Here is a 57,671-nt window from a genome sequence, read left to right on the forward strand (position 1 = left end):
ACGCGGGCTGAAGTGAGCCTGAGCATGGGAAACCTTTTTGACGTAACAGGACGGTATCCGCATTCTCTGACTAGTGACCAAAATTGTCAATGGTCACAAATTAGGGGGCCAGGCTTCTTAAAATCAGTGAAGAGAGTAGCACTGCCGCCGTGGGGGCCATTTCGAGGTTGTACTGAAGCTGAACGGGGTTAATGTAAGGGCACATCACCATGTAGACGGCACAGGTGACTTCATCCAGCGGCGTTTTTCTTTCAAACTCGCCGGCCTGCCTGCCTTCGATAATGATGCTCTCAATCAGCTTCATCAGGCTTTCACTGTACTTTTGCGTGGAAGGCCACTGCTCCTGCGCGGCGACGGCGGCGATGTCGTATAGCTTACGGTCGTGGAAAAACAGCTCGCTTCCCGCCTCGGTGAGCGCTTTGAAAAGGCGGCGTAATTTTTCGCTTGCTGACGGCGCATCCTCGATGGCGGAAAGCACTGCCGCCATGATCAGCTCCAGGCGGTTAGCGCAGATCACCTCGCCGATAGCCTGTTTGGAATCGAAAAACTTATAAATGTAGGACTTTGAAAAACCAATGGATTTAGCCAGTTCGGCGACGGTGGTTTTTTCATAGCCGTAGTGGCCGAAGTGCTCAAAAGCCGCTTCGACGATTTGCTCTCTGACAGCGTGGTCAAGGGGACCACGTGATGATGGGGGATTCATATTTTTAGTCATTATTTAAGCTTAGCGTGACAGGCTACGATTAACAACGAGTGACCATTTTGATATTTGGTTACCGTCATTCATCATGCGCCGTTCAGACGGGACGATCAACCAGGTGGGGTAAGTGTATCACTGTTTTTCGTGCACTATGGCATCTATCTGCCTGCGATAAGCGAGGATTTCAGCGCAACTCCCTTGCGCTGAACGGAGCCGTTTTTGCTCAGGCCGAGCGCGGACGCAATATTTTTTCAACGATAAGCACCAGACGCCTGCGCGTCACGAACCGGTGTAGCTGCCCCAGAAGCCAGTTACCGCATCCGGTAATCAGGTAGTTACGGTTACTCTCCACGGCCTTCAACGCCAGGGTGACCACCTTGTCAGCGGGCATTCGTTTACCGACCGAGGCTTCCTCAGCATTCACCACATCAAAAAAGGCCGTATCCGTTGCGCCGGGGCAAAGCGCCAGGACGCGGATGCCCCTGGAGCGATACTCTCCCCACAGCGCGTTCGAAAACGAGAGCAGGAAGGCTTTGGTTGCGCCATAAATCGCCATATAGGGATCCGGTTGCATCGCGGCCGTTGAGGCAACGTTAATAATTACCCCGGAGCCCTGCTGCAGCATTCCCGGCAGCAAGGCGTGAGTCAGCTCCACGGGGGCCATGCAGTTTACGTTTATCTCATCACGCTGCCTGTCGATGGACAGCTTTTCGAATGGCCCGTAGGTGGCGAAGCCGGCGCAATTGATCAGAATGTCGGGGACGCGTCTTAAGGTTTCAAGCCGTTCCACAATGTGGGGAATGGCTTCCGGCTTCACTAAATCCTGCACGATAATCGTGATGGAGACGCCGTGCTTTCTGACTAACTCTACGGCAAGCGCCTGCAGCCTTGGCTCGGAGCGGGCGACCAGGATCAAGGCCACGCCGCGGGCGGCGAGCTGCCGGGCAAAATCACGGCCTATGCCTGACGACGCTCCGGTAATCAGCGCTGTTTTTCCGGTATAATCAAAAGAATTCATATGTTTAATCCCGTTTCCCTAATGTATGCTGCACAGCATAAACCGTGCACTTAGGTACACGGTCAAGCGTGATTTTTACAAGGTGAGGGCGACGCGATGCGAATTGGTGAACTGTGTGCGAAAACGGGATTGTCGAAAGAAACGGTGCGTTACTATGAGCGACAGGGGCTGTTAGAGAATATCCCGCAACCCAATCGCAGCAATAACTATAAAGTCTATTCCGCCGTCGATTTACAGCGTTTAAACATGATCAAGCATGCCAAAATGCTGGGTTTTACCTTAGCTGAAATTTCAGAGGTTTTGGCTGTCTGGGTTGACGACAAATTTACCGCTGAGCAAAAACAGGCGTCTCTGCGCCGCAAGCTGCAGCAGCTTGAAGAGAAAGAAGCGGCGTTAATTGAACTCAGAGCCAGGTTGAAAAACGCCCTTAATGAGGTCGGCCAGCCTTGTGTCGACACGTTTTGATCGCCGGGTGAGAGGAGGCCGCAAAACCGATGCGGCCTTATCTGTCAGGCAGCCAGTTCAGGCATCTGCTCCTTCACGAAATTCAATACTTTCCTCGCGTCGAGAGAGGCATAGGGCAGGCTCTCAATAATGGCGAGTGAACGCGTATTGCCCACCGTTTCTTTTATCTCATCGAGTTTGTACTGAATGTGCGGCGCGATGAGGAAACCATCGAAAGCGGGAGCGACGCTGGCGAAGTTATCCAGCCCAACAGCGCTAATCATCAGCGGATAGCCTTCGCGTTCTGCCAGAGACTGCATTTTTTTGGCGAGAGAGTTTGCGGTATTACCAAACAAACAACAGATCAGAAGCTTTTTCATATTTTGTACCTCCTGAAAACCGCACACAGAGTAGTCCTGAGGTTGTCACCGAAATGCGCGCCATCTCTTATTTTGGCGAGAAATTAACCGCAGATGCCTGACGCGATTTAATTTTACTGTTTTTTTAGCCAGTCGAGAAAAAACTGGCTAAACGCCGTGACCTGAAGCGGCTGCAGTTTGCGCTGGGGGTAAACAAGCTGCAGGCCGACATCTTTGCGATCGTATCGGCTAAAGCCGGTGAAGCTGTCGGCAAACAGTACCGTGAGCCTTCCGGTTTCAACATCGTCTTTGACGTCCCACCACGATTTCCCCGCGATGCCAGCCCCGCTGAGAGCCCACTGACGAAGCAAAGCCCCGTCGTCGCACACCATGGCTGGCTCTACGCGAACGACGCTTTCATCGCCATCTTTTTCAAAGCGCCATTCGTTCATCACCACGCCCTGAGACTCAAGCGCCAGGCACCGGTGCTGAGCTAAATCGGCAAACGTGGCGGGGATGCCGCGTTCGTTAAGATACTCCCCGGAGGCGACCAGCACCCGATGGTTCGGGCGGATGTTTCTGACGACAAGGCTGCTGTCCGGCAGGTTGCCAAAACGCACGCTCATATCCAGCCGGTTAGCGACCAGGTCCTCAACGTGTTCTCTTAACGAGATGAAAAATTTAACGTCGGGATGGCGTCGGGAGAATTCCACGACGGCGGGGCTGAGATACTGTCTGCCAAAGTCCGAGGGTGCAGAAAGGCGAATGTTGCCGCTGAGCACGCCTTCCTTTTGCGTCAGTAACGACTCGGCGTGATGCACCTCTTCCAGCACGCGCAGCGCGGCATGGTAAAACTCTTCCCCGGCGCGGGTCAGCGTGATGGATCGCGTTGAGCGGTGAAACAGGCGCGTCTGGTAACGCTCCTCAATCGCTTTCAGCCTGGCCGTCATGGTGGCGGGGGAAAGCGACAGGCGTCGCCCGGCGGCAGAAAGACCGCCAGCCTCGGCAACTTCCACCAGTAACGCCATGTCTTCGAGTTTACCCATTATTCATATATTCCGAAAAGTGCATCTTATTTTAGCGTAATTATCAAAATCAGATGCCGACTGTAAAGTGATTTCATCCAAACCATAAGGGATGAAAACATGCAACGTACCTCACTTTTTGAACGCTACAGGCTGGGTCAGCAGGACCTGAAAAACCGTATCGTCATGGCGCCGATGACCCGCGCGCGCTCCCTTCAGCCGGGAAATATTCCCTCGGCGCTGATGGCGGAGTATTACCGGCAGCGGGCCAGCGCCGGATTAATCATCACGGAAGCCACGCAGATTTCGCCTCAGGGCCAGGGATACTCCTGGACGCCCGGCATCCATTCGCCTGAGCAGGTTTCAGGATGGCAGCTCACCACGGGCGCCGTGCATCAGGCGGGCGGGGTGATTTTTTCGCAGCTCTGGCACGTCGGGCGAATGTCGCACGCCAGCTTTCATCAGGATGGTCAGCCCGTCGCCCCGTCAGCACTGGCGCCGGACGCGCAGGTGTGGGTGGTGAATGAAAAGGGGGAAGGCCAAATGGTTGACTGTCCGCAGCCGAGAACCCTCTCGCGCAAGGACATTCACAGCATCATCGCGGACTATCGTCAGGCGGCACTGAATGCCGTTCAGGCCGGGTTTGACGGCGTGGAGGTTCACGGCGGAAACGGCTATCTGATCGACCAGTTTCTTCGTCAAACCTCCAACAAACGCACGGACGAGTACGGCGGCACGCTGGCGAACCGGATCCGCTTTGCTCAGGAGGTGCTAAGCGCCATTGCCGAGGCCATTGGCCGCGAGCGTACGGGCATTCGCCTTTCCCCGTTTATTACCCAGCGCGGGATGAACGATCCGAAGGTGACGGAAGTCATACTCGCTCTCGCGGCCTGGTGTGAACAAGAAGGGATTGCGTTCATCCACCTGGCGGAAGCCGACTGGGACGATGCGCCGCAGGTGCCTGAGCCGTTCCGGCAATCGCTTCGCGAGACGTTTAGCGGAACCCTTATCGTCGCGGGGAACTATGACCTTGAAAAAGCGGAGAAGATCCTCGCTGCCGGCTATGCCGATTTGATTGCCTTCGGACGGACGTTTATTGCCAACCCGGATTTACCCCACCGGCTGGCGCACCAGCTGCCTCTGGCTCAGGTGCGCGATCCCGCCACGCTGTTTGGCGGCACCGCGACGGGATATACCGATTACCCCATTTACACCCTGCAGGAGAAGATGTTATGACCCGTAAAACCTTAATTATCGGCGGCGCTTCCGGCATCGGTTTCGCCGTGGGCAGCCTGCTTGCCGGGCGCGGCGAGGAGATTATTCTCGCGGGCCGCGACGGCGCGAAGCTGGACGCTGCGCGGCAACGGCTGAGCGCCCACGCCGCGTCTGTTCATACCCTCGTGCTGGATATCAGCCGTGAGGCAGAGCTTGTCGCACTCGGTGAAACGCTGGGTGAGGTCAATAATATTGTCGTTACGGCGGGTTCACAGGCACCGGGAGGGCTTCTTTCCGGGCTGGATCTCCGCGCGGCAAGGCTGGCTTTTGATACGAAATTCTGGGGAAGCATCAATGTCGCCCGCTATCTCAGCGGGAACATCGCCCCCGGCGGTACGCTGACGTTCACCAGCGGGTTCGTGGCGCGTCGCACCGTGGCGGGCGCCATTGTTAAAACGACGATGAATGCCGCCATCGAGGCCGCGACAAAAGTGCTGGCGAAAGAGCTTTCACCGCTGCGCGTCAACGTCGTGAGTCCGGGGCTGACCGACACGGAAGCGTATGCGGGCATGGACGCCGCCGCGCGGGAAAAAATGCTCGCTGCCGCGGCGGAAACCCTGCCAGCCAAAGCCTGGGGAAGGGCGGAGAACGTCGCGCAAGGATATCTTTTCGCCATTGATAATCCCTTTGTCACGGGGTCGGTCATTGATATTGAAGGCGGGGCGTTAATTAACTGACCCTTTCTGATTTGAACCGCAGGAAATCGTCTGCGGGAATGTAATACTCTATTGAGAGATATCATGAAATATTCGACGTATTTTCATTCGGCGGTAGCGATGGTTATTTTTGCAGGTCTGTCGGGCAATGCGATTTCCGCGCAGGGGGAATGGCTGCAGCCGAAACAGCTTATAGTGGACAACAGCCTGCCGCAGGCGCAATTAAAGGTGAATGAAGCCGCCGCCAGAGAATATGCTTCATTCTGGAACACGGGTAATGAAACCCTGGCGCGTGATGCCCTGGCGGCAGGTTTTATTGATAAAACGCCTCCGAAAGGGCGTAGGCAGGGGCCGGAAGGCGCTATTTTAGCGTCCCGCGCGTTTCGCGCAGCCGTGCCTGATTTGCGCTGTGACGTTGAGCAAATGATTATTTCAGGCGATCGCGTGGTTTCGCATTTACATTTTCACGGCACGTTCACCGGAACATTTGGCAAGCTGAAAGGACAGGGGCAGAAAATAGATTTCATCGCCACGGATCTTTATAAGATTGCTGACGGTAAAATTGTGGCTAACTGGCATATTGAGGACAACCTGACGCTGATGAAACAGCTGGGCGCGCTGTAAATTCATCACTCCGGGGCGGCCCGGAGTGATGCAAAAATCCTATAAGCCAAGATCGCTCAGCGAAGGGTGATCGTCCGGGCGTCTGCCCAGCGGCCAGTGGAACAGACGCTCAGAGGCTTTGATCGGCATATCGTTTACGCAGGCAAAGCGGCGCTTCATCAGCCCGTCCGGCTCAAACTCCCAGTTTTCATTGCCGTAAGAGCGGAACCAGTTGCCGGAATCATCATGCCATTCATAGGCATAGCGCACCGCGATCCGGTTCTCCGTAAATGCCCAGAGCTCTTTAATCAGACGATAGTCCAGCTCTTTTTTCCATTTCCGCTCCAGAAACGCCTGGGCTTCTTCACGGTTGGTGGCGAACTCTGCGCGGTTACGCCATTGGGTATCCAGCGTATAGGCAAGCGCGACTTTCGCCGGGTCGCGGCTGTTCCAGCCATCTTCTGCCAGTCTGACTTTTTCGATGGCGCTTTCACGAGTGAAGGGCGGTAAAGGAGGACGTGTGTTCATGGCGATTACCTCAGTGTTATATTATGTAGACAGGTCTGTCTACTTGCGGTAATCTATGCCTGTAAAATAACGCTGTCAACATTATTTTAGAGGCTACCCAAAAGTGAAAACAGAACCCGCAGACAACGATACTAAAATTAGCGTCAGAGATAAGATATTACTCACGGCGCACGATCTGTTTTATTCCACGGGCTTCAGGGCGACGGGGGTGGATACGCTGATTAAAGCGTCTAAAGTGACCAAGGTGACGTTCTATCGCCATTTCCCGAGTAAGAGCTTGCTTATTCTTGCCTATTTGAACTACCGGCATGAAATATGGATTAACTGGTTTGAGACCACGCTGCGTCGACATCTCGATGAAGGCGAAATACCTGCTGATGCGATATCCGCAACGCTTTACGAATGGTTTATTTCGCCCGAGTTCCACGGCTGCGCGTTTATTAACGCCAGCGCAGAGGCGAAATCGGAAGATATTGAAAACGAAATAAAAGAGATATGCCGCAGTCATAAATCAGAAACAAAGAAAATTATTGCCTTGCTGACGAAGAGTGCTGATGAGCGCGTCGTCAATGAAATCATGCTGCTCATTGACGGCGCAATTATTCATGCACAGATGGGTATGGATTCAGAAACGGTAAGACATGCGTTAAAAAAGGGCCTGGAGAAACTGTCCGATCGGTGATATTCCCCGGTGCTTAATCAACTCTCGCACCGAGCCGATTAAGCACCCGCGTTACACTGTGGGAATGGTGCCGCCATCAATCACAAATTCAGTACCGGTGATACTCGCAGCATGCGATGAAGCGAGGAAGACGATGAGGTTGGCCACCTCTATCGGTCTGGCAGGGCGTCCGAGCGGTATTCCACCTAGCGCCTTCATAATGATCTGCTTGCCGCCTTCGTAGTCTGTACCTGCCTGCTTTGCCAGCCTCTCCGCCAGTGCAACCGCCGCTTCAGTTTCGATCCAGCCGGGCGCAACGCGCACCACCCGAACGCCCTTCGGTGAGACTTCCTTTGAAAGGCTTTTACTGTAGGTTGAGAGGGCTGCTTTAGCCGCCGCATAACCCGTTGTTGATTCCGGTAACGGCAGCTCGCGCTGAATAGACGTCACGTGAATAATCACCCCATTTCCCTGCGCGAGCATTCCGGGAAGCAGGGCGCGATCTAAGCGTACTGCAGGCAACAAATTAAGATTGAGCTCCTGCTGCCACTCTTCTTCGCCAAGCGCAGCAAAACCGCCACCGGGTGAGGTTGAACCGCCCGCAACATGGATAATCACGTCGACGCCTCCCATCTGCTCCTGAACCGCAGATGCGACAGCGGCACATCCAGCGACCGTCGTAAGGTCAGCGGCGACGAAAGTATCTGCGACATCTACGTCCGGCTCGTGGCGCGCAGTGGTGAATACCGTTGCACCGAGCTGTTTTAAAAGCCCGACGACCGCTTTTCCGAGCCCTTTCGTGCCAGCGGTAACAAGCACGCGTTTGCCTTTAAAATCAATATCTAATGACATGACCTTGCACTCCCGTTATTTACAGTACAGGTATATTCAACATAGACTGAGAAATTGACAAGTACGCACGAAAAAGTGAGCTACTGAATTATGAGTAAGTTATATAGTCCGGAATCTGCCGCGAGCGGCGTGGAGAAAGTGTTACGGCTGCTGGAAGGCCGCTGGAAATTAATTATTCTTTTTCATCTTTTCGACGGAAAAGTGCAGCGCTACTCAGATTTCGAAAAACTGATCCCCGGTATTTCCCAGAAGATGCTGGCGCAGCAGCTCAGGCAACTTGAATCCGATGGTATCGTTTCTCGGATGGTCTACCCGCAAGTGCCACCGAAAGTGGAGTATCGCCTCACCGATTGGGGGCAGGCATTATGTCCGGCGCTTGATGCCATGCTGAAATGGGCAGAAAAGCGCGAGGCTTACGCAAGCCAGTAAATCCGGCGGCCAGCACGCTGCAATGGGATAGCGTGCCCGTACCCATTCATGCAAAGGAAACGAAAAATGAGAACACAGAAGCGATGCCTTGGCTGCGTGGCTATTGTGGTTGATGACTACGATCGCGCCATTGAATACTACACCGACAAGCTGGGGTTTACCCTCGTAGAGGATACGCCTCAACCGGGTAAACGCTGGGTGGTCGTCTCACCCAACCCGGAAAGTGACTGCAACATTTTGCTGGCTCGCGCTTCTAACGAGAGGCAGGAAAGCTTTATCGGCAATCAATGCGGCGGCAGAGTTTTCCTCTTCCTTCAGACGGACGATTTCTGGCGCGATTACCGTGCCATGAAAGACAAGGGCGTCCATTTCTGCGAAGAACCTCGTGAGGAAGAGTACGGTACGGTAGTGGTGTTTGAAGATATTTACGGCAACCGCTGGGATCTCTACCAAAATGCCCAACGCGGGTGATTACCAGGGAGACTTTCCATGACGTTTCGAATTCGACAGGCCACCCGTGCCGATGCCACGCTCTTAAGCGAGCTGGGATACCGAATCTATCCCGCCCATTTTCAGCATCTGTGGGTGTCAGACGCAGAGATGAAGGTTTTTCTGGACGGCGAGTACGCGCTTTCCGTACTTGAACAGAGCCTGAAAGAGAACGCTGTTTCCTGGTATGTTGCCGAGACCGATCGGCCAGTGGGATTTATGAAAGTGACCTGGGAAGCCCTGCTCCCGGAAACGGACAAGAAGGGCGTTCTCCTCAACAAGCTCTACCTCGATCCCGCCGAGACCGGCAAGAACTATGGCCAGGTGATGTTCAACAGCATCACCGACATGGCCCGGAGCAGGGGAAAAGACTATCTCTGGCTGGAAGTGCTTGAGCAGAATGCGGGAGCGTACCGGTTCTACCAGAAGCAGGGCATGCTCTGCGTTAAGAACGTCCTTTTCGAAACCGCTTCACAGCAGAGCATAATCAGGATTATGGGGATGTCTCTTTAGAACGAGAGCTCTCGTCGCGCTGTGCCAGCGATAGCGCGCTGGCGCTGGCGGGATCGAACAGCGAGAGGCTCTCAATCTGATTGAGTAAAATCACCTTCCGGAATGACATGGCGCTGCGGGGTTCGGAGTCGAGCGTGATGTCATGCTCCGCATACCACTTGCTGTAGTTATTCTCGATGCGAAAGTTCATCGTCTTCGCATCTCTGTACCCGCTTAACATCGGGATCAGCACGATATTGGCCGTTTTTTCATATTCCAGCGTCGCGGTGTGGATCATGCCGACGTAAATCCGCCTCGACCGCAGCGTGACCTGCGCCAGTTCCCCTTGCTCCATACACTGATACAGCAGCTGTTCAATACCGCTCGACTGCGCCAGACGTTTGTAGAGCTTTTTCCGGCTTTCGCCGTCCAGCCTGGCGCTGCCTGCCCAGTTAGAGCGGTAGAGGCAAAACAGGATGGCAAACGCCAGCATCACGACCACCGGCGCCTGAATGCCTAAAAAGCTCCAGTTCATAAAGTCGATTTGCCAGTCGGTATATTTCGGCGAGGCAAAGTGAAAAGCGTTGTTGGCTGCAGAAAGAGCGAGCAGGAGCAGCCAGAGCAGACCGGTGGCAATCACGCCCTGCAGAACGAAAATACAGCCGTACAGCGCCACAAGAAAATAGACGTCCCAGCCAAAGGAGCGCTTGATTTTAAAGCGTGTCGACAGGTCGCGGCTGGTGTACCAGTACCCGCATACCATCAGCACCATAAATATCGCCGTTCCCATATCAGGCCCTCTTCAGCATATTGACGTGACGCAGAAAATCCTGCCGCACCTCGTTGCTTTTGTAGTTCACCGAGGCGTTCCCGTCCTGGTCGATAATGATGCGATCGCCATCTTCGACGGCTTCTATGATTTCCTGCTGGCTCATCACCTGCAGTAAGGATTCCGGGCTTGAGAATAGGGAGAGAAAGAAACGTTTCATGCAGGCATCCTTATGAATAAAAAGGATAAGCCTGGAAGAAGACTGGCGAGTTTGCCTTAAGGAAATCCTGAAAGTTAAAGTCGGGTGGCGGCTACGCCTTACCCGGACTACAGAATTCACTCTTTTGCCTGTTTTTAAGTTATTGATATATTTCTGAAATAAAAAATAAATTATCACAAACTTGGACAAATAACGGTAATTGTGTAAGTTTTAATTATGCGATTACGCCACGTTGTTTACAGCCAGGATGTGACCCATGAGCACTATGCCCTCTGTCGTGAGTCGGTTTGTTGAGTACTACGCCGCACTGGATAGCCAGCCGCCGTCCGCGCTGGTGGGGCTTTACCATTCGAATGCCACGCTTATCGATCCGTTTGGCGAGCATGACGGGATTTTCGCGCTTCAGCGCTATTTCACCCATCTGCTGGCCAACGTCGAGCATTGCCGTTTTACCATCGATACGCCGCTGTGCAGCGGGAACCGGTTTGCTGTGACCTGGGTAATGCACTGGTCGCATCCGCGCATTGCCGGGGGAGAGCCGCTCGAACTGCCGGGATGTTCGGTGCTGGACACGGAAAACGATCTCATCACGCACCAGCGCGACTACTACGATGCGGGAGAGATGATCTACGAACACCTTCCTCTGCTGGGCTGGGCGGTACGCGGCGTGAAGCGGAGGGTCAAATCATGAAAACGGTGCTGATCACCGGTGCAAGCTCGGGCATTGGCGCCGGGCTGGCGAAATCCTTTGCCGCAGACGGCTACCACGTGATTGCCTGCGGACGCGATCCGGCGCGCCTCGACGCGTTGCATCAGACCTGCCCCAATCTCACCGTTCGCCTGTTCGATATGACAGACAGGGATGCCTGTCGCCAGGCGCTGACCGGCAGCTACGCCGATCTGATTATTCTCTGCGCCGGTACCTGCGAATATCTCGATGGAGGCGTGGTGGATGCGGCGCTGGTGGAGCGGGTTATGGCGACAAATTTCCTCGGCCCGGTGAACTGTCTTGACGCGCTGCAGCCCCAGCTGACGGCTGGCAACCGCGTAGTGCTGGTGAGTTCCATGGCCCACTGGCTACCTTTCCCACGGGCAGAAGCCTACGGCGCGTCCAAAGCGGCCCTGAGCTGGTTTGCCGAGAGTTTGCGCCTGGACTGGGAGCCAAAAGGAATTGCCGTCACGGTGGTCTCGCCGGGCTTTGTTGATACGCCGCTGACGCGCAAAAACGATTTTGCCATGCCGGGCAGGGTGAGCGTCGACGAGGCGGTCAAGGCGATCCGTACCGGGCTGGCGGCAGGGAAAATGCATATCGCGTTTCCTGACGGGTTTGGCTTTATTTTGCGGTTGCTCTCCGGGCTGCCTGCGTTTCTTCAGCGCGCGCTGCTGCGCAGGATGGTGCGTTCATGAACGTTGCGATTATCGGCAGCGGCATCGCCGGGCTGACCTGCGCCTGGCGCCTGGCCGGGCACCATCAGGTGACCCTGTTTGAAGCGGACGCCACGCCCGGCGGCCATACCGCAACGGTTGACGTCTCGACGCCACAGGGCACCTACGCGATCGATACCGGGTTTATCGTTTACAACGATCGCACCTATCCGCGCTTTATGGGCCTCCTCAGCGAGCTGGGCATCAGCGGACAAAAAACGCAGATGAGCTTTTCGGTGCACAACCCGGCGACGGGGCTGGAGTACAACGGACACACCCTGACGTCGCTGTTTGCCCAGCGCCGAAACCTGGTGAATCCGGCATTCTGGCGGCTGCTCGGGGAGATCGTCCGCTTCAATCGTCTGGCGAAACAGGCGCTGGACGGGGAGGTGGACCCGAACGCCACGCTGCAAACGTTTCTGGAACAGCACGGCTTCACGCCGTTTTTTGCGCGCCACTACATTCTGCCGATGGGGGCCGCCATCTGGTCCTCGTCGCTGCAGGAGATGAAGCGTTTCCCGCTGCCGCTTTTCTTACGTTTCTTCCAGAACCACGGGCTGCTGGATATCACCCAGCGCCCGCAGTGGTACGTGGTGTCGGGCGGGTCGCGGGAGTATATCCGCGCCATGCTCGACAAGCTGGGCGACCGTCTGAATCTGCATCTCAATTCTCCGGTGCAGCGGGTGAGCCGCCACGAGCACGGGGTTACGCTCCAGCTTGAAAACGGCAGCCATACCTTCGATCGGGTGATTTTTGCCTGCCACTCCGCCAGCGCCCTGGCGATGCTTGATGACCCGACGCCCGCAGAGCGCGAGGTGCTGGGCGATATCGGCTGGCAGCGCAACGAGGTCGTTTTACACAGCGATCCGCGCTGGCTGCCGGAGCGGCGGCGCGCGTGGGCCAGCTGGAACTACCGCCTGAGCGCGCAGGAACAGGCCAGCGCCTGCGTCACCTACAACATGAACATCCTGCAGGGGCTGCCTGAGGGTAGTCCGCTGTTCTGCGTCACCCTCAACCCGGACGCGCCGGTTGATGAACGCTTCGTTCTGCAACGCTTTGTCTATGAACATCCGCTGTTTAACCCTCAAAGCTGGCGGGCGCAGGCGCGGCGCGGCGAGATCAACGGTCATAACCGGAGCTGGTACTGCGGTGCCTGGTGGTACAACGGCTTTCATGAAGATGGCGTGCGCAGCGCGCTGGACGTGGTCAACGCGATAGCGGCCGGAGAGGGGAACTGAGATGAACAGCTGCCTCTACCACGGCGTATTACGCCACCGCCGCCTTCAGCCGAAAACCCATGAATTCAGCTACAGCGTCTTTATGGCCTGGCTGGATCTCGATGAACTGCCGCTGCTGCCGTCAGTCGGCGTGCGGCGCAATCGCTTTGCCGGCGCCTCGTTCCACGACGCGGACTATCCGCTCGGCACGCCGCTTAAAGAGAACGTGCTCAGCAGGCTGGAGAGCCTGACCGGGGAACGTCCGGACGGGCGGGTGATGCTCCTGACGCAGCTGCGCTATTTCGGCTTTCATTTCAATCCGGTCAACTTTTACTACTGCTACGACGGGAAGGGAACGCTGCGCTGGGTGCTGGCGGAGGTCCGCAACACGCCGTGGAATGAACGTCATTACTATGCCGTCAACGGACAGGATGCGCAGCCGACGGAAAAAGCGTTTCACGTTTCCCCCTTCAACCCGATGGACATGATCTACCACTGGCGCTTTAACGACCCGGATAACACGCTGCATATGCACATTGAAAATCATCAGGAAGCGAAGGTTTTTGACGCCACGCTGGCGCTGCGCCGGGAGCCTTTGACGCGCCCCGCGCTGCGCTCGCTGTTGCTGCGCATTCCGCTCATGACCCTGAAAACCGTTTTTGCCATTTACTGGCAGGCGCTGCGCCTGTGGCTCAAGCGCGTGCCGCTGTATAACCATCCCGTCAGCAGGAGTGAACGCTCATGACCGATCCCGTCTTTGCGTTAGAACCCGATATTCCGCGCAACGTCCGCATCGCACGATGGCTGCTGTTTCGTCTGTTAAGCGGTATCCGCGGCGGCTCGCTCACGCTGCGTGAAGGGGCGCAGACCTTTCATTTTGGCGAGACATCCTCCGCGCTGCACGCCGACGTGCAGATCCTCACGCCCGGCGTCTACTGGCGCGTGTTAACAGGCGGGAGCCTTGCTGCGGCAGAAGCCTGGATGGACGGCGAATGGGAAACTGCACACCTCACGCCGCTTCTGGAGCTGCTGGCGCTCAACGGCGAGGTGCTTGGCCGTCTGGAAAACGGGTTCCGTCTGCTCGGCAGGCCGCTGGAGCGGATACGCCACTGGACGCGGCGTAACTCCCGCATGCAGGCGCGCGAAAATATTGCCGCCCATTACGATCTGGGCAATACCTTTTATGCCCATTTTCTGGATAAAGAGCTGCTCTATTCCAGCGCGCTGTTTACTGGTGACGAGCAGGATCTGACGGCGGCTCAGCGGGCCAAAATGGCGCGCCTGTGTGACCAGCTGGCGCTAAGCCCGGGTGACCACCTGCTGGAAATAGGCACCGGCTGGGGCGCGATGGCGGAATACGCGGCCCGTCATTACGGCTGTCGGGTGACGACCACCACGCTGTCGCAGGAGCAATATAGCTGGGCGACCGAGCGGATCGCCCGCGCCGGGTTGCAGGATCGCGTTGAGGTACTGCTCTGCGACTATCGCGACCTCACCGGGCAGTACGACAAGCTGGTCTCAATCGAGATGATTGAAGCCGTCGGGCAACGCTATCTGCCCACGTTCTTCCGCACCTGCCAGGCGCGGCTGCGCCCCGGAGGACGGATGGCGATTCAGGCCATTACCATTCAGGACCAGCGCTATCGTGACTACAGCAAAAGCGTCGATTTTATCCAGCGCTACATTTTCCCGGGCGGATTCTTGCCGAGCATCACCGCGATGAACGAGCTGATGACGCGCCACACCGATTTCGTGGTGCGCAATCTTTTCGACATGGGTCCCGACTACGCCCGCACGCTGGCCCACTGGCGGCAGCGCTTTGTCCACGCCTGGCAGGAGATTGAAAAGCTCGGCTTCGATGAACGGTTCCGCCGCATGTGGCTGTACTACTTTGGCTACTGTGAGGCCGGGTTTAACGCTCGCACCATCAGCGTGGTGCAGCTGACCGCCGAGCGCGTATGAGACGTTACCTTCAGGTCTTCCTGCTCGCCGTCGCGTTCGATCTCTACTGGGCGCTGGTGGTGCTCTTTCGCGAACAGGGCCTGATTATCTGGCTTGCGCTGGCGATCCTGGCGTGCCTGCTCTTGCCGCCTGCTTACCGTTTTTACGCCATTGGGCTGGCCGCGGCGGGCAGTTTGCTGGATGCACTCTGGGCCCTGACCGGGCTGATTGCCTTTACGGGCGAGTCCCTGATGCCGTTATGGATGGTGGCACTGTGGCTGATGTTCGCCACGGTCTGGACGCAGCTGACGCGCACCACCACGCTACCCGGCTGGCTGCTGACCCTGCTGGCCGCCGTGGGCGGAACGGTGGCCTACCTGTTCGGCGAGCGGCTGGGGGGCATCACTTTTCTGGAGCCGACCTTTATCGTCGTCAGCTGGATGGCGCCGGGCTGGCTGGTGTTGATGCTGTTTTTCCACCTGCTGATGGGGAGACAAAAATGAGATCTGTGGTTTTGCTGCTTTGGCTGACGCTGGTTGTTCCTGTTGCCCAGTCCGCCGACTGGCTTGCCTGGCGGAAGGTGGGTGACGCCACGCTCACCTGGGGACCTTTCACCGTCTACACCTCCCAGCTGCGCACCCCGGATGGCCGTTATAGCCGGGATAATCAGGATCAGGCGCTGATTATTACCTATGCGCGCGACATCGATCGCGATGAACTGGTTGAGGCGACCCGCGACCAGTGGCAGGCGCAGGGGATCCTGGCCCAGGAGCCGCAAAGCGAAGCCTGGCTGCGGATGCTCCAGTCGCTGTGGCCGGATGTCCGCCCGGGCTCACAGCTGGCGTTTGTTCTCAACGATAAGCAGGGGCAGTTCTGGTATCGCGCGTCAGCGGCGCAAACATCCTTTATTCCACTCGGACCGCGCCAGTCGGAAGCGTTCAGCACCCGTTTTCTGGCCATCTGGCTCGATCCCCGCACGCAATATCCTGAGCTGCGTCAGCAGTTAATCGGAGGCCAAAAATGAAACGTATCCTGATGATGGCGCTGGCATTCACAATGCTGCTGGCGGGCTGTAGCACTGAGGTGGCCGAGTATCGCCAGCAGCAGCCGCGGCTTGATATCTTTCACTACTTCCAGGGAAAAACCGAAGCGTGGGGGATGGTGCAGGATCGCAGCGGCAAGCAGATCCGCCGTTTCCACGTTGAGATTTCCGGAGACGTTATCGGCGATACGCTGACGCTCAACGAGCACTTTGTCTACGACGATGGCGAGAAGCAGCAGCGGGTCTGGCATATACGCCGCGTGGGGAACGATCGCTACGAGGGAACGGCAGGGGATATTGAAGGGGTTGACACGGGGCAGGCTGCAGGCAACGCCTTTAACTGGCATTACAGCATGAACGTGAAGGCCAACGGCAGCACCTGGCTACTGAACTTCGACGACTGGATGTATTTGCAGGATGAGACGCATCTGTTTAATAAAACCGAGATGAAGAAATTTGGCGTCACCGTCGCCACGGTGACGCTGTTCTTTACCAAGGGATAAGGAATCCCACTCAATTCTTAATCAGAAGCGATTCAGGTTTTTTAAAATGACATGATTATTTTGCAGCGATGACCTGGTCCGGCTGTAAATCGCTGAGGCGTTTCCTGCAGGCCGGGGCGAGGCGCATGGATGCGCCGAGAGGGCGGGCTTTACAGGGACGTTACCTCCGCCCGTCCCCGATAAGCCGGAAGGAATAAGCCGAAGGGACCGCGAAGCGGCGATTTACCGCCGGGAGCCCGGGTCGCCAGGGTGGTGGCGACTGAGCCACCCTGGCACGTTCACAGGTTATGTCGTAACAGAGTAGCAAGAAACATAAAGTGAACGGAATCACCACTACAGCCTTATGTTCCCCTCACCCTAACCCTCTCCCCAAAGGGGCGAGGGAACTGTTTCGTGTCTACGCTGTGTCCGCAAGGTGTGGTGTCATGTCCCGGCAGAACGGGTTTTACTACCCGAGTAAATAAAGACAAGCGCTATCCCCAGGCAGACAATCGCCCCCAGACGACTCGTCGAGAACGGAATGGCCGCATTCCCCAGCCAGCCAAAGTTATCAATCAACATACTCATGGCGAGCTGGCCGAATATCACCGCCACCGTGGCGACGGCGGTGCCGATGCGCTGCACCGCCACGACCATGATCACAATGTAAGGCACGCCGAACATCGCCCCGATGAGCTGCCATTTCGGCACGTCCAGCAGCGTGACCGCCTGCTTCGGTTCAAAGAAGAAAATGAGCAGGGCGGTTATCAGCGCGCCGACGGAAAACGTCAGAAACGCGCTTTTAAATACCCCGACATTGCTGCCGAGCTGCCCGTTAATCGCGGCCTGAATGCTCAGCGTTGCACCGCCGCAGACGGCCAGAAGAATCATTATCAGCGTCATATCATCACCCCTGCGCGACCAGAACCAGTGCCGCAATAATAAAAACCAGCGCCACGATACGTTTTGCGTTTATCTTCCTGTGCGGCGTACCCAGCAGGCCAAAGTGATCAATGATCAGGCTTTTAAAAACCTGACCAGCCAGAATGCCAATCATCGTCAGAGCGATGCCGATGGTCGGCGTGGCGATCGTCAGAATGACCACGTAAACAGGGCCAAGCACGCCGCCGAGCAGCTGCCAGCCGGGCTGGGCGAAAAACGACGGGCTGTTACGCGGGCTGAAAAACAGCATCAGCAGAAACGTCAGCGCGGCGCCGACGCCAAAAATGCTGAACGTCGCCCATAAATCGCCCACTTCTCCCCCTAATGGCCCCAGTAGCCCCGCCTCGACGGAGAGGCCCATCCCGCCGGCAATCACCAGTAAAATCAAAACAAACTGCATTACGCTTCCTCCGTTTTCAGGCGAAGAAGATTACGTCGGTAGACCCGTGAGAAAAATGCCATAATGCAGGAAACACCTTTGCAGGAAATGCATTAATGTCAGATGCCGGAAGCATGAACCTTCGCTCACTGCTGCTGTTTATTGCCGTCTATGAAACGCAGAACTTTTCCGTCGTCGCGCGACGAGAGGGAATATCCGCCTCGCAGGTGTCGCGCATTGTTCATCAGCTTGAAGACGCGCTCGGCCAGCAGCTGTTCTATCGCAATACCCGTGCGGTGATCCCCACGGAAAGCGGGCATCTGTTTATCCGCTATGCCCGGGCGATGGTCGATAACTTCGAAGAGGCGCGCCGTGAGCTGGATGAACGTTCGACCGAACCCTCCGGCACGGTCCGCATAAACGGGCCGGTATTTTTTGGACAGAGACACGTTGCGCCCGGACTGGCAGGTCTGGCCGAGCGTTATCCACGGTTAACCATTGAGCTGACGCTGACCGATGACTTTATCGACCCGCACCGGGATGCCGCCGATCTCATCTTCCGCATCGGCACGCTGACGGATTCGACGTTCCACGCCCGTGTTTTTGGGCAGCAGCGCTACCACCTCGCCGCGTCGCCCGCGTATCTGCGTCAGCACGGCGTCCCGGCCGACCCGACCGAACTGAGCCAGCACAAATGTCTGGTCTATCGCGGTTCGTCCGGGCCTAACCGCTGGCTCGTGCGGCGCAAAGGGGAGAATTGGGTGCATTATCCCGTCGCGCCGCTGATGACGTCCAATAATGCGGAATCGCTGCTTATTGCCGCGCTGGGCGGGATGGGGATCGTCCTGTTTCCGGACTGGCTGATTGGCGACAGGCTGAAGCGGGGGGAGCTGGTCGCCCTTTTGCCGGAAATGGCGTGCGCCATCAACACGGAGCAACTCAATATTGCGGCGATCTATCCTAACGCACGTCATCCGCCCCTGAACGTCAGGGCGGTGATTGATTATTACGTGGCGTTTTTCGGCACGCCGCTCTACTGGCAAACGTAAGGGATTACGCGCCGAGCTCCTTGCGGATAATCTCTGCGCCGGCGCAGAGCGCTTTCAGCTTGCCGTTAGCCACCTGGCGTGAAAGCGGGGCCATGCCGCAGTTGGTTGACGGGTAAAGCTTGTCGGCATCGACGAACTGCAGCGCTTTACGCAGCGTATCGGCGACTTCCTCCGGCGTTTCAACGGCGTTGGTTGCCACATCAATCGCGCCGACCATCACCTTTTTACCGCGGATCAGCTCCAGCAGATCCATCGGCACGCGGGAGTTGTGGCACTCCAGGGAGATAATGTCGATATTAGAGGTCTGCAGCTTAGGGAAGGCCTCTTCGTACTGGCGCCACTCTGAGCCGAGCGTCTTTTTCCAGTCGGTATTGGCTTTGATGCCGTAGCCGTAGCAGATGTGTACCGCGGTTTCGCACTTCAGCCCTTCAATGGCGCGCTCCAGCGCGGCGATACCCCAGTCGTTCACCTCGTCAAAAAAGACGTTAAATGCCGGTTCATCAAACTGGATAATATCCACGCCCGCGGCCTCTAACTCACGCGCTTCCTGATTGAGGATTTTGGCGAATTCCCAGGCCAGCTTTTCGCGGCTTTTATAGTGCGCGTCGTAAAGGGTGTCGATCATGGTCATCGGCCCGGGCAGGGCCCATTTGATCGGCTTGTCCGTGAGCTGACGCAGGTATTTCGCATCTTCCACGAATACCGGCTTCTGACGCGCAACGGCTGAAACCACGGTCGGCACGCTGGCGTCGTAGCGGTTACGAATGCGCACCGTCTGGCGATTTTCAAAATCCACGCCGCTCAGGTGTTCAATAAAGGTGGTGACGAAGTGCTGGCGGGTCTGTTCTCCGTCGCTGACGATATCGATACCCGCGCGGATCTGCTCATCCAGAGACAGGCGCAGCGCGTCCTGTTTACCCGCCAGGAGTTCCTGATCCTGTAATTTCCAGGGTGACCACAGCGTTTCAGGTTGTGCAAGCCAGGTCGGCTTAGGCAGGCTGCCAGCCGTAGAAGTCGGGAGCAATGTTTTCATAATAAAAGACCTTTTTTGATGAATTAAAGCGTGTAGTTATCAGACCACTGCTCAAGAATGTGTTGGTAAGGCTTAATAAAGTACGCTTCGGTAAAGCGACCCTGTTCAATCGCCAGTCGGCTACGCTCTTCCCGGTCATAAACAATTTTGGTTAAGGAGTGATCCTGCTGGTTCAGATCCGGTCGGTAGCACAGTCCCGCCGCCGAGTTTGCGTTATAAATTTCCGGGCGATAGATTTTCTGGAACGTCTCCATCGTGCTGATGGTGGCAATCAGCTCCAGATCGGTGTAGTCACTCAGCAAATCCCCGGTAAAGAAGAACGCGAAAGGCGCCACGCTGTTTTCCGGCATGAAATAGCGAACCTGCAGGCCCATCTTCGCGAAGTACTGTTCCGTTAGCGACTCGCCATCCGGCTGATATTCAATGCCCAGTACCGGGTGCTGGTTACCGTTGCGGCGATAGGTGTCTTTGCTGGAGACGCTCAGGCAGATCACCGGACCCTTGCTGAAGTTTTCTTTGTATTCCGGCGAATTGACAAAGTGGCGGAAAATATTGCCGTGCAGTTCGCCAAACTTTTCCGGAATGCTGAAGTGCTGCTGGTTCTTGTTGTGTTCCAGCAGGCGCACGCTGAAATCATAATCCCGCACGTAAGAAGAGAAGTTATTCCCGACGATGCCAGGGATACGCAGGTTATTTTTTTTGTCGACAATCGTGGTTTGCAATATCTCAATGGCCGGGAACGGTTTTTCCGCGCCAATGTTCAAGTCGACAGAGATGATTTCCAGCTCAACCGCGTAGCGATCGGCGTTTGGGTTATCCCAGCGCGCCAGGGCGTTAAAACGGTTGTTGATCATCACCAGCGTATTGCGCAGGTTTTCCTGACGCTTTTCCCCGCGCGCCAGGTTGGCAAAGTTGGTGGTCGTACGCGTATTTTCTGACGGGTTGTAATTCTCATCGAAGCAACTGCGCTTAAGGGTATATGTGAAAGCTTTGCTCATTGTGGTTATGCATCCTAAGTTCATGTTGCTAAGAAGTTACCGATGCATAATTTATGCCTGAGCCCGCGGCGCAGGGGAAGTGACTTAATTTCAATGCAACATGAGCGAAGTTCATGAACAGTGTTGCGCGCACATGCTGGGATAGGAAGAGTAAGGGGCATCGCGCCCCTTAGCGTTATGCTGTAGGACGTTCGTTCCAGGCGTCACTGTGCATGATGTTGCCGTCGACAATGCGCCAGGTGATTTTTTCGTACTGCAGACTTACGCTTTCAACATGGTTCATTTTATTGTTGGCAGCGATCTTCACGTTCGGCACGCTGCAGTTAACACCCGTAACCTTTACGTTCTCCATCAAGACGGTATAATAACAGACTTCCTGTCCGGCATCATTGATATGATAGAACTTGATTTCAGCGCTTTTAAGCGCCTGACCGGTAGAGGCTGCTTTATAGAGATACGGCGTGGAGCTATCAACTTCCTTTTCAATCCGCATGGATGAGTGTTGACGCGTGCCGGTGATCTTGCCGTTAGCGCTGTCTACCGGTAGGTTAAGGCCATGACTCAGCCCTATGATTTCAATGCTACCTTCACGGTCCTGAACATCAACGGAACCTTTAATATCTGCTCCACCATCGTCTTTTAGCCACATGTAGGGAGGAATTGGCATTCTTTATTTCCTTATTTTCTTGAGTAGCAGTGTTGTTAAGCGATAAATAACCGTGGCGAGGGTCAGTACGATTAAAATATCGATATTGGTATATGTGTCATATATTGTTTCAGCATTCACGTCGCCATAAATAAAATCACATATAGATGAGGCCACATCATGATCAAGATAGCGTTCAGCGGGTCCCAATATGCGGCCTACTATAATGCTGATGCATAGAAACCAAACCGTTTTGAATAGCCTGATGCCCCATTTACGGACAAGTGTTGGTGTAGCCACTTTCAATCACCTCAACCCAGCCGCGTGCCATCAGTGAACGCATACAGGGAACCTGAATAAGTTCCGTACTCATCAGAGCATTGCGGATCAATGCGTAATCAGAATCATGGGCAATCGTGATACATCCCTCAGATAGCGTACCCGGATGCAGCCGAAACAAACCCCGATAGACGTTATCAATCCAGGTGCCATCATCGATACCCCAGTCATCCTTGTATAAAGCAAACCACTCATCGCGGCCAAATTCTGCCCCGGATCTAACCTTGTTCCACCGATCCTGAACCTTCGCTTTTAAACCTGAAAAGAAACCTCCAGTCCCTCTGTCAACAATCCAGTATTTCCCAGGGGGAATTGGACCTGAGCCTTTAACAGCACCACAAAATCCATTGTTTCTGTAAATTCCCTGCCCGGAATGGGCCATAAACACACCAACGCCGTGCAGGTTAAAAGGCGCATAGTCAGCATCGTTAAGCAGCATTGTTCCTTTTAAGGCCATATTTTCTCCTTACTCTTTTAATAAGAGAAAAGCAGCCTACGCCTGAAGCCGGTACAGATATTCAACTCACATCATATTTATGAGTTGCTGATTTTTTTTAAGAAAATGACCTGACAATTTTTAATCACTCTTGCGGCTGTAACGTTAGTAAACGCTGAATAAATAATAAACAAGGCCCATGCGACAAAGCGCCATGCCTACTTCTCTGGCACACGCTCCGCAATTCCCGCTATAATCCCCAAAATTTCCAACCGGTTTAGAAACAATCATGACAAAACTCACCTTACAAGAGCAGATGCTGAAAGCGGGCCTGGTCAGCAGCAAAAAAGCGGCGAAAGTGCAGCGCACGGCAAAGAAATCACGCGTTCAGGCGCGCGAGGCTCGGGAAGCGGTAGAAGAGAACAAGAAAGCGCAGATCGAGCGCGACAAGCTGCTGAGCGAGCAGCAGAAGCAGGCCGTGCTGGCGAAAGAGTTTAAAGCGCAGGTGAAGCAGCTGATTGAGATGAACCGCATCACCGTGGCGAAAGGTAATATCACCTTTAACTTCACCGACGGCAATCTGATCAAAAAAATCGACGTCGACAAGCAAACCCAGGCTCAGCTGATTAATGGCCGTCTGGCGATTGCCCGTCTGGTCATCAACGCCAGCGGCGACTGTGAATACGCGATTATTCCGGCGGTGGTGGCCGATAAAATTGCCCAGCGCGATGCCGACAGCATCGTGTTAAACAGCGCGCTAAGTCAGGAAGAGCAGGACGAAGACGATCCGTACGCGGACTTCAAAATCCCTGACGATTTGATGTGGTAAACCGCCTTCAGAACGGGGCGGCGTGACGGGCGTTAACCGGCTCTCCGCTCACGGGATGAATAAAATTCAGTTCGCTTGCATGCAGCATCAGCCGGGGCGTTTTCTCAGCCCCCGGCGCTTCAAGACCGCCATACAGATCGCAGCCCAGAATCGGGTGCCCCAGCTGCTGACAGTGAATACGCAGCTGATGGGTTCGCCCGGTCTCCGGCGTAAGTATCACCCGCGTTAACGGCAGTCCCGTACCCTGATAAAACCGTTCCACCACCCGATAGCGGGAGCGGGCGGGTTTTCCGTTGATGGCGCAAATCGACATCAGCGGAAACAGCGCCGGGTCTTTGGCAATCGGCGCGTCTATTATTCCCTCGTCGTTTTCCACATGGCCGCAAAGCAGGGCGCTGTAGACCTTCTCCACGCTGCGCTGGCTGAATTGCTGGCACAGCGCCGCGTTGATGGCCTTATTGCGCGCAACCACCATCAGCCCGGACGTGCCGAAATCCAGACGGTGTACCAGCGTGCAGCCGGGGAACGTCTGGACCAGACGATAATGGACGGAATCAAGGTTTTGCGGATTTTTGCCCGAGAGGCTGAGCAGACCGGAAGGCTTATCGATCAGCAGCAGATGTTCATCCTGCCAGAGGATCTGAATGTCGTCGTGACACGGTGGGGCAATAAAAGAATCAATAATCGCAGACATCAGGCCGCCCGGCTGGAGAGTGGGAGCGGATGATAACGAAATGCGGGGAAAAGAAAAACCCTCCCACCAGGCGGTGAGAGGGCAAAATCTTAGGCTGCTACCAGGCTGTCGATGGCGGCTTTCGCATCGGTCTGCGCTTTGGTCGCCACTTCCGGACCGTAAGCGATACCTTCAGCGAACACGAAGTTCACGTCAGTGATGCCGATGAAGCCCAGGAACAGGCTCAGGTACGGCGCAACCAGGTCGGTTGGGGTGTCTTTATGGATACCGCCACGGCTGGTCAGTACGATTGCACGTTTACCTTTCACCAGACCTTCAGGGCCGTTCTCGGTGTAACGGAAGGTTACGCCAGCGCGCGCCACCAGGTCGAAGTAGTTCTTCAGCTGGGTAGGGATGTTGAAGTTGTACATTGGGGCGTTGATGACGATAACGTCGTGCGCCTGCAGCTCAGCAATCAGCTCGTCGGACAGGGCCAGGGCTTCCTGCTGACGTGGAGACAGCGGTGCATCGCTTGGGCGCAGCGCGCCAACCAGCTCGCCGTCCAGCACAGGAATTGGGTTTGCAGCCAGGTCACGCACGGTGATTTCGTCAGCGGAATGCTGTTCACGCCACTGTTCAACGAAGTAATCAGACAGCTGACCAGACTGAGAGTACCCTGCCAGAATACTGGATTTCAAAACTAATACTTTGCTCATGGGTGATTCCTGTTGTTGCATTTGATTGAAGGGGGTTGCCCCGTTGCTTGTTGACACTCTATTCACAATCCTGCCACAGAGATAGCGCAATATATCGAAGCCTATGTTCGAATTTTTTGAATAAGGCGCGAAAGGCGTCGATGTGGTACTCTATAGCAATCATTAAAAAGAGAGTTTATCAGGGCGTGTACTGCCCTTTAACGCTATGACAGAACAACAAAAATTAACCTTCCCGATGCTCCTGCAACAGCTTGATTCTCTGATGCTGCGCGATAAACAGCGCTTTGCCCGCCGTCTGCACGGCGTGAAGAAGGTTAAAAATCCTGATGCACAACAGGCCATTTACCAGGAGATGGCGAAAGAGATTGAACAGGCGGCAGGGAAAGTTGTGCTGCGCGAAGCCGCACGTCCGGCAATTACCTACCCGGAAAACCTGCCCGTCAGCCAGAAAAAACAGGACATCCTTGAGGCCGTCCGCGGCCACCAGGTGGTGATTGTTGCGGGGGAAACCGGCTCGGGGAAAACCACCCAGCTGCCGAAAATCTGTATGGAGCTGGGACGCGGGCTAAAAGGGCTTATTGGCCACACCCAGCCACGTCGACTCGCGGCGCGCACCGTGGCAAACCGTATTGCCGAAGAGCTGCAGACGGAGCCGGGCGGCTGCATCGGTTACAAGGTGCGATTCAGCGACCACGTTAGCGATAACACCATGGTCAAGCTGATGACCGACGGTATTCTGCTGGCGGAAATCCAGCAGGATCGCCTGCTGATGCAGTACGACACCATCATCATTGACGAAGCGCACGAGCGCAGCCTGAACATTGACTTCCTGCTCGGCTACCTGAAAGAGCTGCTGCCGCGTCGCCCGGATCTGAAAATCATCATCACCTCCGCGACCATCGACCCGGAGCGCTTCTCGAAGCATTTCAACAATGCGCCGATTATCGAGGTGTCAGGACGCACGTATCCGGTTGAAGTGCGCTATCGCCCGATTGTGGAAGAGGCGGACGATACCGAGCGCGACCAGCTGCAGGCTATCTTCGACGCCGTTGACGAGCTGGGCAACGAAAGCGCGGGCGACATTCTGATCTTCATGAGCGGCGAGCGCGAAATCCGCGACACCGCCGATGCGCTCAGCAAGCGCGACCTGCGCCACACGGAGATCCTGCCGCTTTACGCGCGCCTGTCAAACAGCGAGCAGAACCGCGTATTCCAGCCGCACGGCGGGCGACGCATCGTGCTGGCGACCAACGTGGCGGAAACCTCGCTGACCGTGCCGGGGATTAAATACGTGATCGACCCGGGCACGGCGCGCATCAGCCGCTACAGCTACCGCACGAAGGTCCAGCGGCTGCCGATTGAGCCGGTCTCCCAGGCGTCCGCTAACCAGCGTAAAGGCCGCTGCGGCCGCGTCTCGGAAGGGATCTGTATTCGTCTCTATTCCGAAGATGATTTCCTGTCGCGCCCGGAGTTTACCGACCCGGAAATTCTGCGTACCAACCTGGCGTCCGTTATCCTGCAGATGACCGCGCTGGGGCTGGGCGACATCGCGGCGTTCCCGTTCGTCGAAGCGCCGGATAAACGCAACATTCAGGACGGCGTGCGTCTGCTGGAAGAGCTCGGGGCGATCACCACCGACGAGCAGGCCACGGTCTACAAGCTGACGCCGCTCGGCCGCCAGCTCAGCCAGCTGCCGGTGGATCCGCGCCTGGCCCGTATGGTGCTGGAAGCGCAAAAGCACGGCTGCGTGCGCGAGGCGATGATCATTACCTCGGCGCTCTCCATTCAGGATCCGCGCGAGCGTCCGATGGACAAGCAGCAGGCGTCTGACGAAAAGCACCGTCGCTTCCACGACAAAGAGTCCGACTTCCTCGCCTTCGTAAACCTGTGGAACTATCTCGGCGAGCAGCAGAAAGCGCTCTCCTCGAACCAGTTCCGCCGCCAGTGCCGCGTGGATTTCCTCAACTACCTGCGCGTGCGCGAGTGGCAGGATATCTACACCCAGCTGCGCCAGGTGGTGAAAGAGCTGGGCATTCCGGTCAACAGCGAGCCGGCGGAGTACCGCGAGATTCATATCGCGCTGCTGACCGGCCTGCTGTCCCACATTGGGATGAAGGACGCCGAAAAGCAGGAATATACCGGCGCGCGCAACGCCCGTTTCTCCATCTTCCCCGGTTCCGGCCTGTTCAAGAAGCCGCCGAAATGGACCATGGTCGCCGAGCTGGTGGAAACCAGCCGCCTGTGGGGGCGCATTGCCGCGCGTATCGATCCGGAATGGGTGGAGCCGGTGGCGCAGCACCTGCTGAAACGCTCGTACAGCGAGCCGCACTGGGAGCGCGCGCAGGGCGCGGTGATGGCGACCGAAAAAGTGACCGTTTACGGCCTGCCGGTGGTCGCCGCACGTAAGGTCAACTACAGCCAGATTGACCCGGCGCTCAGCCGCGAGCTGTTTATCCGCCACGCGCTGGTGGAGGGGGACTGGCAGACGCGTCATGCGTTCTTCCGCGAAAACCTGAAGCTGCGCGCCGAAGTGGAGGAGCTTGAGCACAAGTCCCGCCGCCGCGACATTCTGGTGGACGACGAGGCGCTGTTTGAGTTTTACGACCAGCGCATCAGCCACGATGTTATCTCCGCCCGCCACTTCGACAGCTGGTGGAAGAAGGCCAGCAAAGAGACGCCGGACCTGCTCAACTTCGAAAAGAGCATGCTGATTAAAGAGGGGGCGGAGTCGGTCAGCAAGCTCGACTACCCGAACTTCTGGCATCAGGGCAACCTCAAGCTGCGTCTGACGTATCAGTTTGAACCGGGTGCCGACGCGGATGGCGTGACCGTTCATATTCCGCTGCCGCTGCTAAACCAGGTCGATGAGGGCGGGTTTGAGTGGCAAATCCCCGGCCTGCGCCGCGAGCTGGTGATTGCGCTGATCAAATCCCTGCCGAAACCGGTGCGCCGCAACTTTGTGCCTGCGCCAAACTATGCGGAAGCCTTTTTAGGCCGCGTCACGCCGCTGGAGCTGCCGCTGCTGGACGCGCTGGAGCGTGAATTCCGCCGCATGACCGGCACCACCATCGACCGCGAGGACTGGTACTGGGATCAGGTGCCCGATCACCTGAAAATCAGCTTCCGCGTGGTGGATGATAAAAACAAAAAGCTGCTGGAAGGACGTTCGCTGAGCGAGCTGAAAGAGTCGCTGAAAGGGAAAGTTCAGGAGACGCTTTCTGCGGTGGCGGACGACGGTATCGAGCAGAGCGGGCTGCATATCTGGAGCTTTGGTCAGCTTCCGGAAAGCTACGAACAGAAGCGCGGTAACTATAAGGTCAAAGCCTGGCCTGCACTGGTGGACGAGCGCGACAGCGTGGCGATCAAACTGTTTGATAATCCGCAGGAACAGCAGCAGATGATGTGGCGCGGGCTGCGTCGCCTGCTGCTGCTCAACATCCCGTCGCCGATCAAGTATTTGCACGAGAAGCTGCCGAACAAAGCCAAGCTCGGGCTGTACTTTAACCCGTACGGCAAGGTGCTGGATCTGATTGACGACTGCATCTCCTGCGGCGTGGACAAGCTGATCCACGAGGCGGGCGGTCCGGTCTGGACGGAAGAGGGCTTTGCTCAGCTTCATGAAAAGGTGCGCGCGGAGCTGAACGACACCGTGGTGGAGATAGCCAAACAGGTCGAGCAGATCCTCACCGCCGTGTTCAATATCAACAAGCGCCTGAAGGGGCGCGTGGATATGACCATGGCGCTGGGGCTCTCGGACGTGAAGGCGCAGATGGCGGGGCTGGTCTATCGCGGCTTCGTCACCGGCAACGGCTTTAAGCGTCTGGGCGATACGCTGCGTTATCTGCAGGCGATTGAAAAACGTCTGGAAAAAATGGCTATCGACCCGCACCGCGATCGCGCGCAGATGCTGAAAGTGGAGAGCGTGCAGCAGGCGTGGCAGCAGTGGTTAAACAAGCTGCCGCCGGCGCGCCGCGACGATGAAGACGTGCAGGCGATCCGCTGGATGATCGAGGAGCTGCGCGTCAGCTTCTTTGCCCAGCAGCTCGGTACGCCGTATCCGATTTCGGATAAGCGTATCCTGCAGGCGATGGAGCAGATTTCCGCTTAAAATCCTTGCCCGGTTTTCTCCCTCTCCCTGTGGGAGAGGGTCGGGGTGAGGGCATCAGGCCGCACAATTTTCACCCGTTCACCATTGCCAGCGTAAACCCATCCCATCCCTTAACCCCCACCGTTTGCAGCGCGGTGGCGGTTAGGCGCGGGTTATCCCCAATCATTTCGATAAAACGCCGCACCCCCAGCACGCGCGCGTCGTCGCTTTGCCCGTTAATCACTTCGCCATCGCGCACCACGTTATCGCCAATGATTATCGTGCCGGGACGTGAATAGTGCAGCGCCCACTCCAGATAGCCGGGATTGTTTGGCTTATCGGCATCAATAAAGATCAGGTCGAACGGCGGAACGTCACCGAAATTCTCCAGTGAGCTCAGCGCCGGGCCTTCAATCAGTTCAATGCGATCGTTCAGCCCCGCGAGGTGAATATTCTGGCGGGCCACATCGGCATGCGTCGGGTCAGCCTCGAGCGTAATCAGCTTTCCGTCCGGCGGCAGGGCGCGCGCCATCCAGATTGAGCTATAGGCGCCCAGCGTACCAATCTCAAGGATGCGTCTTGCCTGGGTCATGCGCACGAACAGCGCCAGCAGTTGCCCCTGATTGGCCGCAACATCGTGTTCGGGTAGCCCGGCGCGTTTATTGTTTTCCAGTACCTGATGAAGCACGTCATCGTCAGGGATTAGCGAAGAAATCATGTAATTATCTACTGCAGACCATTGTTGATGCATAGATTGACTCCTTGGGTTTTTCTCCCTCTCCCTGTGGGAGAGGGTCGGGGTGAGGGCATCAGCGCGCAAGGGGGGTCACGCGCTCTTCCAGCCGCCGCCCAGCGCCCTGTACAAATCGATCTGCGCCAGCAGCAGGTTATTTTTCACCTGCACTACGCTGGTCTGCACCGAGTACAGCGTGCGCTGCGCGTCCAGCACGTCCAGATAGGAGGAGTAGCCGTTGCGATTGCGGTTCTGCGCAATGCGCAGCGTCTCCTGCGCCACCTCCTGCTGGGCAAGCAGCTCCGTCAGCTGTTCCTGATAGCGCCTAATAGCATCAAGGCTGTTGTTCACTTCGGCAAACGCGTTGCGCACGGTTTTTTCATAGGCGTACAGCGCCTGGTTACGCTGGGACTGGGAAATATCAACCTGCGCATTCAGCGCCTGGCGGTTCAGCAGCGGGGCGAGAATACTGCCCCCGACGCTCCAGAGCTGAAGCGGGTTGTCCAGCAGGCCGGACAGGGTGCGATCCTGTATCGATCCGGTTGCGGTCAGGTTGATCGACGGCAGCAGGCTCGCGCGCGACGCGGCAAGCGAGGCGTCGGCCGCAACCAGCTGGCGTTCGGCCTGAACGATATCCGGGCGACGGTTCAGGAGCGTAGAAGGCAGCTGTGACGGCAGGGTCAGCGGCGTTAGCGCCTCAAAGCTTTCGCTGCGCGCTACCGCGCCGGGATTGCTTCCCAGCAGCAGGCTGAGGGCGTTCTCCTGCTGTGCAATCTGATGCTGCAGCACGGGAACCTGCGCTCGCGTCGAGCGGAGTTCGGAATCCGACTGCATCAGCTCCAGACGCGAGCTGTAGCCCGTCTCAAACTGACGTTTCGCGAGGTTAAATGCCTCTTCGCGCGATTTCAGCGTGGATTCGGTCACCCGCAGCTGTTCGTCAAGCGAGAGCAGGGTGACATACCCGGACGCAACGGAAGACGCGACGGTCAAATCCGCGGCGGCAGCGGCGGCTTTTTGCGCCGCCAGCGAGGCTTCGGCGGCACTGGCCGTGCTGCGGTTGACGCCCCAGATATCAACGTCATAGCTCGCCGTCAGGCTGCCTCTGTAAAGCGTGCCGTAGACCGGCAGCCCGGTCGCGGCGGATTGCGAACGGGCGCGGGTCCCCGTTACGCCTGCATCAAGCGACGGAAACAGGCTGCCGTCGGCCGCAAAGACCCGCGCCTGATACTCGTTAATCCGTTCGCGGGCGATCAGCACGTCGCTGTTGTTCTTTAGCGCCCGATCCACGTAGCGGTTGAGGTTGTTGTCATGAAAATTGCGCCACCAGAGCTGCTCCACCGGGCTGGCAGGGCCGGCGTCAGCACGCCACTGGGCGGGGATTTGCAGCGTCGGCTGCGCAGGTTTTACGTCGACGGACTGGCATCCGGCGAGCATTACCGCCAGCACCAGACCGGCTATCGGGCGAAGGGTCATTGTTTGCCCTCCCGCGTATCAATGGTCACCTGCACCGACATGCCCGGACGCAGCAGGGCGGACTCCTCAGGCTTGCCGAGCACCTCGATGCGCACCGGAATACGCTGGGCGATTTTGACAAAGTTGCCGGTGGCGTTGTCCGGCGTGATGGCGCTGAATTCAACTCCGGTTGCCGGCGAGATGCTCTCCACGCGGCCCTGATAGGCTTTGTTGTTCAGGGCATCGACGGTGAATTTGACAGGCTGGCCGACGCGCAGCTCCGCGAGCTGGGTCTCTTTAATATTGGCGATCACCCAGTGCTGCGGCGGAACCAGCGTGGTGAGGTGGGTCCCGGCGGTCACGTACGCCCCGAGACGCACGGCAATCTGGCCGAGCTGGCCGTCGCGCGGGGCGATTATGCGGGTGTTTTGCAGGTCTATCTGCGCCAGCTCCAGCGCCGCTTTCGCATTTTCGACATCCGCCTCCAGCGCGCCTCGGTTCACAATTACCGTCTGCAGATCCTGACGCGACATCTCAAGCAAGGCTTTGGCCTGCTCGATGTCGGCGCTGCCCTGGGCCGCGCTGGCCAGCGCCGCGTCGCGCTCGCGAATGGAAAGCGAGCCGTCCGCCGTCAAATCCTTCACGCGCTTTAAATCCGCCTGGGTTTTCAGGCTCTGGGCGCGGGCATTTTTCAGCGCCGCGTCGTTTTTGGCGATCGTCGCTTCGGCGCTTTTACGCTGCTGCAGGTTGTTATTGAGCGCGGCAATTTTCATCGCCAGCTGTGCCTCGGCCTGATGCACGCGCTGACGATAGATGCGGTCATCAATCTGCAGCAGCAGGTCGCCTTTTTTAACCTGCACAAAGTCCTGAACCTTCACCTCGGTGATATAGCCATTCACCTGGGGGCTGATAAACGTCGTCTGACCGCGCACGTAGGCGTTGTCGGTAAACTGCGCGTGGCGGGTGAACGGCGGAAGCTGCCACGCGTAAAGGATCACCAGCACGCCGACAATACCGATGGCAGCGGCGGTGAAAACGGAAACAATGCGCACATTTTTGCGGGTGTTGGCCTGCTCTTTGGCGGCATCCTGCTGACTCATAAACTCTCCAGAAATATTTCAATTATTTGTTGCCGGTGGCGTTCTTAAGCGCCATACGGGCAGTGATGCGCAGGCGCAGCAAGCGCCATAAAATCCAGACCAGCGTGGCGGCAGCGATGCCCGCCGTCAGCAGATAAGTATCGTTGTAAGCCAGAATATTCGCCTCAAGCGTCGTCACCGTTTGCAGCTGCGTGATCGCCTGCGTTCCCAGCAGCGAACTGTCGCCAATCAGGCTCCGGTACATCTGGGTGTAAATCTGGATACGCTCGTTGACCAGCGGATTGAGCGTGGTGAGCTGGTCCGCCAGCAGGCTGGAGTGGTACTTCTCGCGCCAGGTCTGGAAGGTTCCGAGGATCGCGGAACCCAGCAGGCCGCCGAGGTTCTGACTCATGCCGAACATCACCGAGAAGCTGACCAGGTTGCGCGGGTCGGCGATCACCCCGCCAATGGCGGCCAGCATGGCGGGCGCCAGGAAGAAGGCGCTGCCGAAGCCCAGCAGAAACTGGCTCAGCATCAGCTGATCCGGCCGGGTCAGGTTGTTGGACTGGCTGTCCAGCAGCGAGGCAACAATCATCAGCGCCAGGGAGGTGATGATTGGCCACGCCAGTTTGGTCGGCTTAATCGTGAGGCAACTGGTGACAATCCCGCAGACGATCCCGGCGAAAATGGACCACGCCAGGTGGGTCATCTGCTCGTTCTGTAACCCCACGTACTGCAGCCAGCCGATGACCCCGGTGTTTTGCTCTGCCAGCACGATACGGATCAGCAGCATGATGAGCCCCAGACGGACGATGCTGCCGCTCGACAGCCAGCGGGTGTTCAGCAGCGGGTTGGCGCGGTTATGTTCAAAGACGATGGAGGCCACAATCAGCACCAGCGACAGCGCCAGCGACCAGCCGATCCACGGCGCCTCGAACCACCAGTCTAGGCGGCCCAACGAGAGCACGGCGCAGAGCAGGGCCATTCCGGGGGCCATTAAAAAGAAGGTGATGAAGTCTTTCTTCTCAAAGACCTTTCGCCGATCGCCCGGGGGTAGTTTTAAGGCTATCACGCAGGCCAGGGAGATCAGCGCCAGCCCCAGCTCGAAGAAATAGAGCCCGCGCCACTCGTCCAGCTGCAGCAGTTCGGTGGAAAACAGGCGGGCCAGAGGAATGGCGAGCGACGACCCGGTAATCCCGATGGTGAGCGCCTTCAGGCGGTGCTTCGCAGGCCAGGCCTGGATCTGATAGTAAATCCCCAGCGAGCTGAGCGCGGCGGCCACCATCCCGTGCGCGGCGCGCACCATCAGCGCCGAGCTGAGATCGTTAACGAACAGGTGGAAAAAGGTCACCAGCACGTACAGCACCAGAAAACCTTCCGTGAAGGCGCGCAGACCGTACTGCTGGCGGAACTTGACCAGCAGCAGGTTGATGGAGATGTTGGTCATGACGTAGACCGCGGGAAGCCAGGCGATTTCGGTCGACCAGGCCCCGAAGGTTCCCTGCAGGTTTTGCAGGTTGGCGGTCACCACCGCATTTCCCAGCGCTCCCGTCAGGCACACCAGCAGGCCAACGACGCCGTAGGCAATGCGTTTTGGCGTACTGTGCTCGGGTGTGGAAGGCGAACCCAGCAGGGCGGGTTTCTCATGTGGCTGCCACTCGCGAGGAGCATAAGGGTCGCGTTCGGGCAGGCGCATAACGTCGTTTACCTTAGAAATAGTTGAATAATTAGCGGGCTAGCGATTCTACGTCTGCCGCAAATGATAATTCAAGTGAATATGATTTACGCATGTTAATCAAATGTAGAAGGGAAGTTTAAGGAAAAAGAGCGGCCCGATGTCGCCGTTGTGTTGAGAACCTGAAGTCGCTACCCTGAAGGGATAGAGAGAAGGAGTTCATCATGGAACAGCCCCATTTTCCCATCCTGCCGGATGCCACGCTGGCGGCCATCAATACTGTCGGTGAATGGCTGGCGCAGGACGACCTGAGCGACAGCCGCCAGCCCCCGGACGTCGATGTGGTGATCCTGGCAGGGAACGCGGTGATCCCGACCATTGATACGGCCTGCCGTATTGCCGCGCAGAGAGACATCCCGCTCCTGATTAGCGGCGGTATTGGTCATTCAACCGCGTTTTTATATGCCGCTATCGGCAGTCATCCGCGTTATCACACCTTGCCCGTCGAAGGGCGGGCGGAAGCGAGCATTCTTGCCGACATTGCGCGGGAGTTCTGGCAGATCCCCGAGACGCGCCTGTGGATTGAGGATCAATCCACCAACTGCGGTGAGAACGCGCGTTTTAGCTGGAACATGCTGAAACAGCATCAGCGAGCGACCGGGCGGGTGCTGGTGGTACAGGACCCGACGATGCAGCGCCGTACGATGGCAACGTTTACCCGCGTATGTCGGGATGAGCCCTTGTCACCGCAGTGGATAAGCCATCCCGGGTTTACGCCAACGCTGCAGAATGGCAAAGAGGGCGCGGAGTTTAGCGCGGGCAATAGCGGACTCTGGCCCGTTGACCGCTACCTGTCACTGGTTTTGGGGGAGCTGCCGCGTTTGTATGATGACGTTAACGGCTATGGCCCGGCCGGGCGGGATTTTATCGCGCACGTTGAATTCCCGGATGCTGTGATTGCCGCATGGGGACAGTTACAGCAGGACCCGGTTCTGAAGGGGGCGCGTAAAATAATCTAAGCACGGAACCATTCCCTCGCCCCATTGGGGAGAGGGTTAGGGTGAGGGGAAAATCACAGCGCCGCAAACTTATCCAGCGTCCGCACCAGCTGCGTCACAAAACCGTACTCGTTGTCATACCACGCTACCGCTTTCACCAGCTGCAGCTCTCCCGCTTCTGACACCTCCGTCTGCGTGGCGTCAAACACCGAACCATAATGCGAGCCAATCACATCGGACGACACAATCTCTTCGTCGGTATACCCGAACGATTTATTGCCCTGCGTCGCCTTTTTCAGCGCGGTGTTGATCTCCTCAACGGTCACTTTCTTGCCCAGAATCGCCACCAGCTCGGTTACTGAACCCGTCTTTACCGGCACGCGCTGCGCGTGGCCCTTCAGCTTGCCGCTGAGCGCAGGGATCACCAGACCGATGGCCTTTGCCGCACCGGTGGTGTGGGGAATGATATTCTCTGCCGCCGCCCGCGAGGCGCGAAGGTCTTTTCCGCGCGGGCCATCCACCAGCGCCTGCGTACCGGTATAGGCATGAATGGTGGTCATGGTGCCCACTTTTATTTCAAACGCATCGTTCAGGGCTTTCGCCAGCGGGGCGAGGCAGTTGGTGGTGCAGGATGCGACGGAAATAATGGTGTCACTGGCGTCAATGGTGTCGTCATTCACGCTGTAGACGATGGTTTTCATCTCGCCCGCAGGCGCAGAGATCAGCACTTTCTTCGCGCCGGCGTCCAGGTGCGCCCGTGATTTCTCTTCAGAGGTATAAAAGCCGGTGCACTCCACGACGATATCCACGCCTGCGGCTTTCCACGGAATGTGCTTCGCCTCTTTTTCGGCGTACACCGCAATGGTTTTACCGTCGACAATCAGCGCATCCTCGGTGAAATCGACGCTCCACGGGAAGCCACCGTAGTTGGAATCATGCCTGAGCAGGTAGGCCAGCACTTTCGGTGAGGTGAGGTCGTTGATGGCGACGACGGTATTGCTGTCCTGGGTTTCAAGAAGGCGACGCAGTACAAGGCGCCCAATGCGTCCAAAGCCGTTAATGCCAATTTTACTCATGGTGTTCTCCTGTAAACGTGTCGATGCGACAGTTTGAACTCATCCAGGCTTAGACCATCACGGGCAGGGCGGCAATTGAAGATGCTTCATGCGGGAGGAAGTATTTGAAAAACCATACAGAAAAGTTAATGAATTTTTAAGGAAAGGAGATTATGTTGGCGCGATAACTGTTTTTTAATCGGGAAATCACATGCGCAATAAATATACAAGCCTGCAAATCGGCATCCACTGGCTGGTGTTTCTGTTAATCATCGTCGCCTACTGCGCCATGGAGTTCAAAGGTTTCTTCCCGCGCACCGCGCGTCCAGCGATCAATATGATCCACGTCTCGTGCGGTATCAGTATCCTGGTGCTGATGGTGACGCGTCTGCTGGTTCGCCTGAAATTCCGCGCGCCGCCGATTCAGCCAAAGCCAAAAGCGATGGTGACGGGGATGTCCCATCTGGGGCACCTGGTGGTGTATCTGCTGTTTATTGCGCTGCCGCTGATTGGCATTGTGATGATGTACAACCGGGGCAGCGACTGGTTTGCTTTCGGCCTGGCGATGCCGCATGCGGCGGAGTCCAATTTCGACCTGGTTGATATGTTGAAAGAATGGCACGAGACGCTGGCGAACCTGGGCTATTTTGTGATTGGCCTGCACGCGGCGGCGGCGCTGATGCATCACTATTTCTGGAAAGATAATACTCTTCTGCGCATGATGCCGAAAAAGCGTTCGTAGTCTTTAACGCTTGCCGGGTGGCGCAGCGCCACCCGGCTTGTTTTTTAACCCAGCAGCGCACGCTCTTCGGCAGTTAACGCCAGCGCTTGCGTTGACCCCGTCTCCGACGACTTCACCGCCGCTTCCAGCACGGCCATGACCGCCAGTGCCTCAACAGGGTGGACAGGATTGGTGATTTTCCCGAGCAGCGCATCACGTACGTTGACGTAATACTGGCGCTGATCGCCTTTCGGGGTAGGGATCGTCTGCGGTGCGCCGTCGGCCCCAAAGAACACCATGCTGTCGCTGTCTTCGCCCCAGGTTTCACTGCCGGGGGTCACCCCTGCGAGCAGCTGCGCTTCCTGCTGGTCGATTCTGGCTTTCACCACGCTGCCCTTGTCCCCGTGGACGGTAAAGCGCGCCGTACCGCCAGCAACCAGCATGCTGGCGTGCAGAATGACCTTATGCTCCGGGTAGTTTAAGACCACGTGCGCCCAGTCGTTAATTTCTGCGCCGTCGCGCAGCGTCGCGATATTCCCCTGAACCGACTCCGGCAGGCCAAAGAGCTGAAGCGTCTGGTCAATCAGGTGAGGGCCCAGATCAAACCACAGACCGCTCCCGGGGACGTTCTGCTCGCGCCAGCGCACGCGCACTTCCGGGCGGAAGCGGTCGATGTGCGATTCCAGGTGTTTAACCTTGCCGAGCGTGCCTTGTTCAATAATCTGCTTAATGCCGAGGAAATCGCTGTCCCAGCGGCGGTTGTGGAAGACGGAGAGCAGCAGCTGCTTTTCATCCGCCAGCGCAATGAGGTCGCGGGCTTCCTGCATATCGAGGGTAAAAGGCTTGTCCACGACCACGTGTTTCCCCGAGTTCAGGGCCAGCGTCGCCAGCGGGGCGTGCGTGGCGTTGGGGGAAGCAATCACCACCAGATCGATATCAGGATGCTGAATGGCCTCTTCCGGTGTCGCTACCACCTGTACGTCCGGCAGATCGCGTTTAACCTTCTCTTCATCACGAGAAGAGACCACGGCCAGCTTAATCCCGTCCACCGACTGGATCAGCGGGGCATGGAAGGTTTTACCGACAAATCCATACCCGATCAGCGCAATGTTGATTGTTTGAACTTTACTCATGACCTTCTCCACGTTAATTGGCGCACACCGTAACCTGCAGTGCGCTATGGTCCCCAAGCTCAGGCCAGGGACGATCTAAAAAGAGTTGTTGAATGCTGGATAACCCGGAAACCAGATACGGCTCGCAGCGGTTAATTTTCAGGTGGTCGGCGACAATCCAGTGCGCGTGGCTTGCGTCCAGCATCGCGCGTTTAACCTCGGCATCCGCTTCTTTACCGGCGCTCAAACCGAGTTCGGCATGAATGGCGCACGCCCCAAGAATGGCGATATCTGCCCGATAACGGGACAGCAAAGACAGCGTGGCGCTGCCGGCAAACAGTCGCTGCTTGTGGTCCCATTTCCCGCCGAGCAGGATCAGCTCAACGTCTTCCCGGTCGCTAAAATGCTGGGCGATATCCAGCGAGGGGGTAATAACGGTGAGCGGTCCCTGAAGAAAGGTGGCGACGGCCATCACCGTGCTTCCGGCATCCAGAAACAGGGTGGAGCCCGGTGGAACCTGCTGTGCGACCTGTTTACCCAGGCGCTGTTTGGTCTCCGGCAGCAGCGTATTGCGGCCCTGACGGTTCATGGCGGAGAGGTTGAGCGCGATGGCGCCGCCGTGGTTCTTCTGCGCAAGGCCCTGGTTTTCCAGGTCGGTCAGATCCCGACGAATGGTATCCGCCGAAACCTGCAGTTTTTCAGCCAGGTCGGTGATGCTGGCCTGGCCTTGCTCGCTGAGGATATCCAGGACGTAGCGTTGACGAGCGGTTTTGTGCATGGGGTACATTCCTGCAAAATGTCGCAATATCTTGCATAATACAGCATTTTGACGCAGAGAGAAGGGGAATGTCCTCAGGACGATGTGCAGCGGCGTGATAATTCAGATGGGTGATTATTGAAATTTTATTAAGGGGGTATAAGGAAGCCGTTTTGAATGTTAATCACAATGTTATTGTTATGTTTTATTTAACGATTTGGGTTATGTAACCAGCGTAACGCCATTGAGTGGTGTTAAATGCTGTTTAATGGAAATTACGAAGGGTTTAATTGCTTTAATTAGTTTTTTAAGAGTTTTTAATTTTAAATATATCCCTTTGGCTACGTAAACTGACACTTCTTTGAAAATCTTTGTGTCTGACTCGCGCTGAAATTAACGCAAAAATGTGCACGGAGGGAATTAAGAATTTTCCTTAGATAACAGAGAGTTTATATGTTTCATCTGAAAGGATACTTTTAGAGTTTTGTCCAGAAACCCCATATTTTTTCTTGCTTGTAACACCACATTAACATTGTGGCTGTAGTGGGGTATAACACATTTTGTTATGCTGCTAACCAGTTTAAGAAATAAGTAAATTCTTAATTGAAATAAGATGCGGGCAGATCTCATCTCCGATGGAAATGGGTATGGGGAGTATTACCTGAAATTCAGCAAGGTAGCTAAATAAGATATTTGTCTAATTATCTGTACCTCTTTTTGGGTATTTGCTTGAGTATCACTCAGAGTCAGGGAGATAACATGACGATATTACGAAAGCCTATGTTACGCCGATTTACAGCAGCACTGGCATTCATTTCATTAGCCATAAATATGGCTTTCGCCAATAGTAATCAGGTAGGTATTGCCCCGGTGGCAACCACAACCTTAAAAGAAAGTATTCTTTTTGCGATCGATCGCGATCCGTCAATTAGCCAGCAGGCCGCGCAATTAGGTATTGGCCAGGCACAAATAGATGAAGCGCGCAGCGGCTGGATGCCGCAAATATCGTTGAACGGAAGTACGGGGCACAGCCAGACCACCGATTCCAGCGGGTCGCTGAAGAATTCAGCCGCCTGGGGGCTGAGCCTGACGCAGCTGCTGTACGATTTTGGCAAGACCAATAACAGTATCAGCCAGTCCTCCGCCCAGCGCGATAGCTACCGCTATCAGCTGATGGGCACGCTTTCGGACGTGGCGGAAAAAACGGCGCTGAGCTACGTCGAGGTCAAACGCTATTCCGATCTGCTGCAGGCGGCAATAGATAACGTGCAGGCGCTCAAGAACGTCGAGCAGCTGGCAAAGCTTCGCGCAGACGCGGGCGTGAGTTCCACCTCCGATGAGCTTCAGACCCGCACGCGCATTGCCGGCATGCAGGCGACGGTCGCGCAGTATCGCGCCGCCTTAAACAGCGCGCGCGCCAGGCTTGCGGTATTAACCGGCATGCAGGCAGAGGCCTATTCGCCGGTGCCCGCGAATCTTGCCGTGGAGCCGGACTCGCTCAACCGCATCGATTATTCCCTGATACCGGCGGTGATGGCCGCGCAGAACATGGAACGCTCGGCTCAGTATGGCGTGGAAACGGCGAAGTCCCAGCACTGGCCTACGCTAAGCCTGAGGGGGGGGCGCACCCGTTATGAATCGGACAACCGTTCCTACTGGGACGACCAGATACAGCTCAATATCGACGCGCCGCTGTATCAGGGGGGCGCGGTTTCCGCGCGCGTTCGACAGGCGGAAGGCGCACGGGCCATGGCCTCCTCTCAGGTCGATCAGGCGCGTTTCGATGTCCTGCAAAAGGCCTCCGTCGCGCAGGCTGACTGGACCGGCGCGCGGGGACGAATGGAGGCGGGGAAGCAGCAGCTGGAAAATGCGCTGCGGGCCCGCGATGTTTATAAAAATGAATACACCCTGAGCAAGCGGAGCATTAACGATCTGCTCAGCGTTGAGCAGGATGTCTGGCAGGCCACCTCAGCGAAAATAATCGCCGAGTATGACGGCTGGAGTTCGGCAATTAATTATGCTTCCGCGGTTGATAATTTAATGCCGCTTATTGGAATAGAGAAAAACGCTGCCGCAAAATTACCCGACTTGAGTTAATAAAAGAAGCGCAGTGTTGCGCAAAGTAAGACTGAAAATAATGGGTGTTTTTTCCCAGGGATAGCTACATCCGTCTGGTGGACATATCCACAGGAATCCGTACACCTGCAAGGAGAAGAATATGAGTAACATGAAAGTTGTTGATGTCATCATTCGCAAAACGGCGGAGAAAACGAAATTAACCGGCGAAGGAAATCTGTCGGTCTCTATTTCATCGCCGAGCGTGATTGAAATCCAGGGCTCTGCTCAGGATGTGGCGCGTTATGTCCGCCAGGGTAAAGATCTCCTCATTTATATGAAAGATGGCAGCGTTATTCGCTGCAATAACTATTTTGTCGAAGATCCAGAAACGCATAATCAGTCAGAGCTGGTGTTCAACGACCGTCAGGAACTGACGCATATTTCTTTTGCCGATGCCGGGGAAGCGTCAGGCGTTGCGGTGACCGAGTTAACCGCGCAGGCCACACCGATTAGCAGCATTCAACCTTTCCTCGAGCAGGAAAGTGTTTTAAGCGACGCGCCGTGGGGCTGGATTGCGGGGGCTGCGTTAGGCGGCGGTGCCATCGGGGCACTGCTGGCAAACGGCGGTGACGGCGAAACTAAAACAAAAGTCATTGATAATACAAAAGACGTTGAAAGCGCGACGCCGACCTTCTTGCTGTCGGATAAAGCGGGTGACAAGCAGGGCGTGCTGAGCGCAAACGAGATCACGGACGACAGCAACCCAACCTTTAGCGGCACCGGTCAGCCGGGCGCGACCATCCAGATCAAAGACAGCAGCGGCAGCACCATTGCCAGCGCCATGGTCGGTAAAGACGGCACCTGGACGGTAATATTACCGACCCAGACGGACGGGGAACACACCTGGTCCGTCGTGCAGATCGACGGCAGTAAAACCACCTCTGCGGGCAGTATCACCGTGACGGTCTCTACCGCCGACGCCGCCATTACGCTGGCCACCACGGCGGGCGATAACGTGCTGAACGCCAGCGAGCAATCCGCGGGCTTTACGCTTTCCGGTGCCAGCAAAAACCTGGCGCAGGGTACCGCACTCACCGTGACGCTGAACGGCAAAACCTACGCGGCTGAAGTCGGGGCAGACGGCGCGTGGAGTGTTAACGTGCCTGCGGCGGACGCGCAGGCGCTGGGCGACGGTACCTGGACGGTCAACGTGAGCGGTAAAGACGCGGCGGGTAACACCGTCAGCGGAAGCCAGACGATTGGGGTGGATACCACCGCGCCAACCCTCTCTGTCGATACCCTCGCGCAGGACAACATCATTAATGCGGCTGAGCACAGCCAGCCGCTGACCCTGACCGGTAAAACGAATGCGGAAGTCGGTCAGATCGTCACGGTCACGCTGAACGGTAAAAACTATAACGCCACGGTGGGCAGCGACGGCACCTGGTCCGTCACGCTTGATGTGAACGACGTGCAGGCGCTGAGTGAGGGTAATCACACCCTGACGGTTAACGTTAGCGACAAAGCGGGCAACGGCTCGTCCGTGACGGCAGATTTCACGGTGGATACCGCCGCGCCGATCGTCACCATCCATACCGTGGCGGGCGACGATATCCTCAATATCAGCGAGCAGGGCCAGGCGCACATTATTTCCGGCCTGGCGAGCGGTGCCGCCGCGGGCGATGTGGTCACCGTGACGCTTGGCGGCCAGACCTTCACCGGCGTGGTGCTGGCGGACGGCAGCTGGAGCGTGGGCGTTCCGGCGTCCGTGCTGGGCGCGCTGGGTGAAGGCAACCACACGCTTTCGGTTTCCGTCACTGACGCGGCAGGCAACACCGGCAGCGCCACGCACGGCATTACGCTGAGCGGACACCCGCCGGAATTTACGATTGACGCCATCAGCCAGGATAACGTCCTGAATGCCCAGGAGGCGATGCAGCCGCTGAGCCTGACCGGCACCAGCAACCTGCCGGACGGCTCCACCGTCACCGTGACGCTGAACAACGTCAGCTATCAGGCCACCGTCGAAAACGGTATCTGGGCTGTCCAGGTGCCGGTTTCCGACGTCCTGAATCTGGCGAACACGCTTTATACCGTCAGCGTCAGCGGGACCGACAGCGTGGGTAACAGCGGTTCTGCCGAAGCGAATCTGCTGGTGGATACCGTTCTTCCGCAGGTCATTATCAATACGTTTGCGGGCGACAACCTGGTCAATAACGCCGAAGCGGGCGTCGATCAAACCCTCAGCGGTCGCGTTACCGGCGCGGCGGCGGGCGATACCGTCTCCATCACCGCAGGCGGCAAGAGCTACACCGCAACGGTTGGCAGCGACCTGACCTGGAGCGTGAAAATCCCGTCAGCGGATCTTCAGGCGTTCGGCGACGGGGATTTGACCTTCACCGCGTCCGTCACCAACGGGCACGGCAATACCGGCACCGGCGAGCGTGATATCAACATCAACGCGGAGCTGCCGGGTCTGCGCGTGAACACCATTTCCGGCGATGACGTGATCAACGCCATCGAACAGCAGCAGGATCTGAGCGTCACCGGCTCCAGCACTCATCTGGCCGCGGGCACGCAGATTGTCGTCACCATCAACAATGTGGAGTACGTCACCGCAGTTAACGCCAGCGGCAGCTGGCAGATCGGCGTTCCGGCGGCGGACCTGCAGGCCTGGACGGCGGGCGGCATGACGGTTAGCGTCAGCGCGGTAGATGCCTGGGGCAATCCCGTTGCGGCTGAACACCCAATTGAACTCGATCTGAACGCCGTGGCGGTCACCATTGATACCGTCTCCGGCGATGACCTGCTGAATGCGGCAGAAAAAGGCAGTGATTTAACCCTTTCCGGCCAGACGCAGGGCGTGGAGGCGGGGCAGACCGTGGTGGTGAAATTCGCCGACCAGACCTTCACCGCGCTGGTGCAGCAGGATGGCTCCTGGAGCCTGACCGTACCCGCCAGCGCCATGGAAACCCTGATCGACGGGCGCGCGCAGGTGAGCGTCAGCGTCACTAACGTCAGCGGCAACAGCGCCGACGCCGCGCGTGTGGTCACGGTGGATACGCAGCCACCGGCGATTACGCTCGATAACCTGACCGCCGACAACATCATCAATGCCGCTGAAGCGCAGCAGGATTTACTGTTAAGCGGCAGCAGCAGTGCGGAACCGGGCCAGACGGTCACCGTGACGCTGAACGGCAAAACGTATCAGACCACGGTCCAGACGGACGGTACCTGGCAGCTGAGCGTCCCTGCGGCAGATGTGGGTGCCCTGACGGACGGCATTGTGACCGTGACGGCCACCGTCAGCGACGTGGCGGGCAACGCCAGCAGCGCCGAGCGCGTGGGTCTGGTGGACGCCACCGTACCGCAGGTGACCATTAACGACTTTGTCACCGACACCAACACCGTTAACCAGCTCGCCCATTCACAGGCGCAGATCCTGAGCGGCTCCGTCACCGGTGCGGCCGCGGGCGACCTGGTCACCATCACCATTAACAGCGTCGATTACACCACCGTGGTGGATGCGGCGGGGAACTGGAGCCTTGGCCTGCCGGCGTCCGTCGTGCAGGGACTGACTGACGGCACCTGGACCATCGACGTCTCCGTGACCGACAGGTCCGGCAACACCGGAAGCAGTTCGCTGGATGTGGTGGTGAATACCGTGACGCCTGTCCTCGCTATCAACACGCTGGCGGCGGACGACGTGATCAACGCGACCGAGAAGGGCGAAGATCTGCTGCTCTCCGGCACCAGCAACCAGCCGGAAGGCACGACCATTACGGTGACCCTGAACGGGATTCAGTACACCGCCACCGCTGACGCCAGCGGAAACTGGAGCGTGACCGTACCGGCCTCGGCCGTAAGCGCGCTGGGAGAAGCCCATTACACCGTGACGGCGAGCGTCACGGATAGCGCAGGCAATAGCGCCTCAACCTCGCATGATGTGCTGGTGGACAGCTCGCTGCCGGTAGTAACGATCGACACCCTGGCGGGCGACAATATCGTTAACGCAGCGGAAGTGGCGGCAGGGCAAACCCTGACCGGTAAGGTGACGAACGCATCTTCAGGTGACACTGTCACTATTATCCTTGGCGGCCAGACGTACACGGCTACCGTGCAGGACGATCTGACCTGGAGCCTGCCGTTAAGCGAGAGCCAGTTAACCGCGCTCGGCAACGGCGACCTCACCGTATCCGCCAGCGTGACCAACGCGCACGGCAATACCGGCTCTTCTTCTCACGACTTCACCATCGACGCCCAGCTCCCGGGACTGCGTATTGATACCGTGGCGGGTGACGACGTAATTAACGTGATTGAACACGCTCAGAACCTGATTGTGTCCGGTACCAGCACCGATCTGGCGGCGGGCAGCACCGTGACCGTGACCATCAACGGCAAAACCTATTCGGCAACGGTACTGGCGGACGGCACCTGGCAGGCGGCGGTACCGGCGGCCGATGTCTCCCAGTGGGCGGACGGTTCGCTGGATATCAAGGCAAGCGCGCAGGATGCTTCCGGCAACCCGGTGACTATCGGCACCGTCGTGGACGTCGATCTCGCGCCTGTCGCCATCACCATCAGCAGCGTGACCGACGATAACGTGCTCAACGCGGCGGAAAAAGGCCAGGACCTGCTGCTTTCCGGCACGACTTCCAACGTGGAAGCGGGTCAGACCGTAACCATCACCTTTGCGGGTAAAACCTATACCACGACGGTGGATGCTAACGGCGACTGGACCTGGACCGTTCCGGCAGCCGATTTGAGCGGCCTGAAAGACGGTGACGCCAGCGTGCAGGTAACCGTCACCAGCGTGAACGGCAACGCGGCGTCTTCGGCGCAGGAATTCAGCGTCGACACTACCGCGCCGACGGTGACCATCAACACCATCAGCCATGACAATATGCTGAACGCGGCAGAGGCGGCGCAGGATCTGACCCTGAGCGGCACCTCTACTGCCGAAGCAGGCCAGACGGTCACCGTGACCTTCAACGGCAATCAGTACACCGCGCAGGTGCAGGCGGACGGCAGCTGGACGCTCGACGTTCCGGCGGCGGATATGGCAGGCATCGCCGACGGCAGCGCGGCGGTGACGGCGATCGTGTCCGACAAAGCAGGCAACCCCGCCAGCGCGGGCTCCGCGGTGCTGGTCGACACCACTGTACCGCAGATTTCGTTCAACATCGTCGCGGGCGACGACGTAGTGAATATTGCCGAGCACGGCCAGGCGCTGATTGTCTCCGGTAAGGTCACGGGCGCGCAGGCGGGTGACGTGATTACCGTGACCCTGAACGGCAAAGACTACACCGCCATGCTGGACGCGTCAGGCAGCTGGAGCGTGGGCGTTCCGGCTGCGGACGTGGGCGCGCTGATTAACGGCGAACAGACCATCTCCGCGACACTTACCGATAAAGCCGGTAACAGCACCACCGCGACGCACGAGTTTGACGTTTCCCTGACCGCGCCGGTGGTTGCCATCAATACCCTGGCGGCTGACGACGTGATCAACGCGACCGAGAAAGGCCAGGATCTGCTGGTGTCCGGCACCAGCAACCAGCCGGACGGAACCACCATTACGGTGACCCTGAACGGTATCAGCTATACGGCCACCACCGACGCCAGCGGGAACTGGAGCATCACCGTTCCGGCGGCAAACGTCTCCGCGCTGGGCGAAGCAAGCTACGTCGTGACGGCGAGCGTAACCGACGCGGCGGGCAACAGCGCAAGCACCGGCCACAGCGTGCTGGTTGACAGCGCGCTGCCGCAGGTCACCATCAACCCTGTCGCCACGGACGATGTCATTAACGCAGCGGAAGTGGCTGCCGGGCAGACCCTGAGCGGCAAAGTGAGCGGCGCGGCGAGCGGTGACACTGTCACGATTTCAATCGGCGGCAATACCTGGACCGCGATGGTTCAGGACGATCTGAGCTGGTCGGTCAACGTGCCGTCCACGGTCTTAACCGCCATCGGGAACGGCGATCTGACCGTGTCAGCCAGCGTCACCAACGGCCACGGCAACAGCGGAACCGGCGAGCGCGAAATCGTTATTGACGCTAACCTGCCTGGCCTGCGGGTCGGCACCGTGGCGGGCGACGATGTCATCAACAGCATTGAGCACGCTCAGAACCTGATTATCACCGGCTCCAGCGAAGGCCTGGCAACGGGCGCGGCGTTAACGGTGACCGTCAACGGCAAAACCTACGCCGCAACCGTGCTTGCAGACGGCACCTGGACGGCGGCCATTCCGGCAGCTGACGTCAGCGCGCTGAATGCGGGCACGATTGCCGTGACCGTGGAAGGCCAGAGCGCGGCGGGCAATCCGGTTTCCATCAGCCACGACGTGAAGGTGGATCTGGCGGCAGTCGCCATCAGCATTGACCCGATTGCCTCGGACGACGTAATCAACGCGGCCGAGAAAGGCGCGGACCTGGTGCTGTCCGGCTCGACCTCCAACGTGGAAGAAAACCAGACCGTCACCATTACCTTCGGCGGCAAGTCGTACACCGCGACGGTCGATGCCAGCGGCAACTGGACGGCGACCGTACCGTCCGCCGATTTGGGCAGCCTGAAAGACGGCGATGCCAGCGTGCAGGTGAGCGTCACCAACGTGAACGGCAACAGCGCGTCGGCGGGCCGCGAGTACAGCGTGGACGCCACCGCGCCGACGGTATCTATCGAGATCGTCAGCGACAACAACATCATCAACGCCGCCGAAGCGCAGCAGGATCTGGTCGTTAACGGCGTAACCAACGCCGAAGCGGGCCAGACCGTCACCGTGACGCTGAACGGCGTGGACTACACCACCACCGTGCAGGCAAACGGCAGCTGGAGCGTGACCGTGCCGTCCGCGGATCTGAGCGGCATTACCGACGGCAACTACACCATCAGCGCCGCCGTGTCTGATAAGGCGGGCAACCCGGCCTCAGCGGATCGCGACGTGCTGGTCGATACCACCGTCCCGCAGCTGACCATCCACACCGTTTCCGACGACGACGTGATCAACAGCGCCGAGCATGCGCAGGCACTGATTGTCACGGGTTCCGTGACCGGTGCGGCGGCCGGTGATGTGGTCACCGTCACGCTCAACGGCAAATCGTACACCGCCACCCTGGATGCCTCAGGCAACTGGAGCGTGGGCGTGCCTGCGGCAGACGTAACCGCCCTGGCCGCCGGGGATTACACCATCACCGCGGCGCTGACCGATAAAGCGGGCAACAGCAACAGCGCCACGCACGGCGTGGAGGTGAATCTGACCGCCCCGGTGCTGACCATTGACACCGTTTCCGGTGACGATGCGATCAACAACGCCGAGAAAACGCAGGATCTGACGATCTCCGGTACGGCTTCCGGCCTGGCAGCAGGCGCGGTGGTGACCGTGATGCTGAACGGCAAAGCGTACAGCGCGCAGGTGGACAATAACGGAAAATGGACGACTACCGTTCCGGCGAACGAGGTCGGTCAGCTGGGCGAGGCGCTTTATACCGTCACCGCCTCAGCGACGGACAGCGTCGGCAACAATACCAGCACGTCGCACACCGTGAACGTGGAATCCGTTCTGCCGGGCGTGATCGTCAACACCATTGCGGGTGACGACGTCATTAACGCGGCGGAGCTGGCAGCCGGCCAGACCATCAGCGGTAAGGTGGTGAATGCCGAAGCGGGCAACACCGTGACCGTGACCATTGGCGGTAACAGCTACACCGCAACGGTGCAGAGCGATCTCACCTGGTCCGTGAACGTGCCGTCCGACGTGCTGACCGCGCTGGGTAACGGCGATTTGACGGTGTCAGCCAGCGTCACGAACGGCGTGGGCAATAGCGGAACGGGCGAGCGCGAAATCGTGATAGACGCTAACCTGCCGGGCCTGCGCGTGGATACCGTGGCGGGTGACGACGTGATCAACAGCATCGAACGTACTCAAAACCTGATTATCACCGGCACCAGCGACGGGCTGGCGGCGGGCGCGGCTCTGACCGTGACCGTCAACGGCAAAACCTATCCGGCGACCGTGCTGGCGGACGGCACCTGGAGCGCGGCGATCCCGGCCGCGGACGTCGGCGCACTGAGTGCAGGCACGGTTACCGTGACCGTTGCGGGCCAGAGCAGCGCCGGTAACCCGGTCTCCATCAGCCACGATGTGACGGTGGATCTGGCGAGCGTTGCCATCAGCATTGACGCCATCGCCACCGATGACGTGATTAACGCGGCCGAGAAGGGCGCGGATCTGGTGCTCTCGGGGGCAACCTCGAACGTTGAGGAAAACCAGACCGTCACCATCACCTTCGGCGGCAAGAGCTACACCGCGACCGTCGGCGCCGACGGCAAATGGACCGCCACGGTGCCAGCGGCCGATCTGGCGGGTCTGAAAGACGGCGACGCCAGCGTGCAGGTGAGCGTCACCAACGTTAACGGCAACAGCGCCTCGGCGGGACGCGAGTACAGCGTGGATGCAACCGCGCCGTCCGTGACCATTAATACCCTGGCGACCGACGATATTCTGAACGCCGCAGAAGCGAAGAGCGATCTGACCGTATCCGGCACCACCACCGCCGAAGCGGGCCAGACGGTCACCGTATCGCTGAACGGCAAAGACTACACTACAACCGTCAGCGCAGACGGCAGCTGGACGCTGAACGTCCCGGCGGCCGATCTGGCTGGATTAACCGACGGCAGCGTCACCGTCACCGCATCGGTCAGCGACAAAGCGGGTAACCCGGCGTCGGTCGATCACAACCTGGCGGTAGATATCACCGCGCCTGCGGTGACCATTAATACCGTGGCGGGCGACGATGTCATTAACCTCGCAGAACACGGCCAGGCGCAAATCATCAGCGGCACCGCCACCGGCGCGGCGGCGGGCGATAAGGTCACCGTCACCATTGGCGGCCAGACCTACACCACCGTGCTGGACGCGGCGGGGAACTGGAGCGTGGGCGTGCCGGCGAATGTGATTTCCGGCCTCAGCGACGGCACCGTGACTGTGACTGCATCAGTCACCGACGCGGCGGGCAACACCGGTACCGGCAGCCATAACGTGACCGTTGATACCGGCCTGCCATCGGTGGCCTTCAACGCCATCAGCGATGACAACGTCCTGAACGCGGTAGAAAAAGGTCAGGATCTGAGCGTCAGCGGCACCAGCGCCAACCTGGCGGAAGGCACCGTGGTGACCGTGACTCTCAACGGCAAAAACTACGCGGCGACGACCGCGGCAGATGGCACCTGGAGCCTGACGGTTCCGGCAGCGGATCTGGCCGGTCTCGGCCAGGCCAACTATACCCTGAACGCGACCGCCACCAACGGCGTGGGCAACAGCGTGAGCAACACCGCGAACCTGCTGGTGGACACCGCGCTGCCGACCGTCACCATCAATACCGTGGCGGGCGATAACGTCATCAACGCGGCGGAAGTGGCGGCAGGCCAGACCCTGAGCGGCACCGTGGCGAACGCCGAAGCGGGCAATACCGTCACCGTCACCCTTGGCGGCAATAGCTACACCGCAACGGTGCAAAGCGATCTGACCTGGTCCGTGAACGTGCCGTCCGACGTGCTGACCGCGCTGGGCAACGGCAGCCTGAGCGTAACGGCGACCGTCACCAACGGCCACGGCAACACCGGCACCGGCGAGCGCGAGATCGCTATCGACGCTAACCTGCCGGGCCTGCGCGTCGACACCGTCGCAGGTGATGACGTGATCAACACCATCGAGCACGCGCAGAACCTGATCGTCACCGGCTCCAGCGACGGGCTGGCGGCAGGCGCGGCGCTGACCGTCACCGTCAACGGTAAAACCTATGCGGCGACGGTGCTGGCGGACGGCACCTGGAGCGCAGCGATCCCGTCCACCGACGTGAGCGCGTGGCCGGAAGGCACCGTCAAAATCAGCGTGACCGGCGACAGCTCTGCGGGCAACCCGATTACCATCAGCCACGACGTGACGGTGGATCTGGCGACCGTTGCCATCAGCATCAACGCCATCGCCACCGACGACGTGATTAACGCGGCGGAGAAGGGCGCGGATCTGGTGCTGTCCGGTGCGACCACCAACGTGGAAGCCGGGCAGACCGTGACCATCAGCCTGAACGGCAAAATCTACACAACTATCGTGGACGACAGCGGTAACTGGACCTACACCGTGCCGTCTGCGGATCTGGCACACCTTAAGGATGGCGACGCCAGCGTGCAGGTGAGCGTCACCAACGTCAACGGCAACAGCGCCTCGGCGGGCCGCGAGTACAGCGTCGATGCGACCGCGCCGTCCGTGACCATTCATGCCCTTGCGGCTGACGATATTCTGAACGCCGCAGAAGCGCAGTCCGATCTGACCGTGTCCGGCACTACCACCGCCGAAGCGGGCCAGACCGTGACCGTGACGCTGAACGGCAAAGACTACACCACAACCGCAGGCGCGGACGGCAGCTGGACGCTGAGCGTTCCGGCGGCGGATCTGGCATCGCTCGGCGACGGCAGCGTCACCGTGACGGCGAGCGTCAGCGACAAGGCGGGCAACCCGGCGTCGGCGGATCGCAATCTGACGGTGGACGTGACCGTGCCTGCGGTAACCATCAACACCGTAGCGGGCGACGACGTGATTAACATCGTTGAGCACGCTCAGGCGCACATCATCAGCGGCACCGCCACCGGCGCGGCAGCGGGCGATAAGGTCACCGTCACGATTGACGGCCAGACCTACACCACCGTGCTGGACGCGGCGGGTAACTGGAGCGTGGGCGTCCCGGCCAGCGTGATTTCCGGCCTCAGCGACGGCACCGTAACCGTCACGGCGTCAGTCACCGACGCGGCGGGCAACACCGGCACCGGCACGCATAACGTGACCGTTGATACCGGCCTGCCGTCCGTAGCGTTCAACGCCATCAGCGGCGACAACGTGCTGAACGCGGTGGAGAAAGGTCAGGATCTGAGCGTCAGCGGCACCAGCGCTAACCTGGCGGAAGGCACCGTGGTGACCGTGACCCTGAACGGCAAAAACTACGCGGCCACGACGGCGGCAGACGGCACCTGGAGCCTGACCGTTCCGGCGGCGGATCTGGCGGGTCTGGGCGAAGCCAACTACACGCTGAGCGCGACTGCGACCAACGGCGTGGGCAACAGCGTCAGCAATACGGCGAACCTGCTGGTCGATACCGCGCTGCCGACCGTCACCATCAACACCGTAGCGGGCGATAACGTCATCAACGCGGCGGAAGTGGCCGCGGGCCAGACCATCAGCGGTAAGGTAGCGAACGCGGAAGCGGGCAACACGGTAACCGTGACTATCGGCGGCAACAGCTACACCGCAACGGTTCAGAGCGATCTCACCTGGTCCGTGAACGTGCCGGAATCCGTCCTGACGGCGCTGGGCAACGGTGATTTGACCGTGTCAGCATCCGTCACCAACGGCCACGGCAACACGGGAGCGGGCGAGCGCGAAATCGTGATAGACGCCAGCCTGCCGGGTCTGCGCATTGATACCGTGGCGGGCGACGATGTGATCAACAGCATCGAGCACGGGCAGAACCTGATCGTTACCGGCTCCAGCGACGGGCTGGCGGCAGGCACCACGCTCACCGTGACCGTCAACGGTAAAACCTATGCGGCCTCCGTGCTGGCAGACGGCACCTGGAGCGCGGCGATCCCGGCGGCGGACGTCGGAGCCCTTGCAGCAGGCACGGTCACCGTGACCGCCTCAGGCCAGAGCGCGGCGGGCAACCCGGTGACCATCAGCCATGACGTGACCGTCGATCTGTCAGCAGTGGCTATCAGCATCGATGCGATTGCCACCGACGACGTGATTAACGCGGCGGAGAAAGGCGCGGATCTGGTGCTGTCCGGCAGCACCTCGAACGTGGAGGAAAACCAGACCGTTACCGTCATCTTCGGCGGCAAGACGTACACCGCGAAAGTCGATGCCGACGGTAACTGGACGGCCACCGTGCCGTCTGCGGATCTCGCGGGCCTTAAAGACGGCTACGCCAGCGTGCAGGTGAGCGTCACCAACGCGCACGGCAACAGCGCCTCGGCGGGCCGCGAGTACAGCGTGGACGCCACCGCGCCAACCGTGAGCATCGATACGGTCGCAGGCGATAACGTGATTAACGCCAGCGAAGCGGCTGCGGGCGTGGCCATTTCCGGCACCACCACGGCGGAAGTCGGTCAGACTGTCACCGTGACGCTGGGCGGTAAGAGCTATACCGCGCAGGTGCAGCAGGGCGGTATCTGGAGCGTGAACGTGCCGGGCACCGACCTGTCTGCTCTGGCGGATAACGGCTACACCGTGCAGGTCAGCGTGAGCGACGCCGCGGGTAACCCGGGCAGCGCGGGCAAAGCGATTACGCTTGATACCACGCCGCCGACCGTCAGCTTTAACGTCGTCGCGGGCGATGACGTCATCAACAGCGTGGAGCACGGGCAGGCGCAGATCGTCAGCGGCACCGCAACCGGCGCGAGCGTCGGCGATAAGCTGGTCATCACTATCGGTTCGAACCAGTACACCACCACCGTTGACGCCAGCGGTAACTGGAGCGTGGGCGTGCCGGCCAGCGTGATTTCCGCGCTGAACGACGGCACCGTGACCCTCAGCGCGACGATTACCGACAGCGCGGGCAACAGCAGCACCCAAACCCACGATGTGGTGGTGAACACCGCCTCCGTGGCGCTGACCATCAACACCGTTAGCGGCGATGACGTCATCAACGCGGCTGAAGCCGGTTCGTCCCTGGTGATTAACGGCTCCAGCGCCCAGTTCGCCAGCGGTACGCAGGTTACCGTGACGCTGAACGGCAAGAGCTATACGGCCACCGTCCAGAGCGACGGCAGCTGGACGACCACCGTTCCGGCCGCCGACGTGGGCGCGCTGGCCGATGGCGCGAGCTATCAGGTGTCCGTGTCGGCGCAGGACAGCGCGGGCAACAGCGCGTCGGCGACGCACGGCATCAGCGTGGATACTACTGCGCCGGTTGTGAGCATTGCGACGCTGTCGGGTGACGACATGCTGAACGCGCTTGAAGCGCAGCAGCCGCTGACCGTGCGCGGCTCTTCCAGCGCGGAGGCGGGTCAGACCGTCACCGTGACGCTGGGCGGCAAATCCTACACTGCAACCGTGGCAAACGACGGCACCTGGTCGCTCGACGTGCCGGCGGCAGACCTGGCCGCCCTGAGCCAGGGCGCGCTGACGGTGACCGCCTCGGTCAACGATAAAGCGGGTAATAACGGCCAGACCACGCACACCTTAACGGTAGACACCGTCGCGCCAACCGTGACCATCAGCACCGTGGCCGATGACGATATCGTCAACAACGCGGAGCAGCTGGCGGGTCAGACCATCAGCGGCACCACCACGGCGGAACAGGGCCAGACGGTGACCGTCTCCTTCAACGGGCACAGCTATCAGGCGACCGTCGGGGCGGACGGATCCTGGTCGGTCTTCGTGCCGGGCCGTGATTTCCTCGGCCTGAGCGACGGGGATTACACCATTACGGCTACGGTGAGCGATAAGGCGGGTAACCCGGGCAGCGCAACGCACGACGTGACGCTGAACGGCGATGTCCCAACCATCACCATTAACACCTTTGCGCAGGACGATATCGTCAACGCCGCCGAGCACGGCACGCCGCTGGTTGTCAGCGGCACCACCGACGCCCCGGCGGGCCAGACGGTGACCATTACGCTGAACGGCAAAACCTACACGGCGACCGTCCAGAATGACGGCACCTGGAGCTATACGGTCGGCAGCGCAGACGTGACCTCGCTGGCGGACGGCGGTTCGTACGTGATTAACGCGCAGGTCAGCAACGCCATCGGCAACAGCGGCAGCGATAACCACACCGTTACCGTTGATCTCACCGCGCCGTCGATGGGCATCAGCATTGACTCGCTGCAAAACGACACCGGCCTCAGCGCGAGTGATTTCATCACCAACGACGCTCAGGTGGTGGTCAACGGCTCGCTGACCGCGCAGCTCGGCAATAACGAGAAGGCGCAGATCAGCCTCGACGGCGGCACCACCTGGATTGACCTGACCGTGACCGGCACCACCTGGCGCTACACCGATGTCCGCACCCTGACGGACGGTTCGTATCAGTACCAGGTGCGCGTTATCGACAACGCGGGCAACGTGGGGGCGACGGACAGCCAGGACGTGGTGATCGATCAGACGAAGCCTGCGGCGACGACCATTACCGTGGATTCCATCACCCAGGATACGGGTCTGTCCGGCAGCGACTTTATCACCAGCGACAGCCAGATCAGCCTGAAAGGGACGCTCGGCGCGGCGCTGGGCAGCGGCGACCACGCGCAGATCAGCCTCGACGGCGGCGTTACCTGGATAGACGTCAGCGTCAGCGGCCTGAGCTGGACCTATGTTGATGGCCGCACGCTGGCCGACGGGGATTATAACTACCAGCTGCGCGTGATTGACGACGGGGGCAATATCAGCGCCACCGCCAGCCAGGTGGTGACCATTGATACGGTTGCGCCGGACGCCAGCAAAACCATCGCCATCGACAGCATCAGCGACGATACCGGCCTGAGCAGCAGCGACTTTATCACCAACGATACGTCCCTGACGCTGCACGGCTCGCTCGGCGCGACGCTGGCCGACGGCGAATATGCCCAGATCAGCATCGACGGCGGCGTCACCTGGCAGAACGTGATTGTCACCGGCAACAGCTGGTACTACCTCGATAGCCGCACGCTGGGTAATCAGACCTATGACTACTACGTTCGCGTGGTGGATGCGGCGGGCAACGTGGGGGCCAGCGCCCATCAGCAGGTGACCGTCGATACGGTCGCCCCGGATGCGGCGATTACGGTAACCGTGGATAACATTACCGTGGATACCGGCTTCGACAATAACGACTTCCTGACCAGTTCGACCTCGTACACGCTGCACGGAACGCTCGGCGCAGAGCTGGGCGCGGGTGAATTCGTGCAGGTGAGCATGGACGGCGGCACGACATGGGTGTACGCCACCGTCAGCGGTACGCAGTGGAGCTACAGCGACACCCGTACCCTGACCGACGGCAGCCATAACTACCAGGTGCGGGTCGTCGACCAGGCGGGGAATGTCGGGGCAACCACCTCGCAGGCGGTGACGGTGGATACGCAGGCGCCGCAGTACGGCATCACCATCGACAGCATCAGCGAAGATACCGGCCAGTCCGGGAGTGATTTCATCACCATGGACACCACGCTGACCATCAACGGTTCGCTGGGCAGCGCGCTGGCAAACGACGAGCGCGTACAGATCAGTCTGGACGGCGGGAACACCTGGTCAGACGCCACGGTCACCAACCAGCGCTGGAGCTACACCGATACCCGCGATCTGGCTGACGGGGACTACACCTACCAGGTGCGGATTATCGACCAGGCGGGCAACGTCGGCTCCACCGCCTCTCAGGTGGTGACGGTAGACACCACGCCGCCAACCACGGTGGGAACCGTAGTGAGCTATACCGACGGCGAAGGCGAGCGTCAGGGCACCTTTGGCAGTGCGGTGGCAACGGACGATAACTCGCCGCTGATCAACGGTACGCTTAACCGCGCTCCGGACGACGGTGAAATTGTGCAGCTCTATCGTGACGGGGTCCTGCTTGGCCAGGTGACCATGAACGGCAGCGCAAGCTGGTCCTTCCAGGACAACGGCCTCAGCGACGGCAACCACACCTACATTGTGCGCGTCACCGACAGGGCCGGTAACTACACGGAATCGGACGGCTTTGTGCTGAACGTCGATACCAGCATCCCGACCACCACGGCGGCGATCACCGCGCAGACCACGTCGGACACCACGCCGATTGTCAGCGGTACCGTCTCCGCTGACCTGGTGAACGGTGAATACCTGGTGGTTACGGTGAACGGAAAAACCTACACCTCCCAGACCGGCGGCGCGGTGGTGGTCGATCCGGACCACAACACCTGGTATCTGCAGATCCCGGACGGCGATGCGCTGAGCGTGTCGAGCTACAGCGTGACGGCGCAGGTGAAGAGCAGCGCGGGTAACGGTAATACCACCGGTACGGCGACCGGCAGCCTGGTGATTGATACCACCTCGGTGAATACCGACTGGGCAACCACGGCAGGGAACAGCAACAACTCCACCATGACCCTCGGCATGAACAGCAGCGGTCTGTGGAACATCATTGCTAACGGCCAGTCCTACTCCAGCAGCGATAGCTCGACCTATGCCGGGAATACGCTGACCAACACCCGTAGCTACTACGTGGTGAGCCAGACCGCCGCCGACTTTGACCGTAACGGCACACAGGATATCTTCGCGACGGAGACTACCTACTCGGGCTCTACGCAGGTGATGTGGACCTACGATGGCAGCACCTATAACGCCAGCCAGCTGGCGATGGGCACCACCATCTGGTACGGCGGCGTGATTGCGTACGATAAAACCGGCGATGGCTATCTGGATCTGGCGTACGGCGATGCCGGCATGGACTCACTGACCTACCTGGTGAACAACAACGGCGTTCTGTCGCCGGACGGCACCGGTGGCGAAGGCGGTTTCTACGGTCAGTTCGATTCCGGGCGTGAAATCTCCGGCGTCGACCTGAACAACGACGGCACGGTGGATATCGTTCAGCACACCAACCGCAGCGGCGCGTACTCGTTAACCGTGATCAACAACAACGGTAACGGCACGCTCTCTATCGGTCAGAACCTGACCAACGTGTTTGTGGCAAACGCCTCGAATACCACCACGGCGGCGTCTATGACGTGGGCGGACTTCAACGGCGATGGCTACATGGATCTGTACCTGGGCAGCAGCTACAACAACAACGGCGGGGTGATTTACTACAACAACGGCGCAGGGCAGCTCTCTGCCACCAAGAGCGCGGTGGAAGCCTCTAACGCCACGGCGGGGTATCTGTCGGTGGCGGTGGACTGGAACGGTGACGGGCAGATGGACATCATCAAGCTCAGCACCTACGGCGGCTCGCAGACGGCGACCCTGTTCACCAACAACGGCTACGGTTCCACCTGGACCTCAAGCCAGCTGGCGTCCGGTATTGCCTACGCGACCGGCGTGGCGGCGGTGGATTACAACTGGGACGGCGCGCAGGATCTGCTGGTCTCTCAGCAGAACGGCAAGGTGGTGCTGGTGCAAAACAGCAAAACCATTGCTGACGGCACCGCGATGCACCTGCACATTGTCGACAGCGAGGGCATCAACGCCTACTACGGCAACACGGTTAATCTGTACAACGCCGCGGGCGTGCTGGTGGCCTCGCAGATCATCAACGCCCAGTCAGGTATCGGGTCGAACGA

General features: G+C 58.5%; 48 protein-coding genes (2 of these 48 only partly in view). 23 read left to right on the forward strand and 25 right to left on the reverse strand.

Features of this window, described 5'->3' with window-relative positions; translation table 11 throughout:
- From LBF07_RS22640 to LBF07_RS22650, 3 genes are all read right to left on the reverse strand, one after another.
- Nucleotides 1-26, reverse strand: the start of a protein-coding gene (locus tag LBF07_RS22640) for an efflux RND transporter periplasmic adaptor subunit (RefSeq protein WP_094935231.1). The gene continues 1,084 nt to the left of window position 1, outside the view; only the first 26 of its 1,110 coding nucleotides appear in the window; it begins with the start codon at nt 24-26; the stop codon falls past the left edge of the window.
- A 74-nt stretch (nt 27-100) separates the two neighbouring features.
- Nucleotides 101-715 carry a TetR/AcrR family transcriptional regulator gene (locus LBF07_RS22645; protein ID WP_087822516.1) on the reverse strand — a complete coding sequence of 205 codons (615 nt, stop codon included), beginning with the start codon at nt 713-715 and terminating at the stop codon, nt 101-103.
- A gap of 208 nt (nt 716-923) precedes the next feature.
- Nucleotides 924-1,718, reverse strand: coding sequence for an SDR family oxidoreductase (locus LBF07_RS22650; protein WP_094935232.1), 795 nt, complete (start codon nt 1,716-1,718; stop codon nt 924-926).
- A 96-nt stretch (nt 1,719-1,814) separates the two neighbouring features.
- Here LBF07_RS22650 and LBF07_RS22655 point away from each other — a divergent pair, with 96 nt between their 5' ends.
- Nucleotides 1,815-2,183, forward strand: coding sequence for a MerR family transcriptional regulator (locus LBF07_RS22655; protein ID WP_094935233.1), 369 nt, complete (start codon nt 1,815-1,817; stop codon nt 2,181-2,183).
- Between the two features lie 44 nt (nt 2,184-2,227).
- On the opposite strand, the gene LBF07_RS22660 is transcribed toward LBF07_RS22655, so the two are convergent.
- Both LBF07_RS22660 and LBF07_RS22665 read right to left on the reverse strand, forming a co-directional pair.
- Nucleotides 2,228-2,542, reverse strand: a complete 315-nt coding sequence (locus LBF07_RS22660; protein WP_094935234.1) for a PTS sugar transporter subunit IIB — start codon at nt 2,540-2,542, stop codon at nt 2,228-2,230.
- Nucleotides 2,543-2,655: 113 nt separating this feature from the next.
- Nucleotides 2,656-3,567, reverse strand: coding sequence for a LysR family transcriptional regulator (locus LBF07_RS22665; protein ID WP_048977860.1), 912 nt, complete (start codon nt 3,565-3,567; stop codon nt 2,656-2,658).
- A gap of 99 nt (nt 3,568-3,666) precedes the next feature.
- Here LBF07_RS22665 and LBF07_RS22670 point away from each other — a divergent pair, with 99 nt between their 5' ends.
- The 3 genes from LBF07_RS22670 (at nt 3,667) to LBF07_RS22680 (ending at nt 6,101) form a co-directional block, all read left to right on the forward strand.
- Nucleotides 3,667-4,782: an alkene reductase gene (locus LBF07_RS22670; RefSeq protein WP_094935235.1), complete on the forward strand. Its 1,116-nt coding sequence runs from the start codon at nt 3,667-3,669 to the stop codon at nt 4,780-4,782.
- Nucleotides 4,779-5,498, forward strand: coding sequence for an SDR family oxidoreductase (locus LBF07_RS22675; protein WP_112778034.1), 720 nt, complete (start codon nt 4,779-4,781; stop codon nt 5,496-5,498). Before LBF07_RS22670 ends, LBF07_RS22675 begins: the two co-directional genes overlap by 4 nt.
- A 63-nt stretch (nt 5,499-5,561) precedes the next feature.
- The gene (locus tag LBF07_RS22680; protein ID WP_094935237.1) at nt 5,562-6,101 is read left to right on the forward strand and encodes an ester cyclase; all 540 of its coding nucleotides are present in this window, start codon (nt 5,562-5,564) and stop codon (nt 6,099-6,101) included.
- A 39-nt stretch (nt 6,102-6,140) separates the two neighbouring features.
- Here the strand turns inward: LBF07_RS22680 and LBF07_RS22685 are convergent, their stop codons facing one another.
- Nucleotides 6,141-6,608, reverse strand: coding sequence for a DUF1348 family protein (locus LBF07_RS22685; protein ID WP_023311608.1), 468 nt, complete (start codon nt 6,606-6,608; stop codon nt 6,141-6,143).
- A gap of 103 nt (nt 6,609-6,711) precedes the next feature.
- On the opposite strand from LBF07_RS22685, the gene LBF07_RS22690 reads away from it, so the two are divergent.
- Nucleotides 6,712-7,290, forward strand: coding sequence for a TetR/AcrR family transcriptional regulator (locus tag LBF07_RS22690; RefSeq protein WP_094935238.1), 579 nt, complete (start codon nt 6,712-6,714; stop codon nt 7,288-7,290).
- Nucleotides 7,291-7,341: 51 nt separating this feature from the next.
- Here the strand turns inward: LBF07_RS22690 and LBF07_RS22695 are convergent, their stop codons facing one another.
- Nucleotides 7,342-8,121 (reverse strand): SDR family oxidoreductase, encoded by a 780-nt coding sequence (locus LBF07_RS22695; RefSeq protein ID WP_033145455.1) that lies wholly within the window; start codon nt 8,119-8,121, stop codon nt 7,342-7,344.
- A 90-nt stretch (nt 8,122-8,211) separates the two neighbouring features.
- On the opposite strand from LBF07_RS22695, the gene LBF07_RS22700 reads away from it, so the two are divergent.
- From LBF07_RS22700 to LBF07_RS22710, 3 genes are all read left to right on the forward strand, one after another.
- On the forward strand, nt 8,212-8,550 hold the full coding sequence (locus tag LBF07_RS22700; RefSeq protein WP_094935239.1) for a helix-turn-helix domain-containing protein: 339 nt from the start codon (nt 8,212-8,214) through the stop codon (nt 8,548-8,550).
- A 66-nt stretch (nt 8,551-8,616) separates the two neighbouring features.
- On the forward strand, nt 8,617-9,021 hold the full coding sequence (locus tag LBF07_RS22705; protein WP_032639272.1) for a VOC family protein: 405 nt from the start codon (nt 8,617-8,619) through the stop codon (nt 9,019-9,021).
- 18 nt (nt 9,022-9,039) lie between these two features.
- On the forward strand, nt 9,040-9,552 hold the full coding sequence (locus LBF07_RS22710) for a GNAT family N-acetyltransferase (protein WP_094935240.1): 513 nt from the start codon (nt 9,040-9,042) through the stop codon (nt 9,550-9,552).
- Here LBF07_RS22710 and LBF07_RS22715 read toward each other — a convergent pair.
- The gene (locus tag LBF07_RS22715; RefSeq protein ID WP_032657321.1) at nt 9,533-10,321 is read right to left on the reverse strand and encodes a hypothetical protein; all 789 of its coding nucleotides are present in this window, start codon (nt 10,319-10,321) and stop codon (nt 9,533-9,535) included. The two genes, LBF07_RS22710 and LBF07_RS22715, sit on opposite strands and share 20 nt — an antisense overlap.
- A gap of 1 nt (nt 10,322) precedes the next feature.
- Nucleotides 10,323-10,520: a hypothetical protein gene (locus tag LBF07_RS22720; protein ID WP_023311615.1), complete on the reverse strand. Its 198-nt coding sequence runs from the start codon at nt 10,518-10,520 to the stop codon at nt 10,323-10,325.
- 256 nt (nt 10,521-10,776) lie between these two features.
- On the opposite strand from LBF07_RS22720, the gene LBF07_RS22725 reads away from it, so the two are divergent.
- Genes LBF07_RS22725 through LBF07_RS22760 form a run of 8 tightly spaced genes read left to right on the forward strand, consistent with a single transcriptional unit; the run spans nt 10,777 to nt 16,648 of the window.
- Nucleotides 10,777-11,211 carry a nuclear transport factor 2 family protein gene (locus tag LBF07_RS22725; RefSeq protein WP_094935241.1) on the forward strand — a complete coding sequence of 145 codons (435 nt, stop codon included), beginning with the start codon at nt 10,777-10,779 and terminating at the stop codon, nt 11,209-11,211.
- The gene (locus tag LBF07_RS22730; protein WP_094935242.1) at nt 11,208-11,927 is read left to right on the forward strand and encodes an SDR family NAD(P)-dependent oxidoreductase; all 720 of its coding nucleotides are present in this window, start codon (nt 11,208-11,210) and stop codon (nt 11,925-11,927) included. The genes LBF07_RS22725 and LBF07_RS22730 overlap by 4 nt, the downstream gene beginning before the upstream one ends.
- Nucleotides 11,924-13,183 carry an NAD(P)/FAD-dependent oxidoreductase gene (locus tag LBF07_RS22735; protein WP_094935243.1) on the forward strand — a complete coding sequence of 420 codons (1,260 nt, stop codon included), beginning with the start codon at nt 11,924-11,926 and terminating at the stop codon, nt 13,181-13,183. Before LBF07_RS22730 ends, LBF07_RS22735 begins: the two co-directional genes overlap by 4 nt.
- 1 nt (nt 13,184) lies before the next feature.
- Nucleotides 13,185-13,907 carry a DUF1365 domain-containing protein gene (locus LBF07_RS22740; RefSeq protein WP_087822525.1) on the forward strand — a complete coding sequence of 241 codons (723 nt, stop codon included), beginning with the start codon at nt 13,185-13,187 and terminating at the stop codon, nt 13,905-13,907.
- The gene (locus LBF07_RS22745; RefSeq protein ID WP_094935244.1) at nt 13,904-15,124 is read left to right on the forward strand and encodes a cyclopropane-fatty-acyl-phospholipid synthase family protein; all 1,221 of its coding nucleotides are present in this window, start codon (nt 13,904-13,906) and stop codon (nt 15,122-15,124) included. Before LBF07_RS22740 ends, LBF07_RS22745 begins: the two co-directional genes overlap by 4 nt.
- Nucleotides 15,121-15,606 (forward strand): DUF2878 domain-containing protein, encoded by a 486-nt coding sequence (locus LBF07_RS22750; RefSeq protein WP_094935245.1) that lies wholly within the window; start codon nt 15,121-15,123, stop codon nt 15,604-15,606. The genes LBF07_RS22745 and LBF07_RS22750 overlap by 4 nt, the downstream gene beginning before the upstream one ends.
- On the forward strand, nt 15,603-16,127 hold the full coding sequence (locus tag LBF07_RS22755; protein ID WP_094935246.1) for a hypothetical protein: 525 nt from the start codon (nt 15,603-15,605) through the stop codon (nt 16,125-16,127). Before LBF07_RS22750 ends, LBF07_RS22755 begins: the two co-directional genes overlap by 4 nt.
- Entirely contained in the window at nt 16,124-16,648 is a 525-nt protein-coding gene (locus tag LBF07_RS22760; protein ID WP_094935247.1) for a DUF3833 domain-containing protein, read from the forward strand. Before LBF07_RS22755 ends, LBF07_RS22760 begins: the two co-directional genes overlap by 4 nt.
- Nucleotides 16,649-17,071: 423 nt before the next feature.
- Here the strand turns inward: LBF07_RS22760 and LBF07_RS22765 are convergent, their stop codons facing one another.
- On the reverse strand, nt 17,072-17,530 hold the full coding sequence (locus LBF07_RS22765) for a DMT family transporter (RefSeq protein WP_094935248.1): 459 nt from the start codon (nt 17,528-17,530) through the stop codon (nt 17,072-17,074).
- A gap of 4 nt (nt 17,531-17,534) precedes the next feature.
- Nucleotides 17,535-17,969 (reverse strand): DMT family transporter, encoded by a 435-nt coding sequence (locus tag LBF07_RS22770; RefSeq protein WP_032657293.1) that lies wholly within the window; start codon nt 17,967-17,969, stop codon nt 17,535-17,537.
- A 95-nt stretch (nt 17,970-18,064) separates the two neighbouring features.
- Between LBF07_RS22770 and LBF07_RS22775 the strand changes: the two genes are divergently transcribed.
- Nucleotides 18,065-18,997, forward strand: coding sequence for a LysR family transcriptional regulator (locus LBF07_RS22775; protein WP_048981087.1), 933 nt, complete (start codon nt 18,065-18,067; stop codon nt 18,995-18,997).
- Nucleotides 18,998-19,001: 4 nt separating this feature from the next.
- Here the strand turns inward: LBF07_RS22775 and LBF07_RS22780 are convergent, their stop codons facing one another.
- From LBF07_RS22780 to LBF07_RS22800, 5 genes are all read right to left on the reverse strand, one after another.
- On the reverse strand, nt 19,002-20,030 hold the full coding sequence (locus LBF07_RS22780) for a methionine synthase (RefSeq protein WP_094935249.1): 1,029 nt from the start codon (nt 20,028-20,030) through the stop codon (nt 19,002-19,004).
- A gap of 23 nt (nt 20,031-20,053) precedes the next feature.
- On the reverse strand, nt 20,054-21,028 hold the full coding sequence (locus tag LBF07_RS22785; RefSeq protein ID WP_045142958.1) for a DUF1852 domain-containing protein: 975 nt from the start codon (nt 21,026-21,028) through the stop codon (nt 20,054-20,056).
- A gap of 175 nt (nt 21,029-21,203) precedes the next feature.
- Entirely contained in the window at nt 21,204-21,695 is a 492-nt protein-coding gene (locus LBF07_RS22790) for a type VI secretion system tube protein TssD (RefSeq protein ID WP_023311629.1), read from the reverse strand.
- Between the two features lie 3 nt (nt 21,696-21,698).
- Nucleotides 21,699-21,974 carry a hypothetical protein gene (locus LBF07_RS22795; protein ID WP_072196664.1) on the reverse strand — a complete coding sequence of 92 codons (276 nt, stop codon included), beginning with the start codon at nt 21,972-21,974 and terminating at the stop codon, nt 21,699-21,701.
- Nucleotides 21,949-22,470 carry a DUF2778 domain-containing protein gene (locus LBF07_RS22800; RefSeq protein WP_094935250.1) on the reverse strand — a complete coding sequence of 174 codons (522 nt, stop codon included), beginning with the start codon at nt 22,468-22,470 and terminating at the stop codon, nt 21,949-21,951. Before LBF07_RS22800 ends, LBF07_RS22795 begins: the two co-directional genes overlap by 26 nt.
- A gap of 268 nt (nt 22,471-22,738) precedes the next feature.
- Between LBF07_RS22800 and LBF07_RS22805 the strand changes: the two genes are divergently transcribed.
- Nucleotides 22,739-23,278 carry a DUF2058 domain-containing protein gene (locus tag LBF07_RS22805; protein ID WP_023311631.1) on the forward strand — a complete coding sequence of 180 codons (540 nt, stop codon included), beginning with the start codon at nt 22,739-22,741 and terminating at the stop codon, nt 23,276-23,278.
- Between the two features lie 7 nt (nt 23,279-23,285).
- On the opposite strand, the gene LBF07_RS22810 is transcribed toward LBF07_RS22805, so the two are convergent.
- On the reverse strand, nt 23,286-23,972 hold the full coding sequence (locus LBF07_RS22810; protein WP_033145469.1) for an RluA family pseudouridine synthase: 687 nt from the start codon (nt 23,970-23,972) through the stop codon (nt 23,286-23,288).
- 89 nt (nt 23,973-24,061) lie between these two features.
- Complete coding sequence (gene azoR / locus LBF07_RS22815; RefSeq protein ID WP_008502313.1) at nt 24,062-24,667, reverse strand: FMN-dependent NADH-azoreductase; 606 nt, start codon at nt 24,665-24,667, stop codon at nt 24,062-24,064.
- Nucleotides 24,668-24,872: 205 nt separating this feature from the next.
- On the opposite strand from azoR, the gene hrpA reads away from it, so the two are divergent.
- Entirely contained in the window at nt 24,873-28,775 is a 3,903-nt protein-coding gene (hrpA, locus tag LBF07_RS22820; protein WP_094935251.1) for an ATP-dependent RNA helicase HrpA, read from the forward strand.
- A 70-nt stretch (nt 28,776-28,845) separates the two neighbouring features.
- Here the strand turns inward: hrpA and LBF07_RS22825 are convergent, their stop codons facing one another.
- From LBF07_RS22825 to LBF07_RS22840, 4 genes are all read right to left on the reverse strand, one after another.
- Nucleotides 28,846-29,505, reverse strand: a complete 660-nt coding sequence (locus LBF07_RS22825) for an O-methyltransferase (RefSeq protein WP_094935252.1) — start codon at nt 29,503-29,505, stop codon at nt 28,846-28,848.
- Between the two features lie 75 nt (nt 29,506-29,580).
- Nucleotides 29,581-30,960, reverse strand: a complete 1,380-nt coding sequence (locus tag LBF07_RS22830) for an efflux transporter outer membrane subunit (RefSeq protein ID WP_094935253.1) — start codon at nt 30,958-30,960, stop codon at nt 29,581-29,583.
- Complete coding sequence (locus LBF07_RS22835; RefSeq protein WP_039262559.1) at nt 30,957-32,039, reverse strand: HlyD family secretion protein; 1,083 nt, start codon at nt 32,037-32,039, stop codon at nt 30,957-30,959. The genes LBF07_RS22830 and LBF07_RS22835 overlap by 4 nt, the downstream gene beginning before the upstream one ends.
- A 22-nt stretch (nt 32,040-32,061) precedes the next feature.
- Nucleotides 32,062-33,714, reverse strand: coding sequence for an MFS transporter (locus LBF07_RS22840; RefSeq protein WP_094935254.1), 1,653 nt, complete (start codon nt 33,712-33,714; stop codon nt 32,062-32,064).
- A 203-nt stretch (nt 33,715-33,917) separates the two neighbouring features.
- Here LBF07_RS22840 and LBF07_RS22845 point away from each other — a divergent pair, with 203 nt between their 5' ends.
- Nucleotides 33,918-34,712: a YdcF family protein gene (locus LBF07_RS22845; RefSeq protein ID WP_094935255.1), complete on the forward strand. Its 795-nt coding sequence runs from the start codon at nt 33,918-33,920 to the stop codon at nt 34,710-34,712.
- A 53-nt stretch (nt 34,713-34,765) separates the two neighbouring features.
- Here the strand turns inward: LBF07_RS22845 and gap are convergent, their stop codons facing one another.
- The gene (gene gap, locus LBF07_RS22850; RefSeq protein WP_094935256.1) at nt 34,766-35,767 is read right to left on the reverse strand and encodes a type I glyceraldehyde-3-phosphate dehydrogenase; all 1,002 of its coding nucleotides are present in this window, start codon (nt 35,765-35,767) and stop codon (nt 34,766-34,768) included.
- A gap of 190 nt (nt 35,768-35,957) precedes the next feature.
- Here gap and cybB point away from each other — a divergent pair, with 190 nt between their 5' ends.
- Complete coding sequence (gene cybB / locus LBF07_RS22855) at nt 35,958-36,488, forward strand: cytochrome b561 (protein WP_094935257.1); 531 nt, start codon at nt 35,958-35,960, stop codon at nt 36,486-36,488.
- A 44-nt stretch (nt 36,489-36,532) separates the two neighbouring features.
- On the opposite strand, the gene LBF07_RS22860 is transcribed toward cybB, so the two are convergent.
- Both LBF07_RS22860 and LBF07_RS22865 read right to left on the reverse strand, forming a co-directional pair.
- Nucleotides 36,533-37,600, reverse strand: a complete 1,068-nt coding sequence (locus tag LBF07_RS22860) for an oxidoreductase (protein ID WP_094935258.1) — start codon at nt 37,598-37,600, stop codon at nt 36,533-36,535.
- Nucleotides 37,601-37,613: 13 nt separating this feature from the next.
- Entirely contained in the window at nt 37,614-38,357 is a 744-nt protein-coding gene (locus tag LBF07_RS22865) for a DeoR/GlpR family DNA-binding transcription regulator (RefSeq protein WP_047061832.1), read from the reverse strand.
- A 738-nt stretch (nt 38,358-39,095) separates the two neighbouring features.
- Here LBF07_RS22865 and LBF07_RS22870 point away from each other — a divergent pair.
- The gene (locus LBF07_RS22870) at nt 39,096-40,433 is read left to right on the forward strand and encodes a TolC family outer membrane protein (RefSeq protein ID WP_094935259.1); all 1,338 of its coding nucleotides are present in this window, start codon (nt 39,096-39,098) and stop codon (nt 40,431-40,433) included.
- A gap of 121 nt (nt 40,434-40,554) precedes the next feature.
- Nucleotides 40,555-57,671, forward strand: partial view of an Ig-like domain-containing protein gene (locus LBF07_RS22875; protein ID WP_094935260.1) — the 5' portion only. Its footprint extends 889 nt past the window's final position; 17,117 of the gene's 18,006 nt are visible here — the first part of the coding sequence; the start codon lies at nt 40,555-40,557; the stop codon falls past the right edge of the window.

Origin of the sequence: Enterobacter cloacae complex sp. ECL352 (genome assembly GCF_020149545.1) — a bacterium.
Lineage (GTDB): Bacteria > Pseudomonadota > Gammaproteobacteria > Enterobacterales > Enterobacteriaceae > Enterobacter > Enterobacter asburiae_B.

Bases quoted from the DNA above. Each gene is read 5' to 3' on its own strand.
- LBF07_RS22785 (WP_045142958.1), bottom strand. From the start codon at position 21,028: ATGAGCAAAGCTTTCACATATACCCTTAAGCGCAGTTGCTTCGATGAG.
- LBF07_RS22870 (WP_094935259.1), top strand. From the start codon at position 39,096: ATGACGATATTACGAAAGCCTATGTTACGCCGATTTACAGCAGCACTG.
- LBF07_RS22750 (WP_094935245.1), top strand. From the start codon at position 15,121: ATGAGACGTTACCTTCAGGTCTTCCTGCTCGCCGTCGCGTTCGATCTC.
- LBF07_RS22745 (WP_094935244.1), top strand. From the start codon at position 13,904: ATGACCGATCCCGTCTTTGCGTTAGAACCCGATATTCCGCGCAACGTC.
- LBF07_RS22650 (WP_094935232.1), bottom strand. From the start codon at position 1,718: ATGAATTCTTTTGATTATACCGGAAAAACAGCGCTGATTACCGGAGCG.
- LBF07_RS22720 (WP_023311615.1), bottom strand. From the start codon at position 10,520: ATGAAACGTTTCTTTCTCTCCCTATTCTCAAGCCCGGAATCCTTACTG.
- LBF07_RS22710 (WP_094935240.1), top strand. From the start codon at position 9,040: ATGACGTTTCGAATTCGACAGGCCACCCGTGCCGATGCCACGCTCTTA.
- LBF07_RS22740 (WP_087822525.1), top strand. From the start codon at position 13,185: ATGAACAGCTGCCTCTACCACGGCGTATTACGCCACCGCCGCCTTCAG.
- LBF07_RS22705 (WP_032639272.1), top strand. From the start codon at position 8,617: ATGAGAACACAGAAGCGATGCCTTGGCTGCGTGGCTATTGTGGTTGAT.
- LBF07_RS22760 (WP_094935247.1), top strand. From the start codon at position 16,124: ATGAAACGTATCCTGATGATGGCGCTGGCATTCACAATGCTGCTGGCG.
- LBF07_RS22780 (WP_094935249.1), bottom strand. From the start codon at position 20,030: ATGAAAACATTGCTCCCGACTTCTACGGCTGGCAGCCTGCCTAAGCCG.
- cybB (WP_094935257.1), top strand. From the start codon at position 35,958: ATGCGCAATAAATATACAAGCCTGCAAATCGGCATCCACTGGCTGGTG.
- LBF07_RS22755 (WP_094935246.1), top strand. From the start codon at position 15,603: ATGAGATCTGTGGTTTTGCTGCTTTGGCTGACGCTGGTTGTTCCTGTT.
- LBF07_RS22845 (WP_094935255.1), top strand. From the start codon at position 33,918: ATGGAACAGCCCCATTTTCCCATCCTGCCGGATGCCACGCTGGCGGCC.
- hrpA (WP_094935251.1), top strand. From the start codon at position 24,873: ATGACAGAACAACAAAAATTAACCTTCCCGATGCTCCTGCAACAGCTT.
- LBF07_RS22830 (WP_094935253.1), bottom strand. From the start codon at position 30,960: ATGACCCTTCGCCCGATAGCCGGTCTGGTGCTGGCGGTAATGCTCGCC.
- LBF07_RS22695 (WP_033145455.1), bottom strand. From the start codon at position 8,121: ATGTCATTAGATATTGATTTTAAAGGCAAACGCGTGCTTGTTACCGCT.
- LBF07_RS22735 (WP_094935243.1), top strand. From the start codon at position 11,924: ATGAACGTTGCGATTATCGGCAGCGGCATCGCCGGGCTGACCTGCGCC.
- LBF07_RS22790 (WP_023311629.1), bottom strand. From the start codon at position 21,695: ATGCCAATTCCTCCCTACATGTGGCTAAAAGACGATGGTGGAGCAGAT.
- LBF07_RS22665 (WP_048977860.1), bottom strand. From the start codon at position 3,567: ATGGGTAAACTCGAAGACATGGCGTTACTGGTGGAAGTTGCCGAGGCT.
- LBF07_RS22775 (WP_048981087.1), top strand. From the start codon at position 18,065: ATGTCAGATGCCGGAAGCATGAACCTTCGCTCACTGCTGCTGTTTATT.
- LBF07_RS22715 (WP_032657321.1), bottom strand. From the start codon at position 10,321: ATGGGAACGGCGATATTTATGGTGCTGATGGTATGCGGGTACTGGTAC.
- LBF07_RS22670 (WP_094935235.1), top strand. From the start codon at position 3,667: ATGCAACGTACCTCACTTTTTGAACGCTACAGGCTGGGTCAGCAGGAC.
- LBF07_RS22655 (WP_094935233.1), top strand. From the start codon at position 1,815: ATGCGAATTGGTGAACTGTGTGCGAAAACGGGATTGTCGAAAGAAACG.
- LBF07_RS22770 (WP_032657293.1), bottom strand. From the start codon at position 17,969: ATGCAGTTTGTTTTGATTTTACTGGTGATTGCCGGCGGGATGGGCCTC.
- gap (WP_094935256.1), bottom strand. From the start codon at position 35,767: ATGAGTAAAATTGGCATTAACGGCTTTGGACGCATTGGGCGCCTTGTA.
- LBF07_RS22805 (WP_023311631.1), top strand. From the start codon at position 22,739: ATGACAAAACTCACCTTACAAGAGCAGATGCTGAAAGCGGGCCTGGTC.
- LBF07_RS22700 (WP_094935239.1), top strand. From the start codon at position 8,212: ATGAGTAAGTTATATAGTCCGGAATCTGCCGCGAGCGGCGTGGAGAAA.
- LBF07_RS22725 (WP_094935241.1), top strand. From the start codon at position 10,777: ATGAGCACTATGCCCTCTGTCGTGAGTCGGTTTGTTGAGTACTACGCC.
- LBF07_RS22840 (WP_094935254.1), bottom strand. From the start codon at position 33,714: ATGCGCCTGCCCGAACGCGACCCTTATGCTCCTCGCGAGTGGCAGCCA.
- LBF07_RS22645 (WP_087822516.1), bottom strand. From the start codon at position 715: ATGACTAAAAATATGAATCCCCCATCATCACGTGGTCCCCTTGACCAC.
- LBF07_RS22765 (WP_094935248.1), bottom strand. From the start codon at position 17,530: ATGACGCTGATAATGATTCTTCTGGCCGTCTGCGGCGGTGCAACGCTG.
- LBF07_RS22865 (WP_047061832.1), bottom strand. From the start codon at position 38,357: ATGCACAAAACCGCTCGTCAACGCTACGTCCTGGATATCCTCAGCGAG.
- LBF07_RS22660 (WP_094935234.1), bottom strand. From the start codon at position 2,542: ATGAAAAAGCTTCTGATCTGTTGTTTGTTTGGTAATACCGCAAACTCT.
- LBF07_RS22860 (WP_094935258.1), bottom strand. From the start codon at position 37,600: ATGAGTAAAGTTCAAACAATCAACATTGCGCTGATCGGGTATGGATTT.
- LBF07_RS22835 (WP_039262559.1), bottom strand. From the start codon at position 32,039: ATGAGTCAGCAGGATGCCGCCAAAGAGCAGGCCAACACCCGCAAAAAT.
- LBF07_RS22730 (WP_094935242.1), top strand. From the start codon at position 11,208: ATGAAAACGGTGCTGATCACCGGTGCAAGCTCGGGCATTGGCGCCGGG.
- LBF07_RS22685 (WP_023311608.1), bottom strand. From the start codon at position 6,608: ATGAACACACGTCCTCCTTTACCGCCCTTCACTCGTGAAAGCGCCATC.
- LBF07_RS22800 (WP_094935250.1), bottom strand. From the start codon at position 22,470: ATGGCCTTAAAAGGAACAATGCTGCTTAACGATGCTGACTATGCGCCT.
- LBF07_RS22675 (WP_112778034.1), top strand. From the start codon at position 4,779: ATGACCCGTAAAACCTTAATTATCGGCGGCGCTTCCGGCATCGGTTTC.
- LBF07_RS22810 (WP_033145469.1), bottom strand. From the start codon at position 23,972: ATGTCTGCGATTATTGATTCTTTTATTGCCCCACCGTGTCACGACGAC.
- LBF07_RS22825 (WP_094935252.1), bottom strand. From the start codon at position 29,505: ATGCATCAACAATGGTCTGCAGTAGATAATTACATGATTTCTTCGCTA.
- azoR (WP_008502313.1), bottom strand. From the start codon at position 24,667: ATGAGCAAAGTATTAGTTTTGAAATCCAGTATTCTGGCAGGGTACTCT.
- LBF07_RS22680 (WP_094935237.1), top strand. From the start codon at position 5,562: ATGAAATATTCGACGTATTTTCATTCGGCGGTAGCGATGGTTATTTTT.